This is a genomic window from candidate division KSB1 bacterium (genome assembly GCA_034506395.1).
GTDB lineage: Bacteria > Zhuqueibacterota > Zhuqueibacteria > Thermofontimicrobiales > Thermofontimicrobiaceae > Thermofontimicrobium.
In genome coordinates this window covers 1-57,671 of the sequence record JAPDPQ010000023.1, presented here as the reverse complement: position 1 = coordinate 57,671, position 57,671 = coordinate 1, and the positions used below count along the sequence as shown (strand labels likewise).

The window sequence follows — 57,671 nt, the reverse complement described above, 5'->3', positions numbered from 1 at the left end:
TTGCTGGTCGAGATCCGGCAGATCCAAAACCGGCTTGAAAAATTGACCGAAGAGCTGGATCGCGTCACTGCGGAAGTGACCAAATGGGTGGATGTGTTCGCTGAGGACGTCGATCTGCATGAGTTTCTCCAGGTAATGGAGGTTACCACCGATACCGAAAATATTGCTGGCATCGACATTCCCACATTCGTTGAGGTTGTTTTTCTGGACAAAGAGTATGATCTTTATACAACCCCTCTATGGATCGATCGTGCGATTGCGGTGGTCAAAGATCAAATCCGACGACAGGCAGAATTGAAAATCACTCAGCGACAAGAGGAAATTCTGCGGGAGGAATTGCGGATAACCATACAGCGGATCAAGTTGTTTGAAGAAGTGAAGATACCAGAAGCGAGAGAAAATATCCGGGTGATCCAAATTTTCCTGGGAGATCAGATGACCGCGGAAGTGGTTCGTGGCAAAATTGCCAAAGCCAAAATCGAGAAAAAGAAGCGAGAGGTGAGCGCCGTATGATCGTCCCGATGAAAAAAGTGACGCTTCTGACCAGTCAGCAACACCGCGATGAAACATTGATTCGATTGCGCAAGCTGGGAGTGCTGCATATTCAGGACGTCAAACCCCCGATCTCAGAAGATATTCAATCGCTAGAAAATAAATTGGACAATGTGGAGCGGGCGCTGCAAATAATTCCTGCTAACGGTTCGACAGATCAGCCTATGACCTTGGACCAGGCTTCTGAGATCGTTGAGCGGGCGCTTTCGTTGTATCGGCAGAAAGAAAATTTGCAGCACGAGCTGTCGGAACTAAATGACATTAACGCCTGGTACCATCGCTGGGGGATGATCTCTTATCAATCAGTCCAGCAATTGAAAGAAAAAGGCATTTTCATCCGCCTCTATATTACTGATAAGAGCTTTTTGAAACGTTTACCAGCAGACAAATTGCTTTACATCGAAGAAGTTGATGGACAACTCCATCTCGCGTTATTCGGCCAGAGCCCAGATGACAAATTGGATTTAAAAGAAGAGCCGATCCCGATGGCTGAGCCCGATCGGGTGAAAGCGAAGATCGCCTCGCTCCAAGAAGACATCGACCAAATCGAGCATCAGTTGCGGCAACTGTCTGGAGCACGAGCCGCTCTGCAGGCGTATCGACAAGATCTCACCAAGCGACTGGAACTGAACCGCGTCAAACATGGCATGGGTGAAGACGCTGGAATCGCTTATTTGCAGGGCTTCTGCCCTGTCGATGTTGTCGGGGATATCCAAAAAACTGCCGAGAAAGAAGGCTGGGGCTATATCATCGCCGATCCAGATGACCCGACCGAAGTGCCAACAATTATCCGGAACCCAAAATGGATCCGAATTATCGAGCCACTGTTCAAATTCATGGGGACACTGCCAGGGTATCATGAACAAGATGTCAGCCTGGTGTTTTTGGCGTTCTTCAGTGTATTTTATGCCCTCATTGTCGGTGATGCGGGTTACGGATTGATGTTCCTGATTGCAACGTTCTTATTCGATCGCAAGACCAAATCTACTTCGCGGGAATTCTTTTATTTGATGTATTTGGTTAGCTTCGTAACGATCATTTGGGGGGCGGTAACTGGAACCTGGTTCGGCTCGGAAAAAATTGCTCAATTGCCCTTTTTGAAAATCTTTGTGATCGAACCGATCAACAGTTTCAACCCCAATTCCACCAGTTTGATCATGCAGTTGACGTTCACTATCGGTGCGATCCATTTGAGTATCGGTCATTTGCTCAGCGCGGCCAAGAAGAGCAATTCAATCACAGCTTTGGCCGACATCGGATGGGTTCTGGTGTTATGGGCTGTTTATTTCATCGCCAATAACATCGTTTTAGGACGGGAACTGTCAAAGGCCACGCTGCCATTATTGATTTCCGGCGCTTCAATCATATTGCTGTTCGCCAATTTCCAGAAAAATTTCATCAAAGGGATATTGATCACCCTGGGAAACTTGCCGCTCAGCATCATCAGTTCGTTTTCTGACATCGTTTCGTACATCCGATTGTTCGCCGTCGGGCTAGCGACGGTGATTGTCGCGACCAGTTTCAATGAAATGGCCATTGGTTCAGGGATCAATTCGGTCCTGAGTGGCATCATCGCGGCGATCATTCTATTCCTTGGACACGCGATCAATCTGATCCTCTGCGGCATGTCGATCCTCGTGCATGGCGTGCGACTGAATATGTTAGAATTTTCGGGGCATGTCGGGGTGCAATGGACTGGGAAGCCCTATCGCCCGTTTAAAGAATGACATGGCGGTTCACCATAATCTACGCAAAATTGAATCTCGCTGGCTGTCGGCCATGGTCCCGCATCAAGTTCCTATGGACGTGAAAATTGGTCTCAGGCTCTGACAATCAGAAAATTTTAGATAGCCAAATGATGCAGGAGAAATTATTGCTAAACTAGGTTTGTTTTGCTTTTGATCGTTTCGGCAATCGGGAAACAATTCACTAGTTTGATTTATAAATCGAAACGGGTATATCATCGCTTTATATAATATCACTCAACTCAAAAAACAAAAATAAATCGTGGATTGGAAAGGAGCAATAACATGATACCTGGATTTGGGGATATGAGTCTTTCATTAGCGATATCGGCAATTGGATCTGGATTAGGAACAGGAATCGCAGGGATGGCGGCCATCGGTGCCTGGAAGAGGGCATTCATGCAGAACAAAGCGGCGCCGTTCATTCTCGTTGCCTTTGCCGGTGCGCCACTTACTCAGACTATTTATGGGATGATCCTGCGCAACGCCATTCGGGGCGCCAATCTACCACCAGAAAGCTATTTACACCAGATCATTCTCGGAGCATTCGCTGGTCTTGCGATCGGTATTTCAGCGATAATGCAGGGCAAGGCCGCTGCTAAGGGCGCTGACGCGCTCGCAGAGACGGGCAAAGGATTCGGCAATTATTTGATGGTTGTGGGAATTATTGAGACCGTTGCGCTGTTTGTGATGGTTTTCACCATGACAGCAATACCGAGGATGTAACGAAATATAAATAATCGCCCTATTTTACATCGCTTCATGCCTTGACGCATCAATCGAGGGTTTTTAAAATTGATTCAGACCAAATATGGCTGGTTTATTTTGAATCTTTCAATTCGTTAAGCCATATTTTATTGATGCATATTTGAACTCGGCAACATCTTCTTGGGTATCGAAAGCTCCTGCGAACTCATTGAACTTTGGGTTCATGGGAGCTTTTTTTCATTTATTCTGACCCCCAGATCTGACATGCGCATATCATCCAATCAGTAGTTGCAGAGCAATCTTTTCATTGGGTGGTTCGATCATTGGCCGGCAAAATTTTTCCTTCTGCGAAATAATCATTGACTTTCTGATATAAATTGATTAATTTAATTCTCGCAAACATCTGCATTAACTCACCTGGAAACTACTCTGGTTGAATAAAAAAATAGATGCTGGAATTGTTTCTGCTGATTATTGAACATTGGAATTCCATCAATTGGGTTAGAGACTAAGAATCATCCGGTTTCGCGATTAAACAGAAATATCGAAGTCTTTACCTCAGACGAAACGTGCAATTTCTGGTATTTCATTCTCATCCTTTAAGTTATCGTCCCACTGGGGACTGCCGCTTGAAAGATGAAACAGAGCTTCGGCGTTTTTTCATTTGGGGCAGCGGCTGAGTCGAACAACGAAAATAAATTTGGTTATGTTCAGCCATAAACTTACTGATTGGCGGGAACCGCGGTATGACTTACAAGCTAATAAAATCGCCTATATTGATCCTCCTGCTATTCTGTTTATCCAAATTGAACTTTGCACAACCATCTGAGGACATCTGGACCCGCTTCGGTACCTCGGATGGGCTCGCATCCGATTTTGTGAACGCAATGCTGGAGGCATCTGATGGGACCCTGTGGTTTGGGACAGCTTATGGCATTAGCAGTTTTCATCAGGGAAAATGGACCAAGTTTCGCGCTGGACTCATAAATGATAATATCCATGCCATTTGTGAGGCCCGAGATGGTGCAATCTGGTTCGGGAGCGATGCGGGGGCCATCAGCTTTTATTTTGGCCAGTGGACAAACTTTGCACCAAACAACGGTTTGCCAAATTATCCAATTCGGGCGATTTTCTCATCGCACGACGGCGCCTTATGGTTCGGCACCGATGGAGGAGGCGTGAGCCGCTACTTTCAAGGCCAGTGGTCGCGTTTCACCACCAGCAATGGATTGGCGTCGAATCGTGTCTTCGCTATCACGGAGACGAGTGATGGGACAATGTGGTTCGGTACCTATGGCGCGGGAGTAAGCCAATTTCGTAACGGGCAATGGACCACGCTTACTGCGGACATGGGCTTGGCCGATAATCAGATCTCCGCCATCTTACAGGCTTCGGATGGGGCGTTGTGGTTCGGTACCTCATCTGGCGTGAGTCGTTATGAAAATGGATCTTGGACAACGTTCACTACAGCCAACGGTCTGGTCAGCGACAATGTCACCGCAATCGCTGAAGCCTCAGATCGATCGTTGTGGATTGGTACCTCGAATGGTGTAAGTCGCTATCGAAATGGCAGTTGGAAAAACTACACGATGAGTGATGGCTTGGTGGCAAATCACATTACTGCTATTGTCGAATCAGCCGATGAGGCCATCTGGTTCAGCGCGATCGGGAGCTTAGGCATTTCTGGTGGGGTAAGCCGATTGCAGCCAGCTCTCTGCCAATGTTTCACATCTGAAAATGGATTGATCTGCAATTCGATCACGGCACTCTTGCAGACATCAGATGGTTCAATCTGGGTAGGAACGACCGCGGGGATCAGTCGATTTTCGCAAGACAAATGGACCAAAATTACAAAAGCTAATGGCCTAGTGAATAATAAAGTGAGGTCCATCATCGAAGCCTATGATCAGGCTGTATGGATTTGCACGGATAGCGGAGTGAGCCGTTTAGCGAAAGGTGTTTGGCAAAATTTTACCAAAGAAAGCGGCTTGAGCAGCAATCAGGTCAATGCCGCGCTTGCCACCTCGCGCGGTGAGCTGTGGTTCGCTACCGCAAAAGGTGCAAGCTATTACTATCAAGGGAAATGGCAATGGTTCACCACAAGCGACGGTCTATCGAGCGATTTCGTCACTGCTATTGTGGAGGATCAAAATGGCGCAATATGGTTTGGCACTGCGAACGGTCTAACCCGATATCGAGACGGCATCATGACCAAGGTTTCGGTCCCAGGGAGCTGGGCAGACAATGATATTCGCACGCTATTGGTTGCTTCGGATGGCGCCCTATGGGTTGGCACTTATGAGAAAGGTGTGAAACGACTTCAAGAGGGTGTCTGGACCAGTTTCCGAGAGCAATTGGCTTCAGAATCGATCCATGCGCTGTACGAATCATCTGATGGCGCAATCTGGGTCGGGACGAGCTCAGGGGCCAGCCGTTTTTATCGAGGGGAATGGGCCAATTTCTCGGTAACCTGCGGATTGCAATCAGATTTTATCACTGCGATCGTCGAATCTTTCAGCGGTGATCTCTGGTTTGGGACAAAAGAAGCCGGCCTAAGCCGGCTCCGGCCAGATCGCAAGCCGCCCAAGGCGTTTTTCATCGTAGCGCCACAACAGGATGAACTCATCGGCATTTCCAATCCGCTATTCATGTTTAGCGGAATCGATCGCAGCAATGAACTCGGCCGGGTGAAATTTGCCTGGTATTTGTTTGATTCCACTCGAGCCATGATCTCAGGCGACTCATCAGATTTTCAGCAACAAACAATTGTCACGCCGACCATTTCCACGAATGGTCGTTATAGCTTCAGTGTGTTGCCACGGGATGCCTGGGGTAACGTGGCTGAAAAACCGCTGACGAGGAACTTTGAGGTAGATATTACGCCGCCCACGATTACGATTATTTCCCCTCGCTCCCAGGATGTCATTGCTGGCGATGTCGCCATCATTGGGTCTGCATACGATAACTCTCCAGGCCGCGATCTCGAAAGTTTTCAACTCCGTTATGCGGTGATACAACAATCACCACAATGGTTTGACGACCGATTCAGTTACAAGCAAGAACAAAGTCGCGAAATTCGAAACGATACACTGGCGATCTGGCATACTGAAGGCTTAGCCAATGGAAATTACTGGCTCCATCTTTTGGGCCGCGACAAATTGGAACATGTCAGCCAGGAATTTGTGCCGGTCGAAATCGTCAGCGCGTGCAAGGCCATCCATGCCCCACATGGCGGCCGGCTGGGCAGTGCCGCTGCACTAATCACGCTGTACGTCCCTCCGAATGCTTTGGAGCGAGATCGTCAGATTTATGTCAAAGATACGACCCTGGCTTCCTCCGATCTAATTCAGAGCCCACAGATTCAATTCATTGCTGGCTGTTATAAATTAGCGCCAACAGATCTCGTACTCAGTAAACCAATTACCCTATCGATCAACTTTCGAAATCTGTCAATCAACGATAGCCTGATCAATGCCCTCGGTATCTATCGCTTCATCCCAGCGACAAAATCCTGGCATCGACTGGGTGGGACGATCTCGCGTGACGAAAAGAAGATTACGACTGCCAGCACGACGCTGGGCATTTTTGCGCTGTATTGCGATTTAACGCGGGGCGTTCGGGTTTCCATTGCCAATGTCAATTGTCAGCCGCGCATCTTTTCACCCCAAGGGGGCGGGTATGACTCGCAAACCGCCATCTCGTTCGACTTGGGCGAGCAAGCGCCTGTGACCATCAAAATTTATAACGCCGCTGGACGACTCGTCCGCTACCTGACAGAAAACCAATGGATGGCCTATGGCAGCAACGTGGTATATTGGGATGGCAAAGATCAATGGGGCGAATTTTGTGTCAGCGGCTTATATATCGTTACGGTTCAAGCTCGGGGCAAATTAGAGTCCAAAACCGTAGTGATCTCGAACAAATATTAATACGGTATGGCACGAGCTTCTCATCATTTTGAGACAAAAATGAAAAAGCAAATTTTCATCATTTTCCTGACGTTTTATAGCTTCTCAGTTAGTTCAACCCATTTGAATGCTCAAGCGCGGAATCAGGTGTTTGTCGGCGCAAGGCCCTTGGGCCTCGGTGAGACTTTTGTCGCTATTGCCGATGACGGAAATGCCGCGTATTGGAACCCAGCCGGTCTGCCGTCCCTGCGCCACATGGAAATCAATAGCATGTTTGCCAATCCTTATAACATCTCGGGGTTGAAGAACGCTTATCTCAGTTTCGTGTACCCCATTACCGATCGCCAGATCCTCGGCTTAAATTATTTTCACTATGGCTATGATGATCCGGAATTACAGTTTCTTCAAAGCAAAGCTACATTCTCATTGGGCACCAAGGTGATGAAAAACTTGTTCATTGGGATGAATTTGAAATATGTGCACATCAGTTCCAGCCTTGATAATTATATGATCGCTACAGCCAATGGTTTTGGATTCGATTTGGGAGGTTTGTATTGCTTGCAACTGGCGCCGAACCAGTGGCTGAGGCAGATTAACTTTGGCATTATGGGATATGATTTGCATGGGACATCAGTGAGGTATTCGGGATCCAGCAAGGCCGAAAAAATTTTTCCGCAGAATTTTCACTTTGGATTAGCATTCTTTCCTCCAGAACAAATTCGGATGAAATGGCTTTCATTGAACGAGGCATTGCTCGCCCTGGATATTGACGATCGGGTTCACCTCGGCGTTGAGGCTTGGTTAGCGGAACACCTGGCAGTTCGAGCTGGAATCCAAAAAGACTTGCAAACGAAAGAACCAAACACCTATAGCTTCGGTACCAGTTTGAAACTCCCCTATCTTGGTACTCAATTGGATTACGCCTATATCATTCCCCCTACCCTATCACCGACCCATGTTTTTTCTCTGGGACTGTTCACCACGGTCTCGCCAGTCAAATTATCAGATATTGAGCTGGACGACATGTATGCTTCATTTTATAAGACCTATGCCAACAAACCAATTGGAAGCGTCACCATTCGCAATGATTTTGACAAAGAGCTTCCAATGACAGTAAGCATCACCGTGCCTGGCTTGTCCGATGTACCGACTCAGGAACGCCTGGTTATTCGACCATTTGAAAAACAGCGTTTCGATATTAAAGTGGTTCTTTCTGAGGCCGTGCTGCAGCAACGTGAGTCGGCTTTTCGCCAGTTGAAAATTCGGGCAGAATACACCCTTAAAAATGAAAACAGATTTGCTGAAGCCACTAAAAAGTTCCTGCTCTACGGTCGCGGCGCTACCACTTGGGACGATCCTAGCAAAGCGGCGGCCTTCATTACCCGGATGGATCGGATGGTTAGGCTGTTTTCCATGGCAGCCACCAGTGAATTGCCCTATCGTTCGGAGCTCGAGTTGGGTAATATTTACACAGCCGCCACCCTATTCGATGCCTTAGGAGTTATCGGCATGAAATATCGGGAAGATCCCGATAACCCGTTCTCGTCACTTCGTGCCGATCGCCAGCAGGTGGATTACATCAAATATCCTGCGGAGACATTAGATCAGCGATGCGGCGACTGTGACGATCTCACTGTGCTCTACGCCTCATTGTTGGAGCATTGCGGCATCCGAACAGCTCTGCTCAGTATGCCAGGCCATATTACATTGATGTTCGATTCGGGCATTCATGCTCGGAATTGGGGAGTCTTGCCCGTGGGCGATACGCTCGTCGTGGTCAGAAATAATTCCCTATGGATTCCCGTGGAAGTGACATGGATCGGCCAGCCGTTTCTGAATGCGTGGCAGGAAGCGGGACGGAAATATCGCACAGCTTTGAAGGAGGGAGAAGTTCAAATCGTGATGGTCAGCGATGTGGAGGGCATCTACCTGAGCGCTTTGCCTCAGGACCTGCAATCTTTAGTCCCAGCGCTCCCAGATCGCAGCGAGCTGCAACATCTGCTGGGTAACGATTTCAGCGCCATTGAAAATTTGCGCACGGTCACAGTTGTTGGCCGCTATCAGGAGGCCTTGAAAAAAAATCCCGGCAACTTGAAATTGCGCAATAAGCTGGGGATCATTTTGGCACAACAAGATTCTTTGTTTGAAGCCAAGCAGCAGTTCTTAAAAATGCTCGATCGCGACAACCAGAATTTCGCAGCGCTTAATAATCTCGGCAATGTTGAAGCGATCTTAGGAGGATATCCATCGGCTGAGCAGCATTATCGCAAAGCAGCCGCTCTTCAACCCGATAGTGCTGGGACTGCCTTGAATTTGGCCATTTTATATCAGCTCTGGAAGTCGGATGCAACTGGGGATAGTTTCAAGCTCCAACAACAATCAGAGCAATGGCTCCAGCAAGCTTTTAATCTATTAAAAAGCGACGCCCAGTCAGCAATGGATCTGATAGGCATCCCAAAAGAGTCGATCGAATGGGCAGATAAGGCGGATTTTAAATCCGAACTCAAACAGAAAATGTCGGCAATTGCAAAATTCATCCGAACCAGTGCAGCGCAGCACTTATTCAATAAGCCACTCAAAGGGGCTCGTCTGGAGCAACGAGCAGTTAAGCGCGGCCCTGATCCAGACCGCGGGTATTTGCTCTGGTGGGCCGAAATGAAGTAAGCCAGATTTCGCCCATCCACTCATTGGCCATGGCCGTTAACTAAAGGCGCAATATCATGATGCGCGACCGAAGCGATTTGCGCTTATCCAAAGGACCCTTCGGCGCTTCGCGCTTCAGAATGACCTAATTTCGCCATTTAATCGCTTCGTTAGATACGCATGTTCAACTGACGGATTAAAATGACAACTGATCTCCATTCGGGCGTTTCCGCGGATGCACAGGGCCAACGGGCGGAAGGACTCCACCTGATTTGATTATTCGAAGCTGAGCATCTCATGAAACCAAAGTTAATCCTTGGAATAAAGCTGAAAACCTTTTTGGTTGGCTGGCTGGCGTTCATCATCGGCAGCATCCTGCTCGGGTTGCTGTTCGAAATCCCCTGGGTTCATGGACTTTATGAGACAGTGGAGACCTATTGCTATTTTCAGCTTTTTGTTCCGACAGCAAGACCACATGAACATCTGCTGATAATTGACGAAGGCGAGCAAGCATACGAACGAGCCGAATACGCCCGATTGATTGCTGGTTTGCATCGGCTTGATGCCAAAGTGATCGCATTGGATGCATTATTCATTACCGAACGAGATTCGGCTCAGGATGCAGCATTGATTGCTGCCACTCAAGCTGCGGCCGACAAGGTGATCCATGCCATCGCATTTATGAATGCTGAAAAACACGCCAGTATTCCAGATCGATTTCAATTGCACATCAATCATTCCCTGCCGGCAGACCATTTCATCCAAATCGTCTACGGCGCCCTGTTACCGATGCAGCGACTCCTCGATGCCACTCGGCTGCTCGGTGCTGTGACGACGAGCACCGATATCGCCTACCGCGATGATCAATACTTCCCAATGATCCTCTGTTATAATGAGACGCTTTACCCATCCTTGCCGCTTGTTGCGGTCATGACCTATCTAGATATCCCCTTCGAAACTGGGGTTATTTTAATGGACGATCAGATTGTCTTACAAAAAAACGGATATCGCTGGGCGATTCCCATCAATAACCGCTGTCAAACTCTGATCAACTTTATTCCGCCAGAGGAGTTAGCCCCAAAGCGCATCTCATTCAGCCAAGCGCTGCAATATATCGACCGAGCTGATCCCTTATTTAGAGACAAATTGGTGTTAATCGGCAACGCGACAGAGCCAAAAGAGCAACAACCAGGCCCTCATTTCAGCTTTTACCCAAATCTTTACGTTTATGCAAGCCTGATCAGCCAGATATTAAACCACCAATTCATTCGCGAAGCTATTTTAGAAAGCCTGTCCATGGCGTTTTTATTACTGACTCTGAGTATCATTGCCATGCTGTTCTTCAGAGAAAAATTCTCATGGGCGAACAAATGGTATTTTTACTTCATTGCCTTAGGCATGATGCTGCTGATTGCGAAACTTGGCTTTCGCTTCGGGATGAAATTCTATATAATCGTCCCGTTTTTGATCTTGATTTTTTCTCATCAGGTCACTCGAAAATACCATGATCGCTGGCATCGCAAGGCCATCCAACGACCAGTACTGCCACTGGATTTCTATATTGCCATTAATCCCCGAACCGCGAAAAGCGATAGCTATCCGCTCACGCTGATCGCAAGCCCCGCTGGCGAAGATTCTGCGGAGATGAAACTTACCATGAAGCCATCGACCATCAACAAAATCCGCGAACAAATGGCTCAGCAATTCAAGCTCGATATGAAGCAGCTCAAAGAATTTGGTGGACATTTGTTCAATTCGCTATTCCAGCCCAGACTGCGCGATCAGTTCGAGAAAAGCCTGGGCATTGCTTTCAGCCAAAAAACTGCATTGCGCATCAAGCTCCGCATCGATGCCCCTGATCTGGCATGCTATCCGTGGGAATTTCTCTATGATCGCGAGCAATCCCACGAATTCTTAGCGCTGCAGCGCAATGTGCTGATCACCCGCTTCTTGGCCGTGCAAAATCCTTTAGCGCAAGTGACTACCAGTCCTCCTTTGCGGATGCTGGTCATCATCGCCAATCCGTCCGACCCGCAATATCCTGCTATCGCCGCTGAGCAAGAGAAAAATTTAATCAAGCAAGCACTGAAACAGCTGGTCAAACAGGATTTGCTCCGGATTCGCTTTTTGAAACCAGCCACTTTGGCTGGTTTAGAGCGTGAATTGACACATCGCGTGGATATCGTTCATTTTATCGGACATGGTGGTTATTGTGAAGCATTGGGAGGCGGATGTCTCGTATTTGAAACAGAAGATGGAAAACCAGAATTGCTCAATATCGAACGTCTCAGCACGCTGATGGATGGGGCTCAGGTACGACTTGTGGTGCTGAATGCCTGCCAAACGGCCACTATTGCGAATTCTGATATCTCTTTCGGCGTTGCCCACGGCCTGGTGAAAATCGGTATCCCGGCTGTCGTCGCCATGCAATTCAATATCCCTGATGCCAGCGCGCTGATGTTCGCCAAGCATTTCTACACCACCCTGGCTGAAACACATCAGGTGGATCGCGCGGTAGACGAGGCACGAAGAAGGCTGTTTGTCAATCTGGAAAGCGGCCGCATCGACTGGGGCATCCCAGTGCTGTTCATGCGCAAAGATGACGGCGTGATTTTTTAGGCTGTATGGCAAACACCCACCGATCGAAAAATGCCCCTCAAATAACTCTGTCTGAAAACTGAAAAAAACTGACCGGTCGCTCACCTGGTAAAGTAGTCTACTTCGTTGAAATTTAATCGATACCAAATGAATAAATGACAGCTCAATGCCTATTTTTTGAGAGACGGTATTCCAATGAATTTGCCTCAAACAGAAAAATTATTTCTAATACCGCTGGAACTATTTGCTCAATTCATGGTCAAATTTTTCTCGATATCGGAATATAGATAATCTCAAACGCATCCGACCTCCTATTCTATTGGATGCTGTCTCTGGGGTAAATGTTAATATTATCCCTCAAAACTGCCCGCTATGTGTCAGACTCGAAAACCTTTCAAATCGGTAATAGTCACATAGCGAATGCTGTAACTTGAAATTTGGATTGCCTCGTCGGAATATGAATTAGCGAATTTCGCAGACAAAATTGCCAAAAGGATGTCTCTGGAATATCAACTCGGGGATGAAATTTTCCTCGTATTCAATTCTTAATCAGGGAAAGAACTCTATGACTGATCTCGTCCTGCGTGACAATGAAATTTTCGAATTACAAGATAGGAAGCGGCTCGGCTACGCTGTATACGGCGATCCAATCGGACAGCCTGTGCTTTTCTTTCATGGCATCCCCGGATCTCGATTGCAGCGCAACCCCGATCTTTCGCTTCTGATCGAACTATCTATCTGTGTCTATGCGATTGATCGGCCCGGGACCGGGCTATCGAGCTATCAAAAAGATCGGAGCTTATTGGATTGGCCCGAGGATGTGCGCGCCTTCTGCGATGGACTTGGAATCGAACGATTCGATTGCATTGGTATTTCAAGCGGCGGACCGTATGCGCTGGCTTGTGCCTTTCGCCTTCCAGATCGAATTCGGAACGTGGCGATCGTCAGCAGCCTGTCACCATTGGATCGCTCTGAGCTGTTCGCGCAACTCAATCCGCGGATGAAACGATTGTTTCGCCTTGCTCATCGCCATCCCGTTATGCTGAATAAATTGGCTGGCCTGCTATTTTGGATTTTTCGATCGCGATTCGATCGGGCCTTCGAATATTTGGTGGCAGACTTACCATCAGCAGATAAAATATTGCTCACCCAGCCAGCGATCGCCGAAATGTTCAAAAACGATGTCGGCCAAGCATTTCGGCAAGGAAGTCGGGGTGTGGTCAGCGATATGAGCATCCTCTGCAAACCATGGGGATTTGATCTAGAAGAAATTCAATTCCCGGTGCAGATCTGGCATGGCACAGCCGATACGATCGTCCCCTTGCCGCTTGCTCGATTCAATCTCGAACATTTGCCACATGCCCAAGCGCACTTTATCGAGGGAGCTGGACATTTTATGGCGCTCACCCGTACCAGAGAGATCTTTTCAGAGATTCTGTCGATTCGATAAACAGGTTCTATGCACGAATTTTGAAGAAACGAACCAGATTCGTTTAGATATCTAAAGCGATAGGATGTGTGGACGGAACGATCTGTGATTGCTGATCAAAAAATGCTTCATTTCACTGCAAAAATCATGAGGGAACAAAATGGAACGTTGTCCCTGGCCGGGCAAAGATGAATTGTACATCAAATATCATGACGAAGAATGGGGCGTCCCGGTACATGATGATCGGAAACACTTTGAATTTCTGGTGCTGGAGGGAGCCCAGGCAGGATTAAGCTGGCTGACGATTTTGAAACGTCGGGAAAATTATCGGAAGGCATTTGACTATTTCGATCCATCCAAAGTGGCGCAATTCGATGAAACCAGAATTTCAGCGCTGTTGGCAAATCCTGGCATCATTCGTAACCGCAAAAAGATCGAATCGGCCATCAACAATGCCCAGCGCTTTTTAGAGGTCCAACGGGAGTTTGGCAGCTTTGATGCTTACATCTGGAGTTTTGTCGATCGTAAGCCCGTCGTGAATTATTGGAAGGCTTTGTCCGAAATTCCAACACGGACCGATTTGTCGGATCGGATCAGCAAAGACCTCAAGCAGCGAGGCTTTTCATTTGTCGGATCCACCATCATTTATGCTCACATGCAAGCGATCGGATTGGTGAACGATCACCTGGTAAGCTGTTTTCGCCATTCGCAGTTGATCGATCCATCGCTTGCTTAATTTGATCTTTACGTTATAAACTTTGCTATCAACTCAAGTCGCATGAAAAAGTGAACTCGAAATCTGAACAGAAACGCATCACGTTCAAATCTGCGCTTCGCGCATTGAACTCTCGGAATTTCCGACTATTTTTTATCGGACAGAGCATCTCGTTAATTGGTACCTGGATGCAAAGAGTTGCATTAGGCTGGTTGGTGTATCGCTTAACGGATTCCGCATTCTTGCTCGGACTGGTAGGATTTGCGGGTCAATTGCCAGCTTTTCTGTTCGCCCCCATTGCTGGAGTCTTGGTCGATCGTCTCGATCGCCATCGCCTATTATTGTACACCCAGGTAGCTGCCATGGCACAGGCTTTGTCCCTGGCGATATTGATTTTGATCGATCAGATTGCCATCTGGCATATCATGGTGCTGAGCATACTTCTGGGTTTCATCAACACACTTGATTTGACGGTTCGGCAGTCGTTCATGATTCAAATGATCGACCGCAAGGAGGACTTGAGCAATGCGATTGCCCTGAATTCGTCGATGGTCAATGGGGCAAGGATGATCGGGCCTTCCCTTGCGGGAATATTGATCACCTGGGTCGGCGAAGGGATTTGTTTTCTGATCAATGGGATCAGCTATATAGCAGTTATCGCAGCGCTTTTGATGATGCAGCTCCAGGCATCGCCAATCCCTAATCGCAGCAGTCGGCTTTTTCACGATCTTGCCGAGGGCTTTCGTTATGTTTCTGGCTTTGCACCGATCCGCGCCATTCTGCTGCTATTAAGCCTGGTCAGCTTGATGGGGATGTCTTATGTCGTATTGATGCCGGTTTTTGCCAGGGACATTCTGCAAGGAGGGCCGCTCCTCTTCGGCAATTTGATGACTGCAGCAGGAATTGGAGCACTGATAGGTGCGCTTTCGCTGGCGTTTCGGCAGAACGTACTTGGACTGGGAAAATGGATCGGTGGCGCAGCCGGCATGATGGGTATTGGATTGATTTTGACCGCTTTGTCCCGAGAAATTTGGCTTTCCATCATGTTGATAACCATGGTCGGCTTTGCGATGATGGTCCAAATGGCTGCAAGCAATACCATCCTTCAGACCATCGTCGATGAAGAGAAGCGGGGTCGTGTGATGAGCTTTTATACCATGGCCCTTATTGGCATGGCGCCGTTCGGAAGTTTGCTCGCTGGGGCGTTAGCAGCTAAATTCAGCGCGCCGAATGCGTTGATCATCGGAGGGCTGTGCTGCATAATCGGTGCAATAGTTTTCTCCATTCGACTCCCAGCGCTTCGAATGATGGTGAGGCCCATTTATGAGAAACTGGGGATTATCCCCAATATCGCTTCAGCAATTCATCCCAAAGCAACTTCAATTCGATCCGAATGACATTGCATCTAAAGATATTTGCACATATTCGAAAGTTTTGTTCGTTTCAAGTGTTTAAATCGAGGCAAGTCAGCGGAGCACTCTCAATAAAAGCTGATTGCGCGAATTTAGCGAAACCATAATTAGGCTTTTTTCAATTCAGGCGATATCTTGTCGCTGGGACGAACGATGTGAAGGAAAAGATCGATGAAAAAGAAACGAGTATGGATGGTGATTGGGGCGTTGTTTTTAGCATTTTTATTTTGGCGCATTATTCTGCTGATGACCAAAGATTCCAACAAAGGATCGAGTCGTTTCGCTCGACCACCGGTGGCGGTCGATGTGGATAGTGTTCGCTATGGGCACATTGAAGAAATGGAGACCTTTGTTGGGACGGTCACGCCGATCTACCAATATATTCTTGCACCGAAGGTCTCGGGACGGGTCGTTCAAATTCGGAAGCGCATTGGGGATTGGGTGAAGCGAGGAGAGGTGGTAGCACGAATCGATGATTCGGAGTATCAGCAGGCAGTCCGCGAAGCCGAGGCGAATTTGAAGATTGCCCAGGCATCGTTGCGCGAGGCCACCAGCCAGTTTGCGCTGGCCAAGCAAGATCTGGAGCGGGTGCAGTCGTTGCAGGAGAAAGGGATTGCCTCATCCGCCGAGTTGGACATGGCTCAGACCAATTTCACGGCCCAGAAATCGCGACTGGAACTGGCCACAGCTCAAGTGGAACAACGGGAAGCGGCTTTGAAATCCGCGCTTATCCGCTTGGGTTACACTTCGCTGGTTGCCACCGAGCCGGGATTCATTGGTGAGCGCTATGTGGATGTGGGCAGTTTGCTGGCGCCCAATGCACCAGTCGTTTCCATCATTGGGATTGACACGGTGATCGTGCAGACGACGGTCATCGAACGGATTTATGGGCGAGTGAAAATCGGTCAACCTTCTGAAATACAAGTCGATGCTTACCCCCATAAGATCTTTACTGGGAAGGTCTTGCGAGTCGCTCCTATGCTTCAAGAGGCCTCTCGCGTCGCCAAAATGGAAGTCGAGGTTGTGAATGATTCCCTTTTGCTCAAACCTGGGATGTTCACCAAGGTGCGCGTGGTGCTGGCCGCAAAAGACAGCGCCCAGTGGATCCCAAGTCAGGCTCTGGTCAATCGGGCTGGCACCAATGTGGTGTTTGTCATTCCAGATAGCGCCGCAATAGCAAAACAAGTTCCAGTGCAAGTCGGAATTGTCACGCCCGATAAAGTCGAGATCATTGCCCCTCAGATTCGCGGTTTAGTCGTGACTTTGGGCCAACACCTACTGGAAGACGGTAGCCCGGTGATCTTGCCCAAACAGTATCAACGCGCTCCAGAGCCGAGATCGCGAAAATAGCTCCCATTCATTCCCGATTTTGAAAGACTTGGTCAGTGAGCCCAAAGCTATGTTATCAAATAAGGCTACTTTTAATCTCAGGGATATCCAGGGAAATAGGAATAATAATTTCTTGTTTCAAGAATCGAAATCTGATTCGATATTTTCATTCCTACGAATGTAGGAATCCCTCATAACCAATACCAACATCAATTAGGAAAAGATGCCTTCAAGCTCGCTAACGAGCATGGCAATTCAATCTGAGTGTTTTGATTTTGTCGACAGGAAGAATTTGAAGAACTGGAGCTGATCCCTAAATCGAGGTTAGGGGATCAAAAATCGATCTGATTTGCTGGATGCAAATTTAAGCTTATAATGTTAGCTCATCGATCGCTTCTTATGATTGAAATTGCCTGGCATGATCATGAATAAATGTTAGCAGAGGAAAATACCGTATGAATTTTGCACAAGGATCCGTGAAACGTCCGATATTAACGACTGTCATTTTTTTGGTCATCATTACGTTGGGGATTGTTTCATTCTGGCGTCTTTCGATTGATCTGATGCCAGAGGTGACATATCCAACCATTTCAGTGATAACCAATTATAGTAACGTAGGTCCTCAGGAGATGGAAGAGCTGGTGACGCGTCCAATCGAGGAAGCACTTGCTGCAGTGCAGGGAGTGGAGGAAATCACCTCCAGTTCGAGCGAAGGAACCAGCTCGGTGCGAGTGTCATTCGCTTGGGGGACCGATTTGGATGTTGCCGCTAATGACGTTCGTGATCGCATCGATCGGGTGATGGGACGATTGCCCGAGGATATCACCCGGCCCATGATCAGAAAATTCGATCTCTCCGCGTTCCCGATTATGATGATCGGAATCTCCAGCAATATGAATCCACTGGATCTTCGCCAACTGGTTGAAGATCAAGTAAAATATCGGCTGGAGCGAGTTCCTGGCGTGGCAGCTATTGATATCCGGGGCGGTTTGATGCGGGAAATTCACGTCGATCTCAAGGCCGCTCAGTTGAAAGCATTGGGACTCTCGACCGAAGCAATTATCAATGCCCTGCGCAACGAGAATCGCAATATACCTGCTGGACTCTATCAACGAGGCAATTTGGAGGTGCTGGTCCGCACTCAAGGGGATTATCGGACCCTAGATGAAATTGAAAAGACCGTGGTTGCTGTAAAACAGGGCACTCCGATCCTGATCCGTGATGTAGCCGATGTATCCGATTCATGGCAGGAAGTTCGCGATTATGTCCGCATCGATGGCAAAAACGGACTGCGCATCTCGGTCAATAAGCAGTCTGGGGCCAATACAGTGACCGTGGCCGAAGCGGTCAAGGCAGAACTAGCCAGAATCAATCAAGATATTCCACAAATTAAATTGATCCCATTGATGGATACATCGATATATATCAAGCGATCCATCAGCAACGTTGGCCAGTCGACATTGATCGGTGGTATCTTGGCCGTGATCATCCTATTTTTGTTTCTGCGCAATATCTCCAGCACTGGCATCATCGCCACAGCAATTCCGATCTCGATCATTGCCACATTTGGGCTGATGTATTTTGGCGGTTTCACCCTCAACATCATCACGTTTGGAGGGCTGGCGCTGGGCATTGGGATGTTGGTGGATTGTGCCATTGTGGTCTTAGAAAATATTTATCGCCATCGGGAACAGGGGGCCGGCCCAATTCCCAGTGCATTGATCGGCACCTCGGAGGTGAGCTCGGCGATCATTGCCAGCACGCTGACAACTATCGTGGTCTTCTTCCCAGTAGTTTTTCTCCGCGGGATGTCCGGGATCATGTTCCAGCAGATGGCATTTGTCGTTGCGTTTTCGTTACTCTGTTCATTAGTCGTCGCGTTGACCTTGGTCCCCATGCTGGCGTCAAGGTTTCTTCGCTATCAGCCCGCTGAACACCATTCTGGTGAAAACTGGCTACACAAAATTTATGCGGTAAGCGAGGAAACGTTTCGACGCGTCGAACAACGATACAGTCAAATTTTAAAATGGGCTTTGGGTCATCGCCGCGTGGTTATTTTCAGCACCTTGGGATTATTTATCATCTCAGTTTTCTTGATCCGTTTCATTGGTGTGGAGTTGATGCCAGCGGCGGACGAGGGCGAGGTGAGAGTCAATCTTGAGATGGCGGTGGGCACCCGACTGGATGTGATCGATCAAGCCGCACGGACGGTAGAGCGGATCGTTCAGCAAGAAGTGCCTGAGATGACATCGATGGTAACGCGGGTCGGCGGTGGTGGTTGGGGCTCATCTGGTGCGCATACGGCCGAAGTGCGAGTTGCATTGGTTGCTCAAAAAGATCGCAAGCGTAGCAGCGAGCAGATCGCCAATGATCTGCGCAAAAAGCTGGTCGGATTGCCTGGCGTTACGGTTCGAACTCGTGCTGGTCAGGGATTATTTATTTTGAGAATGGGGAGTTCGGCTGGAGATAATGTCAGTGTCGAAATTCGAGGATATGACCTTAAGACCGCCCATGAACTGGCGCAACGGGTAGAACAAGTCGTAAAACGAGTCCCTGGGATTACCGATACCAAAATCAGCCGCGAGGAAGGCAGCCCAGAGCAAGTGATTCGTATTGATCGACAAAAAGCGGCCGATCTCGGGCTTTCGGTGGTGCGCATCGGCAATACGCTGCAAACTGCGATCGGTGGCACAGCGGCCTCCTATTTCCGTGATGCTGGAAAGGAATATCGCATTTTGGTTCGATTAAGCGAAGAGGATCGAAAAAATCTTGCTGATTTGTTGGATCTCACCGTGGTCAATAGCCGCGGCGAACCCATCATTTTGCGCAATGTGGTTGAGGCTGTGCCCCAAGAAGGTCCAGTGCGTATCGAACGCAAAGATCAAGAACGCATTATCACCATCAATGCCAATTTCACTGGCCGGGACATGGGTTCAGTCATCGCAGATATTCGAAAGGAGCTCCGTGCAATCCCAGTGCCCAAAGATTTCGCCATCACCTTCGGCGGCGATTACGAGGAACAACAGAAGGCCTTTCGAGAACTGATGTTCGGTTTCGCGTTGGCCATCTTGCTCGTCTATCTCGTCATGGCTGGCCAATTCGAATCCTGGCGCGATCCATTTGTGGTGCTCTTCTCGATTCCTATGGCAGTGATTGGAATCGCTCTCACCATGATCCTAACTGGCACCATTTTTAGCATGCAGGCTTTTATCGGATGTATCATGTTAGCCGGCATTGTCGTTAATAATGCAATTTTGTTAGTGGACTATACCAACCAGTTGCGGCGCAACGAGGGCTTGGCACTGATGGAAGCGATTACCTTATCAGGTTCGCGGCGTCTCCGCCCCATTCTGATGACCACGCTGACGACCGTTTTGGGATTGCTGCCGTTATCGTTCGGTCTCGGTGAAGGCGGGGAGACTCAGGCTCCGCTGGCGCGCGTTGTGATCGGCGGTTTGCTCAGCTCAACCCTTATCACTCTGGTGCTTATCCCAGTGGTCTATTCCATATTTGAGCAGAAAATCTTTACCAAGAAAAATAAGAGCGCATGAGCAACTGCTGGACGAAACCGCGAATCCGATCTCATTCTGAATTCCGAAAAACTGAAAATTTGGTCAGTGAAATATAATCTAAAATTCTTGGCACATCATTTTCATGGTACAGCGTTGCTCTCATAGAATCAGCATCATACAGATGGAAGCGATGATCTGATGGCGCTGCACATGCGAAATCAGCTTGTCTTTAAGAGCACATTGCCACAAACGTTGATTTTCTCATAAGAACCTTTGATTGGAAAGAACAATGAAAAAACGAGCATTGAATACAATTATGCTGATCATGTTCTCAGCGTCGCTCATATTCGAGTTGGCACTTGCGGATGATTCTGGGGATCAAAACCCTTTTCAGCAATTGAAATCGGCCGATACCCTGAAAATTGATCTCAGGGAAGCAATCTTAACCGCCTTGGAGCACAATCCAAGCCTCTCCATTCAGCGGCTGACCCCGAAAATCAGCCAGACGGTGGTGAAGGAGCAAGGTGCGATTTACGACCCGACCATCTCAGCTTCCATCAATAAGACCAAGACCAAACAACAACGATTTCTCGGATCGCGACCAGAACCGTTCGAGTTGGTTACGGATCGCTCGCAGTACGACGCTGGGCTCTCTCAGAACCTGCCATTTGGGACGTCCGTTTCGGCTAATGCATCGATGAGCACATCACTGTCCAACATTTATACGGATCAATACTCAGGCAACGTTGGGATCACCATTACGCAATCGCTGTTACAAGGTTTTGGCCTTGGGGCTAATTTGGCCAGCCTCCGGCGTGCCCGGCTCGATTATGAGATCTCGCGAGCAGAGCTGCGTCGTGTGGCAGAGGAAGTAATTGCCAGCGTTGAGAAAGCTTATTGGGACCTTTATCTTACCCGAGAGGAGATCAACATTCAGCAGCGATCGTTGGAACTGGCCAACAAACAGCTAAAAGAATCTCAGGAACGGGTGGCTGTTGGCAAGCTGCCGGAGCTGGAACTGGCGGCGGTTCACGCCGAAGTAGCTACTCGCAAGGAAGCGCTGATCGATGCCCAGAGCCGTTACGAGCAAGCTCGGCTGCGCTTGCTTTATCTTCTCAATCCATCCCAGACCCCTTCATGGAACACCGTGCCCTGGCCGCTCGATCGACCCTTTGTTCCAACCGATACGCTCGATGCACTGGAAATCCACGAACAATTGGCCATGAAATATCGCCCGGATTTGAAACAGGCTCGCCTCTCGCTTAAAAAAGGTGACGTTGAAATTGCCCGGACCCGAAATGGTTTATTGCCACGGTTGGATTTTTTCATTACGCTGGGCCGAACTACCTATTCCAAAACTTTTCGCGAAGCCATCCCCGATGTCCAAAGTCCTTTCTATGAGATCAACGGGGGTTTGTCATTCAGTTTCCCGTTAACCGATCGCAAGGCAATTGCTCAATACGCACGAGCCAAGTACAGTCAGGAGCAACAGGAATTGGCCTTGCATAATATGGAACAATTGGTTCAATGGGACGTTCGGTCGGCCTATATCGAGGTGCTTCGCTCGCGCGAACAAATTTCAGCCACTCGAGTCGCCCGCGAGCTTCAGACTAAAAAGCTCGATGCTGAACTGGAGAAATTTCGGGTGGGAAAATCGACCAATTTTCTGGTGCTGCAGGCCCAGCGCGATCTCATCGCCAGTCAGCTCAACGAAGCCCGTGCCATGGTGGCTTATCTCAATGCGCTGGTAAACCTCTACCTCATGGAAGGAACGCTGTTGGAACGGAGAGGAATCGATGATCCATCGAAATACGAATAGTTCATCCAACAATTCCATCTGTCTTTTTCAGATGAAATCGGGTACAAAACAAGCTGTTTCAGTCCGACTTTAATCAATTCTTATTTTAAATCTTTATCAACTGGTAAAATCTCATGCCTAAGCATGCAGGCACTTCCTCAATCCAAATTGCAATTTCTAACAAGATCCCTTGTTGCGCTCGGAATGACCCCATTTTTGCTGGACCCGATTTTCATATTAGAAACCAATCACACAAACATCAACTGATTTTTCTTTTCAGCTTTGCCTTCTAATTGAGGATGTTGTGGAAAGCCGAATTCCACCATCTTTTTTTGAACATATTTGATCAGCTCAAGATAGGTGAGGTGATAATTGGCATTCCGAATCGCCTCCAGAGCGAAATAAGTCATTGCTCCATGATGGCAGTTACCGATGTTCGCCTCATACGAATACTCGATATCAGAGCAAGCGCTGATCAAAAGTTCTTTCATCATCGATTCGGGATATTTTTGATACCGGTTTGGCTTGGCACGGATCGAGTCTTTTAGTTCTGGAACCCCTCGCAGCGATGGGTTGAGAAAGCGACATCGTCGCTCTCGCGGAACGAGAATGCGCGTGACCGTGCCCGAAAAGCAGGAATCCGAAATCACAGTCAATTTTGCGCCACGGGGTAGATCGGCAAATAACTCTCGCAACTCATCATCCACAATCACTTGATCTTCGACATCAAAAGGACAGATCGCCTCATCATACCGATCCTCATCCCCATCTTTGTCTGGTAAATACGTTCCATGAGAAGAATTGGCAAACACCAGCACATCACCCGCCTGGGCCTTGGCCAATAGGTCTTTCAACGCCGCCATAACCCTTTTTTTGGTCGCTTCTGCATTGAGAAGGACTTTTACATCAGTACGAGGAAAGTCAAAATGATCACTCAGCAGCTCAGCCCAGGCCAAGGCATCGTTCACACACCCTTTTAAATCCATGTCTTTGTAGGGATAGTCATTGATCCCCAAACACAATGCCCGCTTACTCATTTAATTCATCCCTCCAAAATTTGTGCCTATAAATTCCCAGAACCAATTACGGACAGCTCCTTTTATCATTCTGAATTCTAAGGCAATTTATATGATTTCTTTTTCAATGTCAAGCGCAAAAATCATCATAGCCTAAATTTTGCTTGATTTTTATGAAAGCAATTGCTACATTTTTAGCGCGATCATCTTCCGAAATGATGATAGAACGGAACATCAATGAGCGAATCCGAAATCAGGAGCAGAAATATTCGGACATCTCGCCGATAATCGATCGACTCGCTTGCACCTTTAGTATCTGGGAGCCGCTTTCGCTCAATACCAATTTCATGGCTGAATGGAAAAAATCCCATAGCTGGCTTTCGAAATTCATCGCTTCTTCGCATTTTGATTTTAGCTTACCAAATTGATCGGGTCTGGTTTGATCGCGTAAGTTTAGATCCATATCTTCTTCATCTGCATTTTTATGGGGCGCACAGCAAGGATTGGCGACGAGATAAATTATAAGACTCGATGATTCACATCAAAAAAAAGGAGCGTTACGATGTCCTCCAAAATGCGCGCTGGAACCTCCTCAACCCAACTCGATATTCGCCCCAGGTTTCCAGAAAAAATTGAATACATCATTGGCCCCCAGGCTGCTCTGGACGCCATGCATCAGGCCTTAGAAAGTATTCGACACTTTCGTTCCGATCGATTGTTCGTTTTTAAAACGTTAATCGGTCCGCTGGTTCCAGAAGCGATTCGAACCCGACTGGAAAAGCTCCATCTGGATGAGGTCTCAATTTCCTATGAGTCGTTGATCACTTCGCTCGGCAACTTGTTCAATGTTTTTTTCTGGTTGAATTTGGAACAGGATAGTGACAAAATCAAAGCGCATTATCGTTTTATCGTGTTGCCCTTTCTTGAGTTGAAATTGAGAAAGAAGATTGAACAGTTGGAGCAGCAACGGCCCTTTGGCTGGCGAATCGCTCGGAAATTTTATCAGCGGAATCTCAACGCTATTGTCCCTTTAGTGGATAACCTGATCAATCTGGTGGCGCTGGCCTGGACGTTTTGTCCTGCCATCGGCGAACCTGAAGCAGAAACTGGTTTTTTCAATCGGTTTGTGTTCACGAGCAATGGCGGTTTCATCGATTTGGGGCATTTTTTTAATTGCTCGATCGTCAGTTATCTTTATGATACAGAACAAGCCGATCGCCGCGCCGAGGCAACTGAAATCGCGCAGCGGAAGCTGCGAACTAAACGGTGGTTAGTGACCATGCGAGAGCGGAATTACCTCAGGCTTTTGACCAATTTGCTGTGGGGATATGCCACCAGCGCCGATACCATCGAGGATCGTGCCTCAGACAAATTGGGCATTCAATTGGGAAAGCAGATCAGAAATCTGAAAGACAATGCCAAGTTGATCGATTATTTCATGACACTGTATCCTAAGTTGGTCCGTTCGTCTCTCCGAATCTTTGGCAAGCAAACCTGGCTTCAGAAGAAGCTGGAAGTGTTATGGTTATTGGTTCAAAATCTATTCTATACCGTCCACCAAAGCACCACCATGGATATTGAACAATACATGAAAGATTTTTTTGAGGAATATGACGCCATCGATCCGAACGACCGCTCCATAGTGCCAGAAGGGTTGTTCCAAAGTGTAGTGGATTTTTATACAGAAAAATACTTTGGGAGCGATTGGAACAATTATACATGTCCCGATTGGCAAGTGGTAATCCCCCAAGATTTATGGGAGCAGGTCGTCAAAGGCAGACCTAAGTTTGGACCGCGCCTACTGCCAATCAAGATTCAATTGAGGGCGACCGGGGAGCGTGTGGATCCATATTGAGGTGGTGCAAAGAAATGGCATTTGGATACCTGAAGTAATGAAGTATTCATCCACGTTTTCTTGGCAGATGATGATCAATTAGCCCGACCTCAGAAATGATTGATCTCGCAAGGCAGCGGCTTTTTCTTGGGCCATGGAGCTAAATACATTGGTCCAGAGATAGATAAATCATCAAAATGTGGCTTAGCATCATCCGAAAGGTTCAAATCATTTCATGAGCTTTTTCGATTCTTTACTCAACGATCTGATAGATGCGTATACCAAATTCAAAACCAGTGGCGAGCGGCCTCCGTTCATTGCTGCCATGAAGACTAGCCTGGACCAGTTGTTCGATTCCCTGAGGCAATCGCAAGATCCTGATCTAATTCTCACTCAGCTCAAGGTTGCATTAATAAAATCCCAGGCTCAAGCAAGTCACATCTATCCTGCTGTCTGGAAGGTACTTGAGGAGAGTGCGACATTAGATTGGAATCACGTGGTCAAACTGGTGACTGAATTAGCCGAAGAGCTCAGCCCAAACGCGTTTCAAACCTTATTGGAGGTTTGGTTAAAAGGCAAGGTTGACCTGAATAGCTTGATTCGCGAGATAGCTCGACGTTGCCTGGGCGGGTCGGGAGCCATCCGAGAAAGCTTGACCAAACTCTGGGGGCCAATACTCACAGCAGCCCTGAAATGGTGCGGACCGGAACGATTGGCTGATGCCCTGAGCGACCTTCTGCTCAGCACCGAGCCCTCGCTGCATCAGCGCTGGGAACTGAACGAGTTGAACCTCCTCCCCAAATCTGCAAACAATCCGATATTACACAAAGTTCTGGCCCGACCAGAGTTTCAATTATCGTTCGGTCAGTTGTTAAGCGGCCTCGGTCTGGAGTATTTGATTCAAAAAGCTGCCCTGGACGATCAGGTCTCTTGTTCGGATCGCTCTGCACAATCCGCTGGAAATCTATTCACCTCTATCTTACAAACCATAAAAGAAGCCAGCTTTCAAACTCCTGGCAGGTTAGATGCAACTTCCGTGCTTCGGGTCTTTATGGAGTTGATTCGACAGGCACAAGCCGACGAAGCCGTAGAATGGGAATTGATGAAAATGGCCCGCTTCGCACCGATTGGGATTTTTTTGATCATCGCTGCCATGCTCTATTGCGCCATCACGAATCCGCTGCCCTGGTGGCGTTTGCTATTTAATGAAATTGAAGCTGATCCTAATTTCAGCGTGAAACGGCTTCCACCGCCAGGGCCAGATGGACCAAAATATCTGATCTTCAGCGATATCCATCGCGATGCCCGCTCAGACCAGCGCGAACCGTTGGAGTTTGGCTCCTTCGATCATTTTTCTTGCAATCAACAGCTCTATTGTGAACTGCTGGATTTTGCTTTGGAGAACGGGTATACAGTCCTTGAGGTGGGCGATTGCGATGAGCTATGGTATTATCGAGATTTCAGCCGCGGACCTAAACAAAAGCTCGAGGAAATTTTAGACACGCATCAGCCTGTTTATCAGCGGCTGGCAAAATTGCACCGTTTGGGGCGTTATTTCCGACTCTATGGCAATCACGACGCCGCGATCCGCAATCCCGAGGTGTTTGCGGTGCTTAAAGATTACTTCGAGGCGATTCCAGGATCTGAGCCGTTTCAAGTCTACGACTTTGCGATCATTGAAGGCATCAAGACGATGGACGAGTCCATCCTCAATTTCGGTTTAGACGCGGAACCATATAGATCAAAAGCTCCGATGCTCGTGGCGCATGGTCATCAATGGGACTTTTGGAACTGCGACGAAAATCACATCATCGGCAAGCTCATCGTCAGCGCCATTGCTACCCCACTGGATTTTCTGGATGACCCATTTATCGACGCCGGTGGGATCGCCTATGCTGGAACTCCGGTCATCGATTTTTCGGAATTGCTGTCGCATGCGTTGGTGTTCAGCAGTTTCCCTGCCCATTTGCCAGCTCGAAAACTGGCTCATCGAATCCAGCATCTTGAAGATCATGAGCGTTGTACTGATGATGATGTCTTTTTTCTGGAAACGCTGGCAGCGTTGACAGGTGCCACTATCGCCATTCGAAAGACGGTCGATGGCAATGAAGCTCAACGCAACAATCTCATCTGCCTGGGCCATACCCATTCGCCCAAAAGTCAACCATTCTATAATTTGAAAAAGTTGATCCCCATGCTCCGACCCTGGCTCAATAAGCTGGAAGATGAAATCGCTCAACAAACCCGAGGGATCATCAAACCAGATCTGTCATTGATCAAAAGCCGATACTTTAACTCTGGTACTGCTGGCTGGATGGAGGGGGTGATCTGGGCGATCCAAATCGATGAAACAGGTCAAGCACGGCTGGTCTATTGGACCCGGGATACGAGGCCCGAGCGACCTCAGACGATGGACTGGGAGCTTCCCACCATGCCAGCACAGCTCCGAGAAAAGCTGGAAGCAAAAAAAGGGCGATTGCTCAATACCCTCGAGGAGCTGTCAACTTACATCGATCCATTAATCGACTCTGCTGTGTCCAGCATCATTCGATCAGTGGCTGCCCCATTTGAAAAACTATTAGAGCTATTCGGACACACAGCTCCAGCCAATGTGCAGCTTGACCCATCTGATTCAATCACCGGGCCGCTATGCCATGTCTTGTTCTCGATGCTCAGCGCTCAACAGCCGCAAACCCATACCATCCGAATTAACCTGCCTGAATCATTGCGACAGCCGCTGATACAAGCATATCAATCCGTCAGCTCATTCTCGGAGCTTTCGGAAGAGCAGAAGATACGATTAGCATGCGCTTGGGTCTTGGCCAGTCAGAGTATCCCTTGTCTGCTGGTGAGCCGCAATCGCTTTCGCACGCAAGCGATCAGCAGAGATGACCAGTTGAGCAGCTCTTTATCCGCGTTGGCATTGGTGCTTGTGCTGCCAGGTGAATCCAACCCCGCACTGCCCATTCAATCCCGAGTTCGTTTGGAGGGCTCCAAGCTGACCATTGAAATTGATACACGGCCGCTAACCCTGAAACGCGGCAGAACTATTCTCCCAAGAGTCCCTTTAAGCGATGTCATTTGTTACCCATTCGTGCAATTGCTCTGGAAAAACATCGTCCGCATGCCAGATAGTATCATTTAATAAATCAGACTGAATATGCTCCCGCAAAAATAATATTCATAGAAATCTTATTACAAAATTTTTTCGGATATCAAATTTGCAACCCGATTATTCCAAACACGGTGGCTGCACATGCCGGGGCATCTTCATCGACCATTTCGGTTGAATTTCAATTTGTTGGGAGAACAAATCATCATTGACATCTTCCCGAAATTGGGTTCAAAAATTTTCAAAAAACTATTATCGGATCGAAGGCTCAAAATTGCCTGCTTTCCCTGGTGTGAGCTGAAGATGATATGGAAATACCTTTTGGACAGTCTCGATTCGGAACGGTATTTGAATATAATCGTTCTTCAACCATAATGGCACCTGGTCGGCAAACTGGTCGCTCCCCAACCAACCATCCTGACCGCCCAATAGCACAAAATAGTTTTCATCTAAATCCCGCATCATGGCAATGAAACGAGAATTGGCGCCGTAAAAAGTATCGTGGCGCTGATTGGTGATCGCGTGCGCCGTTTTCATCGCCGAATTGTAGCTCCCATCCGTTGGATAATTGCCGTAACGGAATCGAGCTCCGATCAGTGGAATGCGCCCCAAAATATGGCTCACCTCCAACCGATGCATTTCGCCCCAATTATCAAATCTTCCTGCGTCGGGGTTCGCCTTCTCGAGCGCCTGCGATAATGTGTTTTTCAACAATGCGTCGTTCTCCATCTTCAGATCATGGAGCAAAAAGCTATTAGCATGTTCGGAACCGAGTAAAGCTTCCGCAAAATCTGCATCGTATTTTTGCCCGTAATAGATTCGAATCAAGTGATAAAGCAGCATCTGAAAAACCACTGGACCTTTGGAATCCCGATGATAGTACCCATCCCACTGACGAAGCTGATCGACAAATTCCTTATTGTTCGCCTCAATCAGTTCGAGGCGATCCATTTTTTCGATTAGCAGATCGCGCAATCTGATCGCAGAAGGCACATAGACATCTTGCTGAATCTGCTTAATCGCATCGAGATCAACTTTGGAGCACTGTCGCAGCAGCTCGCTGAGCCGCTCCACCCGATCGTTCGCTGAAAAGAAATAACCCAATGCGGGATCATGAACAAAGGGTCGATTATTAGCCGAGACGAGGAAACCCTGGGGAGGATCGTATGCGAATGGTAGCTCCAACGTGCCCAGTAGCCCATTCCATTGATGTCGCGGATTTTTTGGGTTCAAAAGAAAGTCATCAGGTTGCAATTGCTGGCGCCTGGGGATCTTTACCGCTGGAACCATGCCAATATGACCCTGGACATCCGCGTATAAAAAATTTTGTCCTGACACGCCGTAGCTTTCGAACGCCTGCCGAAATTCAGTCCAATTAGTCGCCCGATTTAGGCGGTAAAAAGCCGTATATTCATCAGTGGCCTGATGTCCCACCCATCTCATCGCAAATGGCTTTTCGATATTTTTAAAGAAAGGAGCATCGGATATGACAGGACCCAAAGATGAGGTGCGAACGAATACCTCTTTGTCGCGCCACCATCGGACCTTGATCTTCTCGGTGCGGATCTTGAGTTGGGAAATCATCTCATCTGACAATTCATAAAGATCGCTGCTGGCACTGCGCATATTGGTACCGCCCCAGGCGATATTTGGATTGCGACCGACCAGAACCATAGGTATCCCAGGAAGCATAAAGCCGATGACATGGAATGACGGGCAACGATAGCCGGCAATCAGCCAAAAATTCGGCAATTGCAATCCCAGATGCGGATCGGTCGCCAAGATTGCATGGCCATCCGCAGATCGCTCTGCGGAGATCACCATGGCATTGCTTCCTGATTTAATCGCTGATGGGATAAAACTGAGCTCAGGCCGAAAGCTGGGCGTGGATTGAAAGCCCTGATCTAAGAATCGTTGCCAGATTTCTGGCCAATATGGCTTTTCGCGAAATTTGAGCCATTGGAACCAGTTGAACCAGTTCACATCCGCTGACGCCAGGCGGCCCAGCTTAATCACATCCACGAGCGCCCATGGCTCGATATCGATGCCCAGCAATGCAAGTTCCGAAGGCCTATCCCCCATCTGCTCTTGATAAAAATTAATCCCATTCACATAATTCTGTAACCAATCTCTGGTTTCCTCGGGTAGAACTTGGATAATGCTGTCAGCGTTACCCCCCAGGTTAATAATCCGAATCGCATGATCGATATCAGTCGCCAGGGGTCCAGCGCTTTCAGCCAATCGACCTTCCACGACACGGCGCAAAAGCGTCATTTGCGCCAGCCGCAGATGCGCATGCACCATGCCCAACAAAAACGCGCAATCCGCATCGTTTCTGGCATCGATAAAAGGGATCAAGTGATTGTCCCAATAAATGACAGCGCTGTCCTTCAATGGCAATTGGGAAATTGGGAAAACTTGTAATCGTTGGGCAAAGTGAACTTTTTTCGGCCTCGCAGTTATCAAGGTCATGCATGAACCGAACAATATGATGATCAAAACTCCAATCATCAAATAAAATTTTATCTTCATGTCCATCATCCATCCTTTTATCCTAATCTCTATCTTCACAACGAATCAATTTAACGATTGCCCCGATATTCCGTTCCTGAAAACAATTTTTGCTCTTGGGTCGATCAAGATATTTAGTGGCTAATTAATGCCTGAACGAAAACAATTAAAGAAGCAAAAGCGTCAGTCCGAACGAAGTGAGGAATCTGGTTACTTTGGAGTGATTTCATTTAAAGATTTCTACCTGTCAACTGGCTATTAGCGTCTCTTTATAAAATTTTGTTCTCAGAGACCGTTGAACCGGTCAGTAATTCCTGTTAATTTGTCATGAATGCCCGAATTCATTCGGGCATTCATGATAAACTCGCATCCCTTTCAATAGCAGCTTTAATGGTTTTAACATTTTTTGAGCTCAAGTAGTCGGAAAAATCTAACAGGGCAGTGCGCGTGGAGTGCAGCATCAAAAAATGTTCAGCAAGGCGGAAAGATTGTCCTTAAAATTAATTTTGTAATATTGAAAAAGATTGGAAAAGATGATGAGATCATGCAGAGGTAAAGGTGTGCCATTTGAAGTCGCTACACAGCGGTTTGCGGAATCAAATTGGGAAATGATCTTGATTATGACCTTTGAGGGGCACAATCGCAAGAGAATCTAAGATATTCAGTAGCTCCCGATTGTCCCCTTTTCAAAGAATAAATCTCAATTAACAACATTATGCTTAGATTTCATCGATTAAATCGACTTCAGCCCATCGGCCCGAAGCCTCGACGCGCACCGTTTTAATTTCGAGCGGACGAAAAGCCAAATTGATTTGCACTTCTGGCTGAGTTAACTTTATCGTTGTGTGCGAAGCGATTCCAGCGCTCTCTTGTAAGCGGAGGATCAACGCGTTGCCATCCCAGCTCTTTTTACAAGCCAATAGAGAGACATGATCGGGTGAAAGGGACAACAGTGTTTGCGCTGTAACGCCAGAAGCTACTTCATGATCTGGCAAAAGCGGACAAATCGGCAGATGCGCCAAGGCGAACGGGGGACCATTGAGCCAAGCGGCCAGGCCTGGCAGCGACCGCCGAACCGCTTCCGGCGAACCCACTGTCACTAACAACCGCACCTCATGCACTCCCTGATCCATAAATTTACGCGCGGGATAAGGGTCCAAATGGAATCCTCGCTCATGGCAATAGGCAGCGCTACGCAACACCGACAGTCGTAGCTCGCCATCTTTGAAATCCAGCCCATGCTGGCCGCTATTCACCACTCCCAATGCTGTGTCCTGACCACTTTCGATCATCAACCAGCGGCCATGGACGTGCTCCTCGCCATCCGCCGGACGGGAAATGATGCCGCCAGGCACCTCGCCAATCAGTTTATCCGATTTGAATACCGTCGGAATTGATAATTTCAACCGCCGGCGTTCCTCGTTCCAATGAATCCGTAATCGATACTCGATAACCGGGAAATCTGCATAAGCGATGGTGTTCATGACGACGCGGCTATGGTTGAATGTGAGCACCGATTGATAGATCGTGCGGATCGGTCCTGTTTCAACGATCCGAAAGCTACCTGGCTCAAGCTCGAATCGGCCGATCACATGGCGGTACGCCCAACAATCTGTGCCCCAGGAATCACCTGTATCTTCGACCACCAATGGTTGCATGAGAGGGCCTGCCAAACAATTTTTGCTATCAGAGCCATTTAATTCTTTAATCAAACCCGAGGTTGCATCAATTTGGAACTTCAGCATTGGGATTGCGCTGCTGGTGGGTGGCTCGCCCTCCACGGGCAGCAGGTAAAAATGGGTCGCCCCCACGCCAGGCAAATCGGCCATAAAACTCACTTTGCGTCGCCAACCGTTGAATGGTAGCAGCGCCTCGGGCTGCTCTTCCTGGCAAGGCAGCTCGGTCTCATTCAAATTGAACAGCTTGAGATGCCATACACCACTCCATTTCGGCCGATGGGAGAGCATGCATTCCACCTCGATGGGAACATGGGTGAGGCCTGGATTGGTGTTCATGATTGTGAGGGGAATAATCGGTTGAGTGGTTAAGTGAGTTGATTGAGTTAAGTTGGTTGAGCAAGTTTGATGGTTGAGTGAAGGGGTGCTCAACACGGTTGACTTCGGTGACCCATTGTTAAAAGTGATTGCTGCTCCCAATCGTAAACGGCGGGCTGTTTCTGCAACTCGGCCGTACCAATCCAGCGCATCCCGTTCGGCTGGCTCAGTGCAGGAGCCAGGCAGAATGTCGTGGAAGTCATTAAACAGATGATCCTGCCAGGCTGCCATCAATTCTGATTGAGGATATTCCTGTCCATAAAGCCACCAGGTCGCTGCCCGAAGCGTTTCGGCTTGAACCAGTCGATGCAAACTTTTCTGTGCCCCTCGTTTGATCCGAGATAGAGAGGTGTAGCAGCCTGTGAAAATTCGCTGCAGATCACCCTCCACCAAGGGTGCGTTTTGAGCCGGATCTCTGACTGCCTCGTAAAATCGCTCGGGTGTGCTGTGGATGACCTCGACCCGCTTTTCACTGGCCTGAAATTGTTTGATTTTTTCCAGATCCGCTCGCGTGGCGCCGCCGCCGTGATCTCCGATGCCCCAGAAAACGGGCACATCGCGGTTGAGTTTCAGCGCCAACTCCACTCCTTCGATGAGGCGTTGTTCAAGATTATCATATTCGGTATGATAAAGCCCCACTGCGATGCGATAGCCGAGAATCTCCGAACCATCGACGCCGCGCCAGCGATACAAATCCGATGGCAATTCCAGCTCCGAGCTTTGAGGCCTGAGATGAATATACATTTTATAGCCTGCTTGTTTCAAAAGCTGCGGCAGACCCCCACTATGCCCGAACGAATCGAAATTATAAGCCACAATCGGCTGCACGCCGAAATGTTCTTTGAAAAACCTTCGGCCTTCGGCGATATGCCGAATAATCGATTCGGTGCCAGGCAGATTGACATCGGGCTGCAAATACCAGCCGCCGCTGATGCACCAGCGTCCAACTTTGACCAGCTTTTGGATCTCAGCAAATAGGTCAGGATCATATTTCAAAATCCATTGATAAAGAACCGCTTCGTTGTGATTGAAAATAAAATCGGGATATTCGTGCAGCAATTCCACGGCGGCTCTGAAAGTCGAAATCGTCTCCGCACAGCCCTCTTCCCAGCGCCATTGCCAGACGGGATCGAGGTGGGCGTTGCAGATGAGGTGAATTCGGGGATGGGTCATGAGATCTTCCTTCGTTGAATGATCAAATGAACGTCATCTAAATAATTCTCAAAAATCAAATTCCAAATAACAAAGAAAGCTCGTTACTCAAATTGTCAAATTCAACACTTCTTGATTAGCAGCAATCCAACTGTTTTAAGGGGCAATTAAAATTCATTATTTTATATGAAGCGTGAAAAATGTGATTGTCATTCGCCGACTGGCGGGTAACGGTTGTATCAAATATACTTTTTATTTTTTTAAATATTCATTGAATTGATCTTCATCAATTCCTGCCTGGCGCAGCATCTCAAAGAAAAGCCACTTTGGAATGTCTTTTTTATGTTGGTGGGAAATTCGGACGCGCAGGATGGCACCATTCGGCAGGATTTTTCTCCAGGTCTCATGTTTTTGAGAACGGACTTTTTCAAACTCCAATTTCTTAAGCACTTTTCTGAATTGATCAAATGTATAAATAGCCATAGCGGATCTCGATGATGCTTTTTAATTCCCATTTGTTTTTACAGGCAGCGATCGCACGAATATAAGGATAATGGTGGGCACGATTGGGACTATTCAGATAAAGGGATAGCTCCGCTAAATACTCTTGAGCATAATCCTGCATTGCTTCTAATATATCATTCAAGGTCGCTTCTTCGGATTCCATTTCCGTGACCAGGTCTAATTCTGGACAGAAGGCGCAATAATTACCATTATCCTGCGCCAGCAGAACTGTCAATTTCTTCTCGCTAATCGCAATTTTTGGTATGGACTTGGGTCCAACTGTATATGTATTCATCATCGCGTATGCCTTTCCGATGAATAGACTTGCTTCTTAAAACTATATAATAAAATATATCAAACAAACCTGACAAAATCAAGAACAAATATGATGATTATTTAATCCGCCAGGGTAGAAAACGACCAAACGGATTTTAAGGATTAAAAATCTTAACGCTTTCATAGAGAAAAAAATATTTTAAAAATCATCCGTGGCTTCATCTATCCTTTGGGCGCAATCTGATGGAGTGTCACAATCCAGCGGATTTGATGGATTAAAATCCTTACGGCTTAACTCCATTGATCCGATCATAAATCGCAAAAGAATATGGTATCGGTCCATGGATTAACTCGGTTGTGGTCACTTTAAAATCGGATAGGGAAAATTCAGGGAAAAACGGATCGCCCTGGAATTCTTGGAGGATTGTGGTCAAATAAATTCGCTGGGCCAGCGGCAAGGCCAATTGAAAAATCTGCTCGCCGCCGATGATGAAGGCCTCGGTTTCATTGGGGGGACAGTTTTTTAACGCGGCTTCCAAACTATTGACGACAACACAGCCCGGGGCGGAATAGTTTTGCTGCCGAGTGATGACGATATTGGTGCGTCCTGGCAGTGGTTTGCCGATGGATTCGTAGGTCTTTCGGCCCATGATGATGGTATGTCCCCAGGTGATCTGTTTGAAACGTTGCTGTTCGTCGGGGATGTGCCAGGGAATCCTCCCCTGGTAGCCAATTACGCGATTAAGCGACATAGCAGCGATGATAGAGATGATCATAGCATTTTATTATTGGGCTGTTCACCAAATTAAATTATAGCGGTTCGATACTCTTTTGGGATAACCTTATCCCCTCTTTCCAAGCCAGCAACAGCCCCACCAAAAACACCGGGAAAAAATTGATAGCATGGACGACGATGGCATAACTCAAACCAATAGCGCGAGGCACATGAAATAACTCCAATGACACCTGGCACAGCCAGTGGTAGGTGCCGACATACCCTGGCGAAGAGGGGACGACCACGCTGATCGTGGTGATCACCAACAGCACCAATCCAGCGAGCGGCGTTAAACCATAATCCGCTATCAAATTGAACGTATAGAAATTTAAATAAAGCACGCCCCAATAGCAGGACCAAATAAGAAGCGATAGAACGAAAATCAGCACATAATCCGATTTTCTTATCATCGGTTGCAAGCCATCCAGGAACGAGCGGCTCAGTTGCTCAATTTTTTCGGTAAACTTTTGGGGGAATGGATTAAGCACGCGGTGAATAAATCTCATCGTCGCAGGAGTGTAAACTTTCATCATCACCAGGAATACCGTTAGCGCGATCGCAAATGCGAACATGATATAGCCGCTCTTTTTCACCCAATTGGGAAATGGATAAATAACCAGCGTGAGGGCCATGAGAAAAACCAGGGTTAGCACATCGATAATCCGCTCGACCACAATGGTCGCCAGCGCTGAAGAAACGGGCAATTTTCTTTTGCGTCCGACCAAATAGGCTCGAACCAGTTCGCCAAGATGAGCAGGAAGCACATCATTGGCCGCATATCCGATGAGCAAGGCGGAAAATAGAGGGCTAACAGAGATGTTTTGTATTGGTCGCAACAGAATCCGCCAGCGAACGGCGCGCAACCAGTGGCTGAGGAACAGTATCACCAGCGATGGTAGCAGCAGCCAGTAATTTGCCAGGAGAAAAGCGCGTTTCATCTGCTGGAAATCCAATTGCCGAAATGCCAAAAATAAAAACACGAGACTAATCAATAATCCCAACACAATTTTCAGTTTGTTCTTTAGCCCTTTCATACGCTCATATTCCTCTCACACATCCGAGATCAATCAGTGACCATGCCCAACCTTTCATCCTGACTCTATTGCAAAAATTGTTATTATCGAATCAACTGGCGAATTCGGCGCACGCTCTGGTCCAAATGATGAAGGAAATTCTCTGGTTCATCAATTTTGTGGGGAGACAGTTCCAAGTTAAAAATCCCTTGAAAATTATGTTCCATAAGGAGTGCAATATTCCTTTCGATCGGCACATCTCCCATACCAAGCGGCAGATGTGTCTGTTGGTTGAGACAATCGTGCACATGGCAATGAATAACCTTTTTTAAAAATTCTATTGGAGGAAACTGGCTTTCAAGTCCCCTTTGATGCATGGCGATAGAATGACCAAAATCCCAACAGATGCCAAGCTGATGATCGCATTTGTCAAACAAGGCCAAAATCTCTGTGAAGCTATCCCCAACGTGAATCTTTCCTCCATCGGTTCGATTGCGCAGATTTTCCAGCGCAAAAGCGGCCGATCTGGCTGCCGGTAATGCTAGAATTTGATCCAGATAGTTGAGCGTGCCATCAAAAATGGCTTGGCGTGGTGCCGTTTTGGAGTTGAGGGGATGAATCACCCATAACGGCATTGTGCAGAACTGCTGCACCATGTAGTTGGTAATTGTCGAGATGATCGCTAACTGATAATCCATTGGTTCAGGGAATTGGAATCGAGTGGGGACATGGAATGTCACTCGGAACCCTAATCCGATCAGTTTAGCGATAGCCTGAAATAAAAGCGGCTGCTCCATCCCTCTAGTAAGCTTCAGTTCGATGCTCTCAATCCCCATCGATTTGAGATCAGACAAGGTTTGATCTATATCTGGCATTGCCTTCTGCCAGATCTCGGGATGATTGGGTTCATCCAATCCCAGAATCTTCTGCCAAAAAAAAGAAAATCCAATTTGCACAAGCAGCTCCGTCTCAATCTGATTTCTTGCTCACCCATTAACTCATTCGATCTCGGCTTGGAAGTCCTTACCTCCCATAGGTAACCCTCAACTGGGAAATTTAATATTGGGGTGAAACCTAAAAAATTAGGCTAAGATAACAAATTATGCATTTATAAGCAAGCACTTTAACCGTGCATGAGATAAAAACCACTTTTTGGTCTTTCTGACATTGAGCGAACTCCAATCACAATTTTTAAAATTGCGATGCTGTTCTTACTCGGAGGGAACGCGAGGCAACAACAAGCTACATCGCACGGGAATAAGAATAGCGAGATTCATGCAGCTTCGACTAACCAGATCCCTGTCCAAAAGTGAAGGCATCAAGAAAAATAAATCACTCATATTGTTGGAATCTGTAATTGGCACTTGTTGTAAAAATCGAAATCTGAGGCGATGAGGCCATCCCTGTGAATGCAGGAATCTCTTGAAAAGCAGTTTTCAGGAATTAATCCCAAGAGATGCCTAAAGGTGCTGGCATGCCATTTACCAGGTCTGGCAATTTTGCGATAAAAATTAATTAATGAATCACCGTTGAAACAAAGTTTTTCCAGATTTCAATGGGATATTTGCAGCGATCTCCATCCAAAATGTCTAAAACTGCACGATGGTTGGCGCAAGCAACGAAACCATGTCAGATATGTTTTCGATGGTGGCGTTTTGACATTGCACTTCTCGGGTCCCTTCGATCTGGGCAGTCTCCACGTTCACCAGCTTAACGGTAATGATCAACAGATTGCCCAGCTTGTTGATGCTGCCGATTAGGATATATTGGGCATTGAGGTGCTGACCCACTTGAACCGCAGCCGAAGTCGTCAACCCAGTCATCTGATAGTTGAGCTCGGATAATACCGAATTAATTTGATTGCGTTCGATCAGATCGACAAATGGGCTATTCCCCAATTTGCCTTCCAGCAAATAACTGGTGGTTCTAGCGATGTCTTCATCAAGGCCGGGACTGTCGAAATACATCACAGCGATTTTCTTTCGCTCCCCAAACTGGATGAGCGGCTGTTGCGGCGTGGTGATTTTCATCGCAGCCCCAAAACCAGAGCTACCTTCAGATCTGACCGGCCCGCCGGTGGTGAACCGCTGATAACCATCCATGCCAGAAATCTGCCACAGATTGATTGCACCGCCAGAGGCATTCATATTATAAGCTACAGCCAGCCATTTGCCGTTCTGTGCCATCTCAATGGCCGTAATTTTTCCGTCGATCGGCTGGTTGTAATCAATCACACCGCTTTTGATGTTCCAGATCGAAAACCGGTTTTGTCGGAGCGTCGAGTTATCAGTAATGGCATAATTTTTATCTGGAGAAATGGCAAAAAAATGAATGTCACATTTATTCCCTTGAATCAGCTCAATTTCGCTCCCTGTCTTCCAATCATAAAATCCAAGATTGTATTTGAAAACCATCTGCCGGCCGCCCTTCGCAAGCACATGTTCCTGCATACCAACGCCGACAAAATATTTGTCTGGACTGAACCCGGCAGAAAGGACTTCGATCCCCGAGTTGTTCATCGTTTTCGATTCGATCTCGTTTTTTCGGACGAGTCGCTGCTTAGCAACATCCCAAATAGCCATCAATTTATCCTTTCCGATGGAAAGTAGTTGATCTCCGCTTAAATTGAACGACACAGCGATTACCGCTTTTTGATGCGCTTTCAGTAGCCCTCGCATCGCGCCGGTCGGGAAATCCCAGAGCCCAATTTCATCGCGCTTTCCACCAGCCGCCAGCAATCTGTCATCCGGAGAAAGGTCCATATGGTGAACCGCAGCTTCGAAATCGCCAATTGATTTGATTACCTGACCAGAATAAAGATCCCAAATGATGATTTTTTTGTCATCCGATCCTGATATGAGATACTGGCTTTTCGAGTCGAACACCAGGCTATTCACCGAGCCCGAATGCTCTTTGAGCCGCCGGATCATTTTCTTCGCCTGGAGGTCGAACAAATAGACATTTCCCGATTCTGCCCCGATGGCTAGAAAGCGCCCCTCGACGTTGATCTTCAAGGAACTCACTCGCTCGGTTCTCAAAGGGATATTCTGTTCCAAATAAAGAGAAAATTGCCCGAAAGCACCACCGAATTGCACGATTAACCAGCAGATGATCAATAAAGCTTTAGTCTTCATTGGGACGGATCCTTTTTCATTTGGCAAGAACTTCAGGAGCATCGCAAAATCATCGATCTGACATGGATTCTCCGATTTTGTTCGGATATGGATCTTGATTAGTCAATTTCAGACGTGATCTCTGGCTAAAAAATAAATGAAAGCCCGCTCATAATGGTCAGTAACCCACCATTGCTATCCGAATTCAGGGAGAAACCGTATGTGATCGAAGTGTTGAGCGCCGCATACTGATTGAAAAAATTTCTCAGGCCAACACCAAGATTGATATAGGAATAATCGATGAAATCCCCATATTCTGGCGAAAAATCGCTTTGATACCATTGGGCCGAAGCGTATGGGATCAACCGCGAGGCACTTGAAAAATTGTAGTTCACAAAAGCGGAGGCGCTGATGTGCGTATCAACCTGATCGGAAAAGATGGACATTGTGATTTGGGGTGCAATCCCAAGTTGCAATCGCGAAGTAAGAAACCGTCCATAGCTCAATTGAATCGTGGAATTGCCCATCTTAAAATCTTTGTACATCATCAGAATATAAAAAGCGGCAAACTGAATTTCCGAATCCCCCTTCTCGATCCCGATATCCCCCGGATCGCTGGAGATCGGTCCTTTCGAACTGGTTGTTGCTTCAGAATCTCCAGATAGACTGATAAAATCGCCGATCACAATTGGGTTTCTTGTGTTCTGCGAAATGATCTTTGCCGCACATTTCCCTTTGACGAACTTGACGATCTGGATTTCGCCGATCTTTTTTGGATGTCCTGAACCCTGGTCGCGATAAACAGAAACATGATCTCCGATTGATAGACCCGATGATTCATCAAGGTCTTTGATCAATACATACTGTTTAACGATTTTTATGATTTGCTGCGCCTGAACATTATTACACATCACAAGTACGAATAGAAATAAAAATAATTTTCGGAATTTCATATTTGCCTCCTGGCATTTTGATGAGCTGCTGAGCTTTTCGGATTGAATGAATTTGGCAGATAAAAGTCTCGCTGGCTCCGAATCAACCGATGAATACATTGCTGGTTATGACGCAAGCACCACCCCTATTGCATCTGCCCGATAGATAATCATCAGCTTCCTTGTCCTCGCATCGCTGAACTTAAGGGATAGCGAACTGATCAAAAAATGAATGAAAGGCCGCTAATGATCATTAGCATCCCCATTTTGGAATTTTTAGCCATCGACATTCCATAACTGACAGCGGTATTGATCGATGCGTACTCGGTGAAAAAATTTCGAACGCCGACGCCAAGCGTCCAGAATGCAGCATCGGTTAAATTCCCGCTCGGAGGCGAGAAATCCGATTGATACCATTGAGAGAAAATATATCGGATCGTTTTTGAATTGGTATTCAGGTTAAAATTGAAAAACGCAGTCCCGCTCAGCTTTACTTCTGCGCCATGGCTGTAGTAAACGCTGGTATATCCGGGCGTAAATGTCACTTGCGGTCCAATACCAAGTTGTAGCCTGGAACTAATAAAATATCCATAGCTCAATTGGATGATCCCAGTTCCACCGTTGTTATAATCGGCCCCCACCATGGTGGAATAGTAACCGAGAAAGCTGATTTCCGAATCCCCCGGCTCAATTTGGGCTGATAAATTGAGCGCCCAAAGCAATGTCACTAAACTGATAAGAAGTATTTTTCTCATACCTGCCGCCTTCCCTTAAATAGACATTGTTTACCAATTCTGACATTTGAACTCGCCAGATTGGGAGAATAAATTGCTTAAGAAAATTGGACAAAAGAGTCTATGTAAATATACAGGCTATCAGTCAGCATCACGGAAAATTTCGTTTGTTGCAGAAGTTATAATTTTAGTCCCAACCAGCTTTTGAGCACTTAACAAATTAAATAGACCGAAGTCAAACAGGAGTACTGAGAATTTCAAAAGATGACTGAATGCCTTAGGCAAGCATTCATAATAGATGGCAATATTTGCAAAAGATTTTTTCGAACAAAATTCCAAGGAATTTTGCCAATGAAGCGATCCATTAACAAAACGAGAATTCGCAAGCTTTCAGTTCTATTAGTTGATTTGAGGTATCATCTTGTATCTGAGGAGATTTTGGTGCGATTATTTTTGATAGGATGATTTTTGGCAGGACAATGTTTCAGCAGCTAATTTTGCGGTCTAAAAACCGATGCCCCACTCTGCTCCGATGATCTTTGATTTAGGTTTGATTAAAAGAAGCTGGCGCGTTTAATTTATCAGCGACAACGAGTCGCTACCATGATTCGATCATTTTGCAAAAAATCCTAAGCTGAGCGCCAATTAAGCTTTTGGGATCAAGATGTTTGTCATCAACCATTCTACCCATAATTAATGTGTACAAAATCCGTAGATTGAAATCTGATTATTAGCTACCCATAGATCAACACTCCACGCACGAATTGCATGAGAAAGGAATATGAGACGAACCAGTTTTATCTGCTAACTTTGGCAAGGAAAGGGACAAATTCGTCATGTTGCTGCATCAGCTTTTTTGTTTGAAATCTTCTTTATTGATCCCATATCGCGTGAGCAGCTTATGCAATTGTCGCTCGCTGATACCAGCAGCCTCAGCTGTGGCGTTGATCCTGCCGCGATGTTTGGTCAGCAGTTCGGTCAAATATTGTCGTTCGACCCGTTCGATCGCATGCTTTCTGACCTCTTTCAAGGTTTGGCTGGTATCAATGGCATATCGGTTTTTCTTGGTCTGATAGGTGAATAGCTCCAGCGGGAAGCTTTTCGGAGTTAAAATAGAAGATGTTTCTAAAATGTATGCCCGCTCGATGAGATTTTCCAACTCTCGGATATTGCCTGGCCAAGAATATGCTTCGAATGCATCCAGCACATCAGGATGGATATCGGAAATATTTTTGGCGTTCAATCGATTCAATCGCTTCAGGAAATTATCGACCAAGATGGGGATATCTTCAACCCGCTCGCGCAATGGTGGGATTTCCAGCGGGAACACGTTCAAGCGATAGTACAGATCACTCCGAAATAGACCTTGGTCGCACAACTGCTTCAAATTGGTGTTGGTCGCGGCGATAATGCGGACATCGGTCTTAATTTCGGTCTCACCGCCCACCCGAACAATGGTGCGATCCTGCAACACCTGCAACAGCTTGATCTGCATGGCTGCCGATATCGTTCCGATCTCATCGAGAAAAATTGTCCCGCCGTGGGCAATCTCAAACTTGCCAAGTTTTCGTCGCACAGCGCCAGTGAACGCCCCTTTTTCATGACCAAACAGCTCACTCTCCAATAGGGTATCAGGAATTGCACCGCAATGAACGCTGATGAACTGTTTGGTGCTTCTCTGGCTATGTTTATGGATCAGCCGGGCGATCACCCCTTTACCAGTCCCAGTCTCACCGGTTAGCAACACGGTGCTTTCTGTTGGCGCGACAGCCCGCACTCGGCTAAAAACCTCTTTCATCTTGTTCGAGTTGGTCTGCAATACCGAGAGCGAGTCCGTCCGCCAGAACCGATCACGCAGATAATCCAGCTCCGAGTGCATCCGCTTGTACTCCTGAAGACTATCGACGACATATTTTACCTCTTCAGGATTCAATGGAAAAGTCAAATAATTGCTGGCACCTGCTTTCACCGCATTCACGGCGTCTCTAATCTGTTGTGGCAAGGCGAGCACGATGATTTCCGCATCAGAATTGATCCGCCAAAACAATTGCAACTGATTTTTATAATCGTTCTCAGTCTTTAATGACTTCAGTAAATCGATATCAATGAAGACAAAGTCGAAACGCTTGCGCTGGAATTGCTCAATCGCTTCTTCCAGCGATTGCACTGGCTCGATTTTGTAGCCAGTCTCAAAACAGACTTTTATTATATCTATCGCATCAACATTGGTGGTTGCAATCAGGATGTACTTCATAGCAATGAATTTTTTCCTCGAGAGTTTTCTATTCGTTCATTTGCGGTTTTGTTTCTCAAAAAATTAATGATCGTACTCGAAAAACCACTAATTCCGATAAACTGAACCTCAATCAGATGAATTAGCCTAAGTTAGTTCGCCAATCGGCGAACGGCCAAGGGCTTTTTAAATTGGACCCATCACTGAAATTCCAAATCGAAATCTCTGTTCAATCGCACTTCGAATTGTTTGATCGATTAATTTCTTCTTGAGCAGGATCGAACTTATTGTCAGTGGCGGGCAAAATTTGATTTGCCAGAATTCTCAGGTTTGATTTAACAGTTGCAAAAAATTTTGGTCATTCCCCCATATTCATCAAACAGCCCTTAAGGTCTTCCTCTTGCGCTCCACTTTTGATTTGATTTCGCTGATCTTCATGAATTGCATTTTGGATCAAAATGTGAATTTCAATTAAACCATGTCATTCCTGCGAACGCAGGAATCTTTTTCATAGCCATTATTTCAATCAAAGTTATCTGGAGAAGTCTGAACGTCAGTTGGTATTTGGTGTCAACTTAAGAATGACACCTTTTCCCGCTTGCATCGCTTCGGTCGATGCCCATGATTAGCGAGCGGACAGCTTGACATCTTGCCTTGTTTTTGGAATTTTGCAATAAAAACGAATTAGAAACTGCAGTAATCGAATCTGGATAACCCGATTACTCTAACGGAAATCATGATTAGTGGTCACGAATAAAGGCAGCGATCGATTTCGACCCGCCTCAGCAATCCGTTCCCAAACATATTTAGCGATCTGAGATGCGATTTTTTTGACAATCTCATCTGGAACCCCATCAAAATGGACCGATTTCAGCCGCATATCACAAATTTCATTGACATAATCGACCACAATGAATTCGCTTCGCCGATTCATGGCGATTTCGGTGGAAAAGAAATTCAGTTTGATCAAGGTTGAGATTTTTTTTACGATATCAAATAGCGGTTGCAGTTGAAAATTGGTGATGTCTTCTGCTGTCAGCGATTCGTAAACATGGGTGAGATCGTTCCACCAGGCGCATTCAATTATGCCACAGCAATAAAAGCCCCGGAACCAGAACCGCTTCTGGTCTTTTTCCAGAGGTATCACTTTCTCTTGCAACAAATATTTATCATCCCCATATTCTTTACGCACCTGCAAGACATCCTGCAAAGTTTCTGCCCCATTAACGACACCAATCCCTCCGCCGGTGGTGTTCGCAGGCTTTATGATAAACGGTCGGCCCAATTTGGCCAGATCAGCCACGGATAAAAATAGATCTGCGGTTGTACTGAATGGCGGAATGATAATCGTATACGGCGTTATCAATCCGTTTGAAATGAACTCCAAATGCATTGTGGCTTTATCCGAAGCCCATCTTAGCCGCTCTAAAGGATCTAATACTGGAGTACCGCGTTCCACCAGCCATCGATGGAGGTCTAAGAACTCTGGGGTGCTATCTGAACCCCGATCGAACAAGAAATTGAATGCCAATTCTTGATTGCGAAGTTTCCGAATCGTCTCTTCCAAATTGAACGGTTCGACAATATAAGTGCTCAAACCATGGACTTGTTGAGCATAGTGTTGAACCAGATGCAAAAAATCCCGATCATATTCCCAATCAGTGGCAATACAAAAATCATAAATTTGCGGCATAGTTATTTAGATTTAAATTCGATCTTCCAGGGCCCTTGGAATTCCAGTCAATTTTCTATCGTATGGATCGATTCGAGTTTTAAAAATGAGCAAACTGTAAATACGGCAATTTCACTCCCGTGAAGGCAAGAGTTGCATTTATTAAACGATTCACCAATTTGAAAGATGCCTGCCCTCGCAGGCATGACGTGAATTTTGTTAGCTATTTCAACTTGGCACAACTTTCTTCAATGGAAATCGCTTTTGGCATGGGCTGATATTTGATTTGCCCTTTCATTCAACTTGATCACAGCCCAGGCCTGGATTATCGGTCGGGAATAGCATTCCATCTTTTAAAACCACTCCGCCGACGAATGGATCATTCAATAGGCCGAGATGACCATCTAAATCAGCATATTTTATATTGGGCTGACTTAGCGCCACATGCAATCCACCGGCAATTCCAAGGACCGACTCATCCATGCAACCGACCATTACGCTAATATCTTTGGATCGCGCCACCGCACAAATTTGAAGGGCCTCGGTGATGCCCCCCATCTTCATCAGCTTCACATTGAGCAGATTGGCCCCTTCGGCTTTTGCAAGTTCGATAGTATCAGTCAAACTAATGACGCTTTCATCGGCCATAACCAGCAGTGGAAGATGCTTGGCTAAATATTTTAATCCTTCTCGATCATCTTTCGAGGTGGGTTGTTCGATGAATTCCAGCTCCGCTGTTTGAGTTTGCTCGGCGAATTTAATCGCCTGTGCAACGGTGTAGCCCTGATTAGCATCGAAGCGAAGGGCGACTTCATGCCCAACTGCTTCCCTCACTTTCATCACGCGGACAATATCGGCATCGACATCCAATCCCCCTTTGAGTTTCAGACACTTAAAACCCTGATGAGTCCATAATAAAGCTTGCGCCACAGTCTCCGCTTCAGGCAAAATCCCGACGGTCACACTGGTCGCGATCCGATCCCGAAAACCGCCCAATAAACGCCATAGTGGCAGATTGGCACACTTGCCCAGCAAATCATACAGGGCGATGTCCACGGCAGCCAGCGCTGCATTTTGTTCGCCGATAGCGGCCCTGATCTGTTCAAGCAGCCACCTGGTTCGCAAGGGATCGGCTCCATTTAGGATCGGCACCACCGCCTGCTGGATGGCATTCATCACCGTCCTTTCATTTTCGCCAGTGACATATTCATCTGGCGCAGCACAGCCAAAACCAACCAGTCCGTGATCCGTCTCGATGCGGAGGATCACATTGATCGCCGAATCGATGGATTCGTAAGCAATGGTGTATGCCTGGCTCAACTTGAGCTCAATGGGCCAAGCTTCGACTTTTATGATTTTCATGACGAAGCAAATAGGGTCTTAAAATATCCACGATTGTATCAGCGCCATCCAACAGAACGTCAAACGCAGGAATGCCCGTCTCTATCTGGAGTTGGTGACAGATTGCTGGTATACTTTCTAATTCCAGATTTTCATGGTTGATTGTGATCGCAACTATTGGTTTACCAGATATGATTTCAATGGCCTGGATTTGTTGCGCGAGCGGATGGATCGGATAACCAGGGAATCCATCATACTCTTTTCGAGCCGGAGCATGTTGCAATACAATGACATCAGGTCGCCCGGCAGCAAGAATTTCAAAGCCGCCAGGATAAGCGGGATTCAGCAGGCTTCCCTGCCCTTCGATCACAATCGCATCAGGGTGTTGCTCGTTCCAAGCTGACCAGATGGCATGCTCGAGTTCGCCAGAGACGAAATCATTGATCAACGAGTCCAGAATGATACCATATCGCGCGCCCTGCATCCAGGCGGTCTGCCCGGTCCCAATCAGTTCGGCTGAATAGCCCGCATTCTTGATTGCATCCACGATTACCCAGGCGGTCGTTCGTTTGCCCACAGCAGAATCCGTCCCCAATACAGCGATCTTTAATGAATCGACCTGCTCGATTTTGCCGCTGAAAAAATGGAGCTGGTTTCGTGGCGGCGTCTTGCGGATGTCGCGCAATTGGACGCCATGATGTTTTGCCAGCGCGACAAACTCTGGATCTTCACTGAGAAAATCATGCAGCCCTGAATCGATATGCAAGCCTAACTGGATCGCCTTTTTTACATCCGAACGGGCTTTCGGGTCCAATTGCCCCCCATCTGGCGCCAGACCGATCACTAAAAATTGCGCTGGTTCATACCTTTCTTTAGCCGCTTGGAGGGCCGTCTCAATGCTCGGATAAATTGTGATCTGATTGGGTTTACCGTCCAATATTTGACCCGCATCCTGACCAGCAAACCGCGAATCGACCACGGACAGGATTTTATACCGACTCGTGCGTCTCACTAATCCATGGCAAGTTTTGCCAGTAGGAGTGTTAAAAGCTCCCTCGCAGTAAATAATCGCGTTTCCTTCAACACTTGAGCTCATTGTTCCCCCTTAGATTTTGGAACAATCGAATGATCAGGGATGAAGTCATTAAGGAAAAAGCGAAAACAATACATTCGCGATGCTTCCGACCAGAATGGCGGTGGAGGCTCCTCAGTGAGACCTTGGGATCGGGAAGGCGGCTCTGGTGATGACGGGTTGTTATCTTGACCGTTCATGCATTACAATTCGAATTCAACTGATAATTTCGCTTCCAAATCTCTGCATGAATGGAAGCCAATCGATTTTTTAGCAGGGTCAATATTAACCATTTTATCACAAAAAAACAAGAAGAATTTTTATTTTTTGATCATCGCACTTAAATTCCTTGACTATGAATTTTGAATTGACTATCATTATTCAGCACGAAAGGGAAGAATTATGAGACGATTCGCATTCATTGCATTGGTATTGCTCTGGTTCAGCGCATTCACTGACATTGCGGCGGACGAAAGTTGGAAGATCTTTGACGATCGAACCATTGGAGATGTCAAAATCCTGATCAATCCTGCTTACCTAAATTCCATTTTGGATCCTGCTAATGCAAAAAGCGATAGTCTATTTCCAGCAGCCTTTTATTATCGGAATGCGATCATTCCTGGGGATACGGTGCTGCTGATCGGATTCCGAATCCGAGGCAATACCTCTCGTACGTCAGCCAAAAAATCTTTCAAAATAGATTTTAACCATTTCGTCCCGGGCCGCAAATTTTATGGTTTGGAGAAAATGAACCTGAATGGCGAGCATAATGATCCTAGCATCATGCGCTCGAAATTGTGCTGGGATCTGTTTCAGCAAATCCGCGTCCCTGCTTCGCGCGCCAATCATGTGCGACTTTACATCAACGATAAATATTATGGCCTGTACATCAATGTCGAGCATGTGGACGATGAGTTCGTCCAGAAACGATTCGGCAATCAAAATGGGAATTTATACAAATGCCTTTGGCCTGCCGATCTAGTCTATTTGGGTCCGGACCAACAGCTATATAAAAAATTCTTTGGGGATCGTCAGGCTTATGAGTTGATGACCAACAAAGACAAAAACGACTATTCCGACCTGGTGCATTTCATCGATGTGCTGAATAATACACCAGCCTCGCAGTTTAAAATCGAGCTCGAAAAAGTCTTCAACGTGGACAATTTTCTGAAATGGCTGGCGCTGAACGTGCTCGTCGGCAGTTGGGATGATTACTGGTATTTGAAGAACAACTACTATCTCTATCACAACACCGCCACTGACAAGTTTGAATTCATCCCTTACGATTACGACAATACCTATGGCATTGATTGGGTCGGCGGCGATTGGGCGACACGGAATATCTATCGCTGGGGCAATATGCAGGAGAAACGCCCGCTGGTGACGAGAATCTTGGAGCTTCCCGAATATCGCTATCGCTACACTTTATATCTGGAAACGTTCATGAACAATGAGTTCAGCTTCGAAGCCCAGGAGCCCCGCATCGATCAGCTCAAAGCCATGATCACCCCAGCCGTTGCCGCCGATAGCTTTCGCATATTGGATTGGGATTTCTCAATTTCGGATTTTCATCAATCGTTCGAGACCTCGGTTCCCACTAAATATAACCACGTCCCTTACGGGATCAAGCCGTACATCAAGCTGCGGATCGCCAGCGCTACCTCCCAATTAGCGACCTTTTATCCGCCGCCTGTGGTCATCAACGAATTTATGGCCAGTAACAAGCGAACCCTCGCCGATGAATATGGCGAGTACGACGACTGGATCGAACTATATAATGCCGATTCCCAGCCATTCAATGTTAAGGGCATGTTCCTCTCCGATGATCCCGCCCATTCGACCCGCTGGATGTTGCCCGACACGACCATTGCGCCGAAGGGATTTCTCCTCATCTGGGCTGATGGCGATCCCACGCAGGGGAAACTTCACACCAATTTCCGCCTCTCCGCCGATGGAGAGCAACTGGTGCTCTTTGCAACCATGGCCGAGGGCAATTACCTGATCGACACCCGCACCTTTAATGCCCAGCAGACCGATCTCTCTTATGGCAGATTGCCCGATGGCGGGAAAAAATGGTCTGCCATGCCGCCAACGCCTGGAGCGCCCAATAAAACTGAAACGCTGGTTGCTGATCGAAAAGTATCATCACCTGAAAATTTTGAACTCAGCCAGAACTATCCCAATCCATTCAATGGTTCGACCCGAATCCAATTTCATTTGCCGATGTCGGGCAAGGTCACGTTACAGATATTCAATCTTTCGGGACAGATGGTCAAAATATTGGCCGATACATATTTTTCTGCTGGGTCTCATGCACTTGATTGGAATGGCCAGGATGACTCGGGCAATCCCGTGACTAGTGGAACGTATTTTTATCAATCAAAGACTGAGAGTTTTCAGATGACGAGGAAGATGGTGTTGCTGCGCTGATTTTTAGGGCAAGATGGCATCCTGCCATACGAATCAGAAACTTAGATTGACTTTTTTGAAATTATTTTATACTTTTGTGATGCTAGAAATCAGATGGACACCATTCGCAAGTTGGCGGATGGTATCCATCTCTTTCAACAAATCCTTTTGTCGGCGGACAGGTCCGCAGACGGAGAGATGGAAAAGCGCTAAAGCGTTTTGGAAAAAAAGGAAAATCAATGCAAAGACTAATCGAAATCCTCCTCAATGCCCTCCCCGAAGCCATCGGTGCACTCATTGCTGCTGGTATTATCACTCTGTTAAGCTATCTCTTCGTGAAACGACTTCGAAAACCAACTCTTCCAGATAACTCCCTGCCGCAAGCGCCGCCTGAACCACCTAAACCAGAAATCTATTCCAACCTTCCCTCTCGCACTGAATTCATCGGTCGGAAAAAAGAAATGGAGCGGGTGAAAACGACATTAAATTCCCCCAATTCTTCGATTGACATCAATAGCTTCAGCAATCTTGACAAGAGGTTTTTAGCATTGGAAATGGTTCCTAACTGTTCAAAGGATTTCGCTTGCAAATTTCTACATAGCTTTTCAATCTAAAAATGGCCAAGAAATTCTAAATTCTTTTGCAAGTGCTTTGATTCATTTTGAATTTTTGCTTGACAATCTCCAAAGAAATCTATATATTGACAGGCAAACTCTCCAATGCGCTACTTTCATGTGTCATAAAGCATAAAATTTAGATGGCTTCCCTAAAAGAAAATCTTCTTGATAACCAAAATCGGCGGGTAAAATATTTTTGGAACGAGCACGCTTGTGCACCTTATTATTTCAAAAAAAGCATTGAAAAGCTCTAATAAAGATTAGCAATATTCCTCCTCGTCAAAAAGCTGGTTCTAAATAAGTGGATAACGGGAGAAATTATAAATGAAAACCCCACCAATTCAAAATGCGGTAATCATCGATATTGACGGTTTGAGACGGGATGTTTTGTACAACACTTTAGCCGAAGACTCGCTGCGTAGGGATGCGAATAAGAAGTTGCCTAACCTATCCAAAATTGTAGGCAACATCCAATTGGAAGGTGTATATGATCCGAATAAAATTGCGCTTGAAAAAAGTTATGGCATTACCAAATGTGATTCATTAGCTGCAAATCATTGCTTAACGATATTTCCTTCCTACACCTATCCAGCTCAGGCTTCAATTTTTACTGGTCTCTTTCCTAAAAATCACGGTATTACCGCCAACTTCCATTTTGATCGCGCAGGGAAATCACTGGGCGCTGACGGCAAATCCAGATTTTATTCACCTTTTGAAGCAATGCGCTTCTATTTGAACGAAGGAAGTTGTAATCGCATGTTGAACAAGGGAGTCATCACCATTTATGATTACTTTTTCGAACAAGGCTACAAATGCGTGGTCAGTTGCAACTTGTTTGTCTCTCAAAGCACAAAGGCCGTGAACCATGTAACCTGGCATCTCCCGTGGAATTTTGAAGGAGCTGGAAAAGAGATCGATTGGTTAATCCCAAATATATTGAGCCAGTTTCAGTTTATCACTGAGAGCGGAGCCGATGGGATTGGCGATTACCGCGAAAATTTCGATCATAAAATGATAGAGGATTTGTTGGGATATTTAGGCGAGCACCTTAAATTCAAAAAAGCGCCTCCGAATTTGATCACGCTTTATTTCGGCGGGCATGATCACCAGGCCCATCTCCAGGGCGAGGTAGCATTACAGCGAGATTATCTGGTAAATACCGTCGACGTTCTCTTGGGTAAGTTTTTGAATCTCTGGGAGGAGCTGGCAAAAATCAATCCATTGGAAAATACCCTGTTTGTCATCTGTTCGGATCATGGACACACCAGAGCCGAAATGGATAACAAAAAACGCGTGACGAAAAAAGAGCTGATCGCTGCAATCAAAAAAATCGGGTATGATACTCTGGATAAAAGCGAACTATTTGAGCAGGAGCAATTTTCCAATGCAATAATCAATGTCACCGCAGGCGCAACCCATATTTATGTACGTCGTGGTGTTGTCAAAGATGTTCGGGCAGAGTGGCGAGACCATCCTGATTTTCAAGATTTGCGCCCAATTTTAAAGGAACTCAGCCAAGCCAATCAACTCCAATCAAGCGCATCAAACCCTTTTTCAAACGCATTTGATTATATCCTTTTCAAAGACTATGACCAGAAGAAATACCAGATTTACAAATACGATCTAATGAATCATACTGATATCATCAAACCCATTTCAAAAAATTTTGGCATTGATCAGAATTACGTGCTTGGGAAAGAGCGGCTCGAAGAGTTATATAGCGATAACAGCGGAGATATTTTGTTATTGGTAAACTATAGCGAAAATTTTCGGTTTGAACAAAATCGACGCATGCTCTCGACACATGGAAGCCTAGTTGCGACGGATTCCGATGTACCGTTGATATTTGCAACGCCTTATAATCGCAGATTAATTAAATCAATGGCAGCCAGAAGCTATGACCGAGGGGTAATTCCATCGGCGCGGATTGTTGATATTGCACCAACACTGCTTCACTTGTTTAAAATCAATTTTCAGAAAATGGATGGCAAAATATTATTTTAGAACCTATGCCGTTTCTTCTAAGATTTTAATCGACCAAACTATAAAGCTAAAATTTTGCTGCAAAGCAAAATCGCAACAGCTCAACTAAATTATCATGCAAAAGTTTTTTAGAGATGACATCTTTAAACCAATAAGGCAATTCAGTAATCCGCTTAAAAAAAGCAGTTGTTCCATTCGGCAATTGGGTAGCAAAGCGGTAAAAAATATCTGAAAAAAAATCTCAGGACGAAGAATAGTGCGATTTGCACGACTTGCATATTTGAACCTGTTTATTCATCAAGAATGCGGTTCGTAATCCCTGGCGCTCACCTTGCCCCACGCTCCAAGCTCCATGCCCTAATCCCTCAGCGACTCCACCAGCTCGAAATCAATAATCCGCTCATCGAGATTCACCAGCACCACCATCACCACAACCGGATCGCCCAATTGATACACCTGACCATGATATTGCCCAACCAGTCGATACTTGGTCTCCTCGTAGATATAATAATCATCCCGCAAATTAGAAATATGCACCATGCCTTCGATCAAATAATCGGTGATCTCCACAAAGATACCGAATGAAGTGACGCCAGAGATAATGCCGTGGAACGTCTCGCCGATTTTGTCCTGCATGAATTCCAATTGCTTCACTTTCACCGAAGCGCGCTCCGCTTCCATGGCTTTGATCTCCTGCTCGGTGGCATGGGTGCAGATCTTCTCTAATTGGCGTTTTTTGATCGGCTGGGCCTTTGGATCAGCCAAATATTGTTTCAATAACCGATGCGCCATCAAATCAGGGTAGCGCCGGATCGGCGAGGTGAAATGGCAGTAATGTTTCAGCGCCAATCCAAAATGCCCCTCGTTTTTGGTGCTGTAACGGGCCTTCATCATGGTTCGGATCATTACCTGATCCACAAGCACCTCAATTTCAGATCCTCTGATCTGGTGCTGCAAATTTTGAAACAGCTTGGGTGTGACTTTTTTCTTCGGCGCAAAATCGATCCCCAACGCCTGGGCAAATTTGCTGAAATCCCGTAGTTTTTCAGCACTAGGGCGCTCATGAATTCGATAGGGAAATGGCAAGAGCTCACCATTTTGCTCACTCAGCTTTTCCGAAATATGGCCCGCAACAATCGAATTTGCCAGCACCATAAATTCTTCGATAAGCCGATGGCTATCCAATTGCACCAATTTCTCGATGGCAATCGGCTTGCCTTGATCATTCAATTTGAACCGCACTTCCTGGCTGGCAAAATCCAGGCTGCCTCTCCCCTGCCTCTTCTCGATCAGCTTCTTGCTTAATTCAAACATCTTTTGGATCGTTTCGGCAAATTTCTTCTCCTTTTTTTGGCCTTCGATGATTTGCTGAACCTCTTCATAAGTGAAGCGCCGATCGCTTCGGATGATGCTCTCTCGGATCTCGTAATTCACCACATCCCCAGATGGAGTCAGTTCGATCAGCACACTAAATGTCAATTTATCCTCATTAGGTTTCAGGCAACAAATTTCATTGGAGATCCGCTCTGGCAACATCGGTATGACGCGATCGACCAAATAGACTGAGGTTCCGCGATCCCGGCTCTCAAGATCAAGCTGGCTTCCCGGTTTAACGTAGTGGCTTACATCGGCAATGTGCACACCCAAAAGATAGTTTCCACTTTCTAATATCTTCAACGAGACCGCATCATCGAAATCTTTGGCGTCAATAGGATCGATGGTGAACGTCAACTCTTTTCGCCAGTCAAGCCGGCGCTGGATCTCCGATTCGGGGATTTGATTCGAAATTCTCTCGGCCTCGGCAATGGCGCTGGCTGAAAAGTTTCCCGCCAGATCAAATGATCGAGCTACCGAAATAATATCCACTCCGGGCTCGCCAGCTTCCCCCAGAATCTCGACCACCTTACCAATTGGATTGCGATGGACATCATCCCATTCCAACAGATTCACGACCACTTTTTGTCCTTCTTTGGCGTTCATGGTATGCTCTGGGGCAATGTAAAAATCACGCTGGATCTTTAAATCATCAGGTACCACGGTACTCCAATATTTTCCCTGTTGAAAGGTGCCAACAATGTTTTTGCGCGCCCGTTTGATGATCTCCACGACCTCTCCCTCTTGACTTCGTCCCTCATTAGGACGTGCATAAAGTAGCACCTTTACCGTATCGCCATGGAGCGCTGTGCCCATTTTGTTCTGGCTAATAAAAATATCGGTCTCGCCTTCGTCAGTAACGAGGAAACCATACCCTTGGGTCTTAACGTGCAGCTTACCAATCACTTCGATCAGCCTTCTGGCAGAGCTAATTCTACCTCGTTTCAATTTCACAACCTTATTTTCAGCAATCAATTCCTTGATCTCTCGCTTGAACGCTGGATATTTTTGACTTGAAATCTTCAGTATTCTTGCCAGATGCTTCGGCTTATAACTCTGGTCAGGATCCTTTTGAAGGATTTCAAGGATCTTTGATTTATTCATTTTTTCCCTGTTTCATTTTAAACATTCAAAATTCGATATTGGGCTTTAGGTAATTGAATTGATATTTTAGATACCTAAAAAGCGCTGCAAAACCTCCGAGCATTATTGAGGTCTTTTCTAACTTTTAGTGACCTATTTTACTTCGATTTCCATTTTTAGTTCATAATGCAAAACCTGGCCTGGTTCAATGAAGCGCAATGTACCTTCCTGCCGTTCCATAGCGCGGCCCCCAACGTGGCAATTGGCTGGCTCAATCCCTAATACGTGAACCCCAGCTCCAGGCATTTTCCATTGTACCAGTCGCGGCAAATTTTCAGTCGACCATGATAATCGCACCGATAAACAACACGTACCCCCATTTACGATTGGAAAACCAGGGTTCTCAATCACGGCTGTCGCCCATGCCTCGCGATCTGACGATGTGATGAAATCTTCATGGTAATACACTCGTTCTCGATAGCCAGGCGTTGGCGATTGCCATTGCTGGTAGCCTTCCAGCGGTGTTTCTGGTTCGCGCGGAACGACCTTTCGAGAGGGAAAAACTATTTTCGTCTCTTCCGACATCAACGGGAATCCAAAATTAAAATGATAAAGCACCATCAACGGCGAAGGCTCGAAACCAAGATTCTCGATTTGATCATGAATTGCAATGGAATTTTCACCGAGACGACTGCGAATCTGTCGAGTCAAACGAAGATATTCTCCGAAAATCCGCGTCTCTTCAATGACGCCGCTAATGATCATTTCATATTCATCATTGACCCAAAAGCCCTGAGCCGAGACCTGCCGGGCCGGTAGATGATGAATGCGACCATGCAATCCGAGCGATTCCCCGTGATCTTCATTTGGAGAACCGACTTGCCTCAATCCGCATGTCATCAATAGTCCGCCAGCAGCAGTGCGCAGCCATTCCATGCCCTCAGCGCGATAGTATGCAGGATGCATCTCTCCAGTGGAAGCCTGCCAGCTTATCGGCACACCACCAAATTCAGTTAGAGAAATATCAAGACAGCGCATAGGAGATACGTAATAGCTCAATCCGGAACCGGTTCTTACTTGAATGAATTCCGCCCCAGCCTCTGGCCCTTCTTTCAATTCAAATCGGCGAACTCCGCCAATTTGTTCCAGGCGGCCCACTCGCGCCTCAAGATCCCTTCGCGTCCAGTTTCTGCCATATAATTTCATAATCCTCCATCTCCAAATTACGTGTTACTCATCTTCGCTTCAATCCCGAAACAGTCGAGGGAAGCGATGACCTCACTTTTCGGACTGAAAATCATCCTGACTTTGATCATCTCGACTCAGCTTTGGATGTTCTGAATCAAACTTCTGATTAAAGTCCCAAGGCAATAGATCAACGAATAAAATAAATTAAATGATTTTTTCGGAGAAAAGCAAGAAGTTAATCCATTTGATGAATAATAATCGTAGGCATTCACAGAGGACCAATGAAACCGCAAATGTCATACCGGCTATTTATTAGATAGAAAACACAAAATGAGCGACGTGAGATGGCAAATAGCTCTGGATAGGTTTCTCCTCCCTCTCATTGCATATCTCACGTCGCCCAAATCTATTCCCGAATCATGATCAACAACATCTTGAATCTTTGATGGGCAGTCACTGCATGTGGCACATTGGCAGGCATGAGCACGGTCTCGCCTGCTTTCGCAATCACGATCTTTCCGCCGATCATAATTTCTGCCTGACCATCCAGAACGTGCACCACGGCATCGAATGGCGCCGAATGCTCGCTTAATCCCTGTCCCGCATCGAAGGCGAATAACGTCAGTGTGCCAGTTTTGGTTTTCAGGATTTCTCGACTGACGATGGAATTGGCGGAATAGTCAATGAGTTGTTCCAGCCGAACAGCTTCGGCGGAAGGCAATTTTGAAGATTGATTTTTTTGCATCGTCTACCTCATAAACTAATTCATTTTCCCACGGATCATAGAACTATCGCTGATTATTTTTTTATAAATCTGTGGGCGTCCCATGATCCGTGGGAAATAATTTTAATTTTGCTTTTTACAAAACGATATCCGCACCGCTCTCACCAAAAAGACGAACAACAAAATCGCCCCTGCTGCAAACACCAGATCAGGAGCCACCCGCATCCAGGAGAACGTCTGGATGGCTTTGCTGGTGGCAACTTCGGGGCTGCGGGCGTACCATAGACCATCTCGCACGGCATAATAGAATTGATAGAATCCCGATGGAATCAGGCTCAAGACTGTCATCAGCATCAGACCGCCGTTCAAGCCCCAGAAGCTCCATTTCAATAAATTATCCGACCAGGCGGCTTTCTTGAAAATATGCCTGACCGAAAACAGCATCAGGGCAATGGCCAGCAAGCCATAGACGCCGAATAAAGCGGTATGTCCATGGATCGGCGTGGTGTTGATGCCCTGGATGTAATAGAGCACAATGGGCGGATTGATCAGAAAGCCGAACACACCAGCGCCCAACATGTTCCAGAACGCCACCGAGAT

At 46.7% G+C, this 57,671-nt stretch carries 37 protein-coding genes (1 of these 37 running past the window's edge); 17 read left to right on the top strand and 20 right to left on the bottom strand.

The genetic code is table 11. From position 1 onward, the window contains the following. The 12 genes from ONB37_14210 to ONB37_14155 all read left to right on the top strand — a co-directional run. Positions 1–513, top strand: partial view of a V-type ATP synthase subunit D gene (locus ONB37_14210; GenBank protein ID MDZ7401312.1) — the 3' portion only. It extends 102 nt beyond the left edge of the window; the window shows 513 of its 615 coding nt (coding positions 103–615); its start codon lies off the left edge, out of view; the stop codon is at positions 511–513. Next, positions 510–2,279, top strand: coding sequence for a hypothetical protein (locus ONB37_14205; GenBank protein ID MDZ7401311.1), 1,770 nt, complete (start codon positions 510–512; stop codon positions 2,277–2,279). Before ONB37_14210 ends, ONB37_14205 begins: the two co-directional genes overlap by 4 nt. A gap of 303 nt (positions 2,280–2,582) precedes the next feature. Beyond that, positions 2,583–3,023 (top strand): V-type ATP synthase subunit K, encoded by a 441-nt coding sequence (locus tag ONB37_14200; protein ID MDZ7401310.1) that lies wholly within the window; start codon positions 2,583–2,585, stop codon positions 3,021–3,023. 728 nt (positions 3,024–3,751) lie between these two features. Next, entirely contained in the window at positions 3,752–6,934 is a 3,183-nt protein-coding gene (locus tag ONB37_14195) for a hypothetical protein (GenBank protein MDZ7401309.1), read from the top strand. Positions 6,935–6,973: 39 nt separating this feature from the next. Beyond that, positions 6,974–9,577 (top strand): PorV/PorQ family protein, encoded by a 2,604-nt coding sequence (locus tag ONB37_14190; GenBank protein ID MDZ7401308.1) that lies wholly within the window; start codon positions 6,974–6,976, stop codon positions 9,575–9,577. A 276-nt stretch (positions 9,578–9,853) separates the two neighbouring features. Continuing rightward, positions 9,854–12,175, top strand: coding sequence for a CHAT domain-containing protein (locus ONB37_14185; protein ID MDZ7401307.1), 2,322 nt, complete (start codon positions 9,854–9,856; stop codon positions 12,173–12,175). A gap of 544 nt (positions 12,176–12,719) precedes the next feature. Continuing rightward, positions 12,720–13,604, top strand: coding sequence for an alpha/beta hydrolase (locus tag ONB37_14180; GenBank protein MDZ7401306.1), 885 nt, complete (start codon positions 12,720–12,722; stop codon positions 13,602–13,604). A gap of 139 nt (positions 13,605–13,743) precedes the next feature. After that, complete coding sequence (locus ONB37_14175) at positions 13,744–14,319, top strand: DNA-3-methyladenine glycosylase I (GenBank protein ID MDZ7401305.1); 576 nt, start codon at positions 13,744–13,746, stop codon at positions 14,317–14,319. Between the two features lie 50 nt (positions 14,320–14,369). Next, positions 14,370–15,695, top strand: coding sequence for an MFS transporter (locus tag ONB37_14170; GenBank protein ID MDZ7401304.1), 1,326 nt, complete (start codon positions 14,370–14,372; stop codon positions 15,693–15,695). Positions 15,696–15,881: 186 nt separating this feature from the next. Further along, positions 15,882–17,060, top strand: coding sequence for an efflux RND transporter periplasmic adaptor subunit (locus ONB37_14165; GenBank protein ID MDZ7401303.1), 1,179 nt, complete (start codon positions 15,882–15,884; stop codon positions 17,058–17,060). Between the two features lie 434 nt (positions 17,061–17,494). After that, complete coding sequence (locus tag ONB37_14160; protein ID MDZ7401302.1) at positions 17,495–20,590, top strand: efflux RND transporter permease subunit; 3,096 nt, start codon at positions 17,495–17,497, stop codon at positions 20,588–20,590. A gap of 250 nt (positions 20,591–20,840) precedes the next feature. Next, positions 20,841–22,370 (top strand): TolC family protein, encoded by a 1,530-nt coding sequence (locus tag ONB37_14155; GenBank protein MDZ7401301.1) that lies wholly within the window; start codon positions 20,841–20,843, stop codon positions 22,368–22,370. A gap of 227 nt (positions 22,371–22,597) precedes the next feature. On the opposite strand, the gene ONB37_14150 is transcribed toward ONB37_14155, so the two are convergent. Next, entirely contained in the window at positions 22,598–23,386 is a 789-nt protein-coding gene (locus ONB37_14150; GenBank protein MDZ7401300.1) for a caspase family protein, read from the bottom strand. Between the two features lie 232 nt (positions 23,387–23,618). Then, positions 23,619–23,828, bottom strand: a complete 210-nt coding sequence (locus tag ONB37_14145; protein MDZ7401299.1) for a hypothetical protein — start codon at positions 23,826–23,828, stop codon at positions 23,619–23,621. 99 nt (positions 23,829–23,927) lie between these two features. Between ONB37_14145 and ONB37_14140 the strand changes: the two genes are divergently transcribed. Continuing rightward, positions 23,928–25,220, top strand: coding sequence for a hypothetical protein (locus ONB37_14140; protein ID MDZ7401298.1), 1,293 nt, complete (start codon positions 23,928–23,930; stop codon positions 25,218–25,220). 214 nt (positions 25,221–25,434) lie between these two features. Then, positions 25,435–28,344 carry a hypothetical protein gene (locus ONB37_14135; protein MDZ7401297.1) on the top strand — a complete coding sequence of 970 codons (2,910 nt, stop codon included), beginning with the start codon at positions 25,435–25,437 and terminating at the stop codon, positions 28,342–28,344. Between the two features lie 219 nt (positions 28,345–28,563). Here ONB37_14135 and ONB37_14130 read toward each other — a convergent pair whose 3' ends face one another. From ONB37_14130 to ONB37_14065, 14 genes are all read right to left on the bottom strand, one after another. After that, entirely contained in the window at positions 28,564–30,843 is a 2,280-nt protein-coding gene (locus ONB37_14130; GenBank protein ID MDZ7401296.1) for a penicillin acylase family protein, read from the bottom strand. Between the two features lie 698 nt (positions 30,844–31,541). Next, positions 31,542–34,049 (bottom strand): hypothetical protein, encoded by a 2,508-nt coding sequence (locus ONB37_14125; protein ID MDZ7401295.1) that lies wholly within the window; start codon positions 34,047–34,049, stop codon positions 31,542–31,544. A gap of 231 nt (positions 34,050–34,280) precedes the next feature. Beyond that, positions 34,281–34,511, bottom strand: a complete 231-nt coding sequence (locus ONB37_14120; protein ID MDZ7401294.1) for a type II toxin-antitoxin system HicA family toxin — start codon at positions 34,509–34,511, stop codon at positions 34,281–34,283. Further along, positions 34,492–34,830, bottom strand: a complete 339-nt coding sequence (locus ONB37_14115) for a hypothetical protein (GenBank protein MDZ7401293.1) — start codon at positions 34,828–34,830, stop codon at positions 34,492–34,494. Before ONB37_14115 ends, ONB37_14120 begins: the two co-directional genes overlap by 20 nt. A 262-nt stretch (positions 34,831–35,092) precedes the next feature. After that, positions 35,093–35,584, bottom strand: a complete 492-nt coding sequence (locus ONB37_14110; protein MDZ7401292.1) for a dihydrofolate reductase — start codon at positions 35,582–35,584, stop codon at positions 35,093–35,095. 34 nt (positions 35,585–35,618) lie between these two features. After that, positions 35,619–36,617, bottom strand: a complete 999-nt coding sequence (locus ONB37_14105) for a flippase-like domain-containing protein (protein MDZ7401291.1) — start codon at positions 36,615–36,617, stop codon at positions 35,619–35,621. Positions 36,618–36,700: 83 nt separating this feature from the next. Next, on the bottom strand, positions 36,701–37,552 hold the full coding sequence (locus ONB37_14100) for a sugar phosphate isomerase/epimerase (GenBank protein ID MDZ7401290.1): 852 nt from the start codon (positions 37,550–37,552) through the stop codon (positions 36,701–36,703). A 633-nt stretch (positions 37,553–38,185) separates the two neighbouring features. Beyond that, positions 38,186–39,730 (bottom strand): hypothetical protein, encoded by a 1,545-nt coding sequence (locus ONB37_14095; protein ID MDZ7401289.1) that lies wholly within the window; start codon positions 39,728–39,730, stop codon positions 38,186–38,188. Positions 39,731–39,855: 125 nt separating this feature from the next. Then, complete coding sequence (locus ONB37_14090; protein MDZ7401288.1) at positions 39,856–40,662, bottom strand: hypothetical protein; 807 nt, start codon at positions 40,660–40,662, stop codon at positions 39,856–39,858. A 200-nt stretch (positions 40,663–40,862) separates the two neighbouring features. Then, the gene (locus tag ONB37_14085) at positions 40,863–41,396 is read right to left on the bottom strand and encodes a hypothetical protein (GenBank protein ID MDZ7401287.1); all 534 of its coding nucleotides are present in this window, start codon (positions 41,394–41,396) and stop codon (positions 40,863–40,865) included. A gap of 826 nt (positions 41,397–42,222) precedes the next feature. Further along, positions 42,223–43,629 (bottom strand): sigma-54 dependent transcriptional regulator, encoded by a 1,407-nt coding sequence (locus ONB37_14080; protein MDZ7401286.1) that lies wholly within the window; start codon positions 43,627–43,629, stop codon positions 42,223–42,225. A 703-nt stretch (positions 43,630–44,332) separates the two neighbouring features. Next, positions 44,333–45,301 carry a hypothetical protein gene (locus ONB37_14075; GenBank protein ID MDZ7401285.1) on the bottom strand — a complete coding sequence of 323 codons (969 nt, stop codon included), beginning with the start codon at positions 45,299–45,301 and terminating at the stop codon, positions 44,333–44,335. A 273-nt stretch (positions 45,302–45,574) separates the two neighbouring features. After that, entirely contained in the window at positions 45,575–46,642 is a 1,068-nt protein-coding gene (locus tag ONB37_14070; GenBank protein ID MDZ7401284.1) for a dipeptide epimerase, read from the bottom strand. Beyond that, entirely contained in the window at positions 46,608–47,717 is a 1,110-nt protein-coding gene (locus tag ONB37_14065) for a DUF1611 domain-containing protein (protein ID MDZ7401283.1), read from the bottom strand. Before ONB37_14065 ends, ONB37_14070 begins: the two co-directional genes overlap by 35 nt. A gap of 378 nt (positions 47,718–48,095) precedes the next feature. On the opposite strand from ONB37_14065, the gene ONB37_14060 reads away from it, so the two are divergent. The 3 genes from ONB37_14060 to ONB37_14050 all read left to right on the top strand — a co-directional run bounded on the left by ONB37_14060 (position 48,096) and on the right by ONB37_14050 (position 52,723). Further along, the gene (locus ONB37_14060; GenBank protein MDZ7401282.1) at positions 48,096–50,123 is read left to right on the top strand and encodes a CotH kinase family protein; all 2,028 of its coding nucleotides are present in this window, start codon (positions 48,096–48,098) and stop codon (positions 50,121–50,123) included. A gap of 218 nt (positions 50,124–50,341) precedes the next feature. After that, entirely contained in the window at positions 50,342–50,716 is a 375-nt protein-coding gene (locus ONB37_14055; GenBank protein MDZ7401281.1) for a hypothetical protein, read from the top strand. 327 nt (positions 50,717–51,043) lie between these two features. Further along, positions 51,044–52,723 (top strand): alkaline phosphatase family protein, encoded by a 1,680-nt coding sequence (locus ONB37_14050; GenBank protein ID MDZ7401280.1) that lies wholly within the window; start codon positions 51,044–51,046, stop codon positions 52,721–52,723. A 336-nt stretch (positions 52,724–53,059) separates the two neighbouring features. Here ONB37_14050 and rnr read toward each other — a convergent pair whose 3' ends face one another. The 4 genes from rnr to ONB37_14030 all read right to left on the bottom strand — a co-directional run. Continuing rightward, the gene (gene rnr / locus ONB37_14045; protein ID MDZ7401279.1) at positions 53,060–55,180 is read right to left on the bottom strand and encodes a ribonuclease R; all 2,121 of its coding nucleotides are present in this window, start codon (positions 55,178–55,180) and stop codon (positions 53,060–53,062) included. Positions 55,181–55,312: 132 nt separating this feature from the next. After that, the gene (locus ONB37_14040; GenBank protein ID MDZ7401278.1) at positions 55,313–56,365 is read right to left on the bottom strand and encodes an aldose 1-epimerase family protein; all 1,053 of its coding nucleotides are present in this window, start codon (positions 56,363–56,365) and stop codon (positions 55,313–55,315) included. A gap of 388 nt (positions 56,366–56,753) precedes the next feature. Then, positions 56,754–57,092 (bottom strand): cupin domain-containing protein, encoded by a 339-nt coding sequence (locus ONB37_14035; protein MDZ7401277.1) that lies wholly within the window; start codon positions 57,090–57,092, stop codon positions 56,754–56,756. A 102-nt stretch (positions 57,093–57,194) separates the two neighbouring features. Continuing rightward, on the bottom strand, positions 57,195–57,671 hold a 477-nt coding region (locus ONB37_14030; protein ID MDZ7401276.1), incomplete at its 5' end, for a cbb3-type cytochrome c oxidase subunit I.

Bases quoted from the DNA above. Each gene is read 5' to 3' on its own strand.
- ONB37_14205 (MDZ7401311.1), top strand. From the start codon at position 510: ATGATCGTCCCGATGAAAAAAGTGACGCTTCTGACCAGTCAGCAACAC.
- ONB37_14200 (MDZ7401310.1), top strand. From the start codon at position 2,583: ATGATACCTGGATTTGGGGATATGAGTCTTTCATTAGCGATATCGGCA.
- ONB37_14195 (MDZ7401309.1), top strand. From the start codon at position 3,752: ATGACTTACAAGCTAATAAAATCGCCTATATTGATCCTCCTGCTATTC.
- ONB37_14190 (MDZ7401308.1), top strand. From the start codon at position 6,974: ATGAAAAAGCAAATTTTCATCATTTTCCTGACGTTTTATAGCTTCTCA.
- ONB37_14185 (MDZ7401307.1), top strand. From the start codon at position 9,854: ATGAAACCAAAGTTAATCCTTGGAATAAAGCTGAAAACCTTTTTGGTT.
- ONB37_14180 (MDZ7401306.1), top strand. From the start codon at position 12,720: ATGACTGATCTCGTCCTGCGTGACAATGAAATTTTCGAATTACAAGAT.
- ONB37_14175 (MDZ7401305.1), top strand. From the start codon at position 13,744: ATGGAACGTTGTCCCTGGCCGGGCAAAGATGAATTGTACATCAAATAT.
- ONB37_14165 (MDZ7401303.1), top strand. From the start codon at position 15,882: ATGAAAAAGAAACGAGTATGGATGGTGATTGGGGCGTTGTTTTTAGCA.
- ONB37_14160 (MDZ7401302.1), top strand. From the start codon at position 17,495: ATGAATTTTGCACAAGGATCCGTGAAACGTCCGATATTAACGACTGTC.
- ONB37_14155 (MDZ7401301.1), top strand. From the start codon at position 20,841: ATGAAAAAACGAGCATTGAATACAATTATGCTGATCATGTTCTCAGCG.
- ONB37_14150 (MDZ7401300.1), bottom strand. From the start codon at position 23,386: ATGAGTAAGCGGGCATTGTGTTTGGGGATCAATGACTATCCCTACAAA.
- ONB37_14145 (MDZ7401299.1), bottom strand. From the start codon at position 23,828: ATGGATCTAAACTTACGCGATCAAACCAGACCCGATCAATTTGGTAAG.
- ONB37_14140 (MDZ7401298.1), top strand. From the start codon at position 23,928: ATGTCCTCCAAAATGCGCGCTGGAACCTCCTCAACCCAACTCGATATT.
- ONB37_14135 (MDZ7401297.1), top strand. From the start codon at position 25,435: ATGAGCTTTTTCGATTCTTTACTCAACGATCTGATAGATGCGTATACC.
- ONB37_14130 (MDZ7401296.1), bottom strand. From the start codon at position 30,843: ATGAAGATAAAATTTTATTTGATGATTGGAGTTTTGATCATCATATTG.
- ONB37_14125 (MDZ7401295.1), bottom strand. From the start codon at position 34,049: ATGACCCATCCCCGAATTCACCTCATCTGCAACGCCCACCTCGATCCC.
- ONB37_14120 (MDZ7401294.1), bottom strand. From the start codon at position 34,511: ATGGCTATTTATACATTTGATCAATTCAGAAAAGTGCTTAAGAAATTG.
- ONB37_14115 (MDZ7401293.1), bottom strand. From the start codon at position 34,830: ATGATGAATACATATACAGTTGGACCCAAGTCCATACCAAAAATTGCG.
- ONB37_14110 (MDZ7401292.1), bottom strand. From the start codon at position 35,584: ATGATCATCTCTATCATCGCTGCTATGTCGCTTAATCGCGTAATTGGC.
- ONB37_14105 (MDZ7401291.1), bottom strand. From the start codon at position 36,617: ATGAAAGGGCTAAAGAACAAACTGAAAATTGTGTTGGGATTATTGATT.
- ONB37_14095 (MDZ7401289.1), bottom strand. From the start codon at position 39,730: ATGAAGACTAAAGCTTTATTGATCATCTGCTGGTTAATCGTGCAATTC.
- ONB37_14090 (MDZ7401288.1), bottom strand. From the start codon at position 40,662: ATGAAATTCCGAAAATTATTTTTATTTCTATTCGTACTTGTGATGTGT.
- ONB37_14085 (MDZ7401287.1), bottom strand. From the start codon at position 41,396: ATGAGAAAAATACTTCTTATCAGTTTAGTGACATTGCTTTGGGCGCTC.
- ONB37_14080 (MDZ7401286.1), bottom strand. From the start codon at position 43,629: ATGAAGTACATCCTGATTGCAACCACCAATGTTGATGCGATAGATATA.
- ONB37_14075 (MDZ7401285.1), bottom strand. From the start codon at position 45,301: ATGCCGCAAATTTATGATTTTTGTATTGCCACTGATTGGGAATATGAT.
- ONB37_14070 (MDZ7401284.1), bottom strand. From the start codon at position 46,642: ATGAAAATCATAAAAGTCGAAGCTTGGCCCATTGAGCTCAAGTTGAGC.
- ONB37_14065 (MDZ7401283.1), bottom strand. From the start codon at position 47,717: ATGAGCTCAAGTGTTGAAGGAAACGCGATTATTTACTGCGAGGGAGCT.
- ONB37_14060 (MDZ7401282.1), top strand. From the start codon at position 48,096: ATGAGACGATTCGCATTCATTGCATTGGTATTGCTCTGGTTCAGCGCA.
- ONB37_14055 (MDZ7401281.1), top strand. From the start codon at position 50,342: ATGCAAAGACTAATCGAAATCCTCCTCAATGCCCTCCCCGAAGCCATC.
- ONB37_14050 (MDZ7401280.1), top strand. From the start codon at position 51,044: ATGAAAACCCCACCAATTCAAAATGCGGTAATCATCGATATTGACGGT.
- rnr (MDZ7401279.1), bottom strand. From the start codon at position 55,180: ATGAATAAATCAAAGATCCTTGAAATCCTTCAAAAGGATCCTGACCAG.
- ONB37_14040 (MDZ7401278.1), bottom strand. From the start codon at position 56,365: ATGAAATTATATGGCAGAAACTGGACGCGAAGGGATCTTGAGGCGCGA.
- ONB37_14035 (MDZ7401277.1), bottom strand. From the start codon at position 57,092: ATGCAAAAAAATCAATCTTCAAAATTGCCTTCCGCCGAAGCTGTTCGG.